This window comes from Streptococcus sp. SO4 (assembly GCF_030440055.1).
In the GTDB taxonomy this organism is placed as follows: domain Bacteria; phylum Bacillota; class Bacilli; order Lactobacillales; family Streptococcaceae; genus Streptococcus; species Streptococcus nidrosiense.
In genome coordinates this window covers 1-57,671 of sequence record NZ_JAQFJI010000012.1, presented here as the reverse complement: position 1 = coordinate 57,671, position 57,671 = coordinate 1, and the positions used below count along the sequence as shown (strand labels likewise).

The 57,671-nt window shown below is 38.7% G+C and carries 55 protein-coding genes and 1 other annotated feature (1 of these 56 running past the window's edge); of the genes, 41 read left to right on the top strand and 14 right to left on the bottom strand.

Annotated elements, in window-relative coordinates:
- Together phoU and PCY08_RS08125 are read left to right on the top strand one after the other, a co-directional pair.
- Window positions 1-242 carry the 3' end of a phosphate signaling complex protein PhoU gene (phoU, locus tag PCY08_RS08130; RefSeq protein WP_301560017.1) on the top strand. 412 nt of this gene lie to the left of the window's left edge, so only the last 242 of its 654 coding nucleotides appear in the window; the start codon falls outside the window, past its left edge; the stop codon is at window positions 240-242.
- A 157-nt stretch (window positions 243-399) separates the two neighbouring features.
- On the top strand, window positions 400-1,215 hold the full coding sequence (locus tag PCY08_RS08125) for an ABC transporter substrate-binding protein (RefSeq protein ID WP_045763358.1): 816 nt from the start codon (window positions 400-402) through the stop codon (window positions 1,213-1,215).
- A 19-nt stretch (window positions 1,216-1,234) separates the two neighbouring features.
- On the opposite strand, the gene PCY08_RS08120 is transcribed toward PCY08_RS08125, so the two are convergent.
- Complete coding sequence (locus tag PCY08_RS08120) at window positions 1,235-2,509, bottom strand: PLP-dependent aminotransferase family protein (protein ID WP_045763357.1); 1,275 nt, start codon at window positions 2,507-2,509, stop codon at window positions 1,235-1,237.
- A gap of 330 nt (window positions 2,510-2,839) precedes the next feature.
- Between PCY08_RS08120 and budA the strand changes: the two genes are divergently transcribed.
- The 4 genes from budA to PCY08_RS08100 all read left to right on the top strand — a co-directional run bounded on the left by budA (window position 2,840) and on the right by PCY08_RS08100 (window position 6,471).
- Window positions 2,840-3,568 (top strand): acetolactate decarboxylase, encoded by a 729-nt coding sequence (gene budA / locus PCY08_RS08115; RefSeq protein ID WP_045763355.1) that lies wholly within the window; start codon window positions 2,840-2,842, stop codon window positions 3,566-3,568.
- 12 nt (window positions 3,569-3,580) lie between these two features.
- Window positions 3,581-4,336 (top strand): YhfC family intramembrane metalloprotease, encoded by a 756-nt coding sequence (locus tag PCY08_RS08110; RefSeq protein WP_045763354.1) that lies wholly within the window; start codon window positions 3,581-3,583, stop codon window positions 4,334-4,336.
- Window positions 4,337-4,682: 346 nt separating this feature from the next.
- Window positions 4,683-5,495: a Cof-type HAD-IIB family hydrolase gene (locus PCY08_RS08105; RefSeq protein WP_045763353.1), complete on the top strand. Its 813-nt coding sequence runs from the start codon at window positions 4,683-4,685 to the stop codon at window positions 5,493-5,495.
- A 43-nt stretch (window positions 5,496-5,538) separates the two neighbouring features.
- The gene (locus PCY08_RS08100) at window positions 5,539-6,471 is read left to right on the top strand and encodes a LacI family DNA-binding transcriptional regulator (protein ID WP_045763352.1); all 933 of its coding nucleotides are present in this window, start codon (window positions 5,539-5,541) and stop codon (window positions 6,469-6,471) included.
- Window positions 6,472-6,495: 24 nt separating this feature from the next.
- Here the strand turns inward: PCY08_RS08100 and PCY08_RS08095 are convergent, their stop codons facing one another.
- Complete coding sequence (locus PCY08_RS08095) at window positions 6,496-7,704, bottom strand: hypothetical protein (RefSeq protein WP_045763351.1); 1,209 nt, start codon at window positions 7,702-7,704, stop codon at window positions 6,496-6,498.
- 99 nt (window positions 7,705-7,803) lie between these two features.
- Here PCY08_RS08095 and PCY08_RS08090 point away from each other — a divergent pair, with 99 nt between their 5' ends.
- The 9 genes from PCY08_RS08090 (at window position 7,804) to alaS (ending at window position 17,482) form a co-directional block, all read left to right on the top strand.
- Window positions 7,804-8,625: an AraC family transcriptional regulator gene (locus tag PCY08_RS08090; protein WP_045763350.1), complete on the top strand. Its 822-nt coding sequence runs from the start codon at window positions 7,804-7,806 to the stop codon at window positions 8,623-8,625.
- 219 nt (window positions 8,626-8,844) lie between these two features.
- Window positions 8,845-9,750: a UDP-N-acetylmuramate dehydrogenase gene (murB, locus tag PCY08_RS08085; protein WP_045763349.1), complete on the top strand. Its 906-nt coding sequence runs from the start codon at window positions 8,845-8,847 to the stop codon at window positions 9,748-9,750.
- 161 nt (window positions 9,751-9,911) lie between these two features.
- Window positions 9,912-11,069, top strand: a complete 1,158-nt coding sequence (locus PCY08_RS08080) for an ABC transporter ATP-binding protein (protein WP_045763348.1) — start codon at window positions 9,912-9,914, stop codon at window positions 11,067-11,069.
- Window positions 11,050-11,856, top strand: a complete 807-nt coding sequence (locus PCY08_RS08075; RefSeq protein WP_000754116.1) for an ABC transporter permease — start codon at window positions 11,050-11,052, stop codon at window positions 11,854-11,856. The genes PCY08_RS08080 and PCY08_RS08075 overlap by 20 nt, the downstream gene beginning before the upstream one ends.
- Window positions 11,853-12,626, top strand: a complete 774-nt coding sequence (locus tag PCY08_RS08070; RefSeq protein WP_045763347.1) for an ABC transporter permease — start codon at window positions 11,853-11,855, stop codon at window positions 12,624-12,626. Before PCY08_RS08075 ends, PCY08_RS08070 begins: the two co-directional genes overlap by 4 nt.
- On the top strand, window positions 12,623-13,693 hold the full coding sequence (locus PCY08_RS08065) for an ABC transporter substrate-binding protein (protein WP_049508863.1): 1,071 nt from the start codon (window positions 12,623-12,625) through the stop codon (window positions 13,691-13,693). Before PCY08_RS08070 ends, PCY08_RS08065 begins: the two co-directional genes overlap by 4 nt.
- Before the next feature lie 143 nt (window positions 13,694-13,836).
- Window positions 13,837-14,088 carry a hypothetical protein gene (locus PCY08_RS08060; RefSeq protein WP_301560016.1) on the top strand — a complete coding sequence of 84 codons (252 nt, stop codon included), beginning with the start codon at window positions 13,837-13,839 and terminating at the stop codon, window positions 14,086-14,088.
- A 273-nt stretch (window positions 14,089-14,361) separates the two neighbouring features.
- On the top strand, window positions 14,362-14,847 hold the full coding sequence (locus PCY08_RS08055) for an LURP-one-related family protein (protein WP_001258742.1): 486 nt from the start codon (window positions 14,362-14,364) through the stop codon (window positions 14,845-14,847).
- Between the two features lie 16 nt (window positions 14,848-14,863).
- Window positions 14,864-17,482 (top strand): alanine--tRNA ligase, encoded by a 2,619-nt coding sequence (gene alaS, locus PCY08_RS08050; protein WP_301560015.1) that lies wholly within the window; start codon window positions 14,864-14,866, stop codon window positions 17,480-17,482.
- A gap of 94 nt (window positions 17,483-17,576) precedes the next feature.
- Here alaS and gdhA read toward each other — a convergent pair whose 3' ends face one another.
- Window positions 17,577-18,923 carry an NADP-specific glutamate dehydrogenase gene (gene gdhA, locus PCY08_RS08045; protein ID WP_301560014.1) on the bottom strand — a complete coding sequence of 449 codons (1,347 nt, stop codon included), beginning with the start codon at window positions 18,921-18,923 and terminating at the stop codon, window positions 17,577-17,579.
- 229 nt (window positions 18,924-19,152) lie between these two features.
- Between gdhA and PCY08_RS08040 the strand changes: the two genes are divergently transcribed.
- The 6 genes from PCY08_RS08040 to PCY08_RS08015 all read left to right on the top strand — a co-directional run bounded on the left by PCY08_RS08040 (window position 19,153) and on the right by PCY08_RS08015 (window position 24,231).
- Window positions 19,153-20,088: a dihydroorotate oxidase gene (locus tag PCY08_RS08040; RefSeq protein ID WP_301560013.1), complete on the top strand. Its 936-nt coding sequence runs from the start codon at window positions 19,153-19,155 to the stop codon at window positions 20,086-20,088.
- Between the two features lie 32 nt (window positions 20,089-20,120).
- On the top strand, window positions 20,121-21,158 hold the full coding sequence (holA, locus tag PCY08_RS08035; RefSeq protein ID WP_301560012.1) for a DNA polymerase III subunit delta: 1,038 nt from the start codon (window positions 20,121-20,123) through the stop codon (window positions 21,156-21,158).
- 69 nt (window positions 21,159-21,227) lie between these two features.
- The gene (gene sodA, locus PCY08_RS08030; RefSeq protein WP_006150800.1) at window positions 21,228-21,833 is read left to right on the top strand and encodes a superoxide dismutase SodA; all 606 of its coding nucleotides are present in this window, start codon (window positions 21,228-21,230) and stop codon (window positions 21,831-21,833) included.
- A gap of 151 nt (window positions 21,834-21,984) precedes the next feature.
- On the top strand, window positions 21,985-22,893 hold the full coding sequence (locus PCY08_RS08025) for a LysR family transcriptional regulator (protein WP_049526940.1): 909 nt from the start codon (window positions 21,985-21,987) through the stop codon (window positions 22,891-22,893).
- Complete coding sequence (lspA, locus tag PCY08_RS08020; protein WP_301560011.1) at window positions 22,890-23,351, top strand: signal peptidase II; 462 nt, start codon at window positions 22,890-22,892, stop codon at window positions 23,349-23,351. The genes PCY08_RS08025 and lspA overlap by 4 nt, the downstream gene beginning before the upstream one ends.
- Window positions 23,341-24,231, top strand: coding sequence for an RluA family pseudouridine synthase (locus tag PCY08_RS08015; RefSeq protein WP_301560010.1), 891 nt, complete (start codon window positions 23,341-23,343; stop codon window positions 24,229-24,231). Before lspA ends, PCY08_RS08015 begins: the two co-directional genes overlap by 11 nt.
- 28 nt (window positions 24,232-24,259) lie before the next feature.
- Here PCY08_RS08015 and ffh read toward each other — a convergent pair whose 3' ends face one another.
- Genes ffh through PCY08_RS08000 form a run of 3 tightly spaced genes read right to left on the bottom strand, consistent with a single transcriptional unit; the run spans window position 24,260 to window position 26,393 of the window.
- Window positions 24,260-25,825, bottom strand: a complete 1,566-nt coding sequence (gene ffh, locus PCY08_RS08010; RefSeq protein ID WP_301560009.1) for a signal recognition particle protein — start codon at window positions 25,823-25,825, stop codon at window positions 24,260-24,262.
- 17 nt (window positions 25,826-25,842) lie between these two features.
- On the bottom strand, window positions 25,843-26,058 hold the full coding sequence (locus PCY08_RS08005) for a 2-oxoglutarate:acceptor oxidoreductase (protein ID WP_301560008.1): 216 nt from the start codon (window positions 26,056-26,058) through the stop codon (window positions 25,843-25,845).
- Window positions 26,059-26,060: 2 nt separating this feature from the next.
- Entirely contained in the window at window positions 26,061-26,393 is a 333-nt protein-coding gene (locus PCY08_RS08000; RefSeq protein WP_000402065.1) for a putative DNA-binding protein, read from the bottom strand.
- Between the two features lie 153 nt (window positions 26,394-26,546).
- Between PCY08_RS08000 and rnc the strand changes: the two genes are divergently transcribed.
- From rnc to PCY08_RS07980, 4 genes are all read left to right on the top strand, one after another.
- Window positions 26,547-27,245: a ribonuclease III gene (gene rnc, locus PCY08_RS07995; RefSeq protein ID WP_000661075.1), complete on the top strand. Its 699-nt coding sequence runs from the start codon at window positions 26,547-26,549 to the stop codon at window positions 27,243-27,245.
- A complete protein-coding gene (gene smc / locus PCY08_RS07990; RefSeq protein WP_301560007.1) occupies window positions 27,236-30,775 on the top strand; it encodes a chromosome segregation protein SMC in 3,540 nt (1,179 codons plus the stop codon). Before rnc ends, smc begins: the two co-directional genes overlap by 10 nt.
- Before the next feature lie 86 nt (window positions 30,776-30,861).
- Window positions 30,862-31,521, top strand: coding sequence for a trimeric intracellular cation channel family protein (locus tag PCY08_RS07985; protein ID WP_301560006.1), 660 nt, complete (start codon window positions 30,862-30,864; stop codon window positions 31,519-31,521).
- Window positions 31,522-31,659: 138 nt separating this feature from the next.
- Window positions 31,660-32,238, top strand: a complete 579-nt coding sequence (locus PCY08_RS07980; RefSeq protein ID WP_301560005.1) for an HD family hydrolase — start codon at window positions 31,660-31,662, stop codon at window positions 32,236-32,238.
- A 225-nt stretch (window positions 32,239-32,463) separates the two neighbouring features.
- Here PCY08_RS07980 and PCY08_RS07975 read toward each other — a convergent pair whose 3' ends face one another.
- Complete coding sequence (locus PCY08_RS07975) at window positions 32,464-32,931, bottom strand: 8-oxo-dGTP diphosphatase (RefSeq protein ID WP_301560004.1); 468 nt, start codon at window positions 32,929-32,931, stop codon at window positions 32,464-32,466.
- 331 nt (window positions 32,932-33,262) lie between these two features.
- Between PCY08_RS07975 and PCY08_RS07970 the strand changes: the two genes are divergently transcribed.
- Genes PCY08_RS07970 through ftsY form a run of 3 tightly spaced genes read left to right on the top strand, consistent with a single transcriptional unit; the run spans window position 33,263 to window position 36,324 of the window.
- The gene (locus PCY08_RS07970; RefSeq protein ID WP_301560003.1) at window positions 33,263-34,054 is read left to right on the top strand and encodes a Cof-type HAD-IIB family hydrolase; all 792 of its coding nucleotides are present in this window, start codon (window positions 33,263-33,265) and stop codon (window positions 34,052-34,054) included.
- Complete coding sequence (locus PCY08_RS07965; protein WP_301560002.1) at window positions 34,054-34,872, top strand: Cof-type HAD-IIB family hydrolase; 819 nt, start codon at window positions 34,054-34,056, stop codon at window positions 34,870-34,872. The genes PCY08_RS07970 and PCY08_RS07965 overlap by 1 nt, the downstream gene beginning before the upstream one ends.
- 3 nt (window positions 34,873-34,875) lie before the next feature.
- The gene (gene ftsY, locus PCY08_RS07960; protein ID WP_301560001.1) at window positions 34,876-36,324 is read left to right on the top strand and encodes a signal recognition particle-docking protein FtsY; all 1,449 of its coding nucleotides are present in this window, start codon (window positions 34,876-34,878) and stop codon (window positions 36,322-36,324) included.
- A gap of 39 nt (window positions 36,325-36,363) precedes the next feature.
- On the opposite strand, the gene zwf is transcribed toward ftsY, so the two are convergent.
- From zwf to PCY08_RS07935, 5 genes are all read right to left on the bottom strand, one after another.
- A complete protein-coding gene (gene zwf, locus PCY08_RS07955; RefSeq protein WP_301560000.1) occupies window positions 36,364-37,851 on the bottom strand; it encodes a glucose-6-phosphate dehydrogenase in 1,488 nt (495 codons plus the stop codon).
- Window positions 37,852-38,436: 585 nt separating this feature from the next.
- Complete coding sequence (locus PCY08_RS07950; protein WP_001096308.1) at window positions 38,437-39,177, bottom strand: amino acid ABC transporter ATP-binding protein; 741 nt, start codon at window positions 39,175-39,177, stop codon at window positions 38,437-38,439.
- Window positions 39,177-41,351: an ABC transporter substrate-binding protein/permease gene (locus PCY08_RS07945; RefSeq protein WP_301559999.1), complete on the bottom strand. Its 2,175-nt coding sequence runs from the start codon at window positions 41,349-41,351 to the stop codon at window positions 39,177-39,179. The genes PCY08_RS07950 and PCY08_RS07945 overlap by 1 nt, the downstream gene beginning before the upstream one ends.
- Window positions 41,352-41,518: 167 nt before the next feature.
- Window positions 41,519-42,592, bottom strand: coding sequence for a sensor histidine kinase KdpD (locus PCY08_RS07940; protein ID WP_301559998.1), 1,074 nt, complete (start codon window positions 42,590-42,592; stop codon window positions 41,519-41,521).
- Window positions 42,577-43,248, bottom strand: coding sequence for a response regulator transcription factor (locus PCY08_RS07935; RefSeq protein WP_301559997.1), 672 nt, complete (start codon window positions 43,246-43,248; stop codon window positions 42,577-42,579). The genes PCY08_RS07940 and PCY08_RS07935 overlap by 16 nt, the downstream gene beginning before the upstream one ends.
- A 169-nt stretch (window positions 43,249-43,417) precedes the next feature.
- Between PCY08_RS07935 and PCY08_RS07930 the strand changes: the two genes are divergently transcribed.
- The 8 genes from PCY08_RS07930 (at window position 43,418) to PCY08_RS07895 (ending at window position 51,197) form a co-directional block, all read left to right on the top strand.
- Window positions 43,418-44,128: an ABC transporter ATP-binding protein gene (locus tag PCY08_RS07930; RefSeq protein ID WP_301559996.1), complete on the top strand. Its 711-nt coding sequence runs from the start codon at window positions 43,418-43,420 to the stop codon at window positions 44,126-44,128.
- Between the two features lies 1 nt (window position 44,129).
- Window positions 44,130-44,963 carry a hypothetical protein gene (locus PCY08_RS07925; RefSeq protein ID WP_301559995.1) on the top strand — a complete coding sequence of 278 codons (834 nt, stop codon included), beginning with the start codon at window positions 44,130-44,132 and terminating at the stop codon, window positions 44,961-44,963.
- On the top strand, window positions 44,923-45,612 hold the full coding sequence (locus tag PCY08_RS07920) for a hypothetical protein (protein WP_301559994.1): 690 nt from the start codon (window positions 44,923-44,925) through the stop codon (window positions 45,610-45,612). The genes PCY08_RS07925 and PCY08_RS07920 overlap by 41 nt, the downstream gene beginning before the upstream one ends.
- A 291-nt stretch (window positions 45,613-45,903) precedes the next feature.
- The gene (uvrB, locus tag PCY08_RS07915; RefSeq protein WP_301559993.1) at window positions 45,904-47,892 is read left to right on the top strand and encodes an excinuclease ABC subunit UvrB; all 1,989 of its coding nucleotides are present in this window, start codon (window positions 45,904-45,906) and stop codon (window positions 47,890-47,892) included.
- 18 nt (window positions 47,893-47,910) lie between these two features.
- Window positions 47,911-49,725 carry a DUF2971 domain-containing protein gene (locus tag PCY08_RS07910; protein WP_301559992.1) on the top strand — a complete coding sequence of 605 codons (1,815 nt, stop codon included), beginning with the start codon at window positions 47,911-47,913 and terminating at the stop codon, window positions 49,723-49,725.
- Between the two features lie 47 nt (window positions 49,726-49,772).
- Window positions 49,773-50,273, top strand: coding sequence for a hypothetical protein (locus tag PCY08_RS07905; RefSeq protein ID WP_301559991.1), 501 nt, complete (start codon window positions 49,773-49,775; stop codon window positions 50,271-50,273).
- A 2-nt stretch (window positions 50,274-50,275) separates the two neighbouring features.
- The gene (locus tag PCY08_RS07900; protein ID WP_301559990.1) at window positions 50,276-50,707 is read left to right on the top strand and encodes a hypothetical protein; all 432 of its coding nucleotides are present in this window, start codon (window positions 50,276-50,278) and stop codon (window positions 50,705-50,707) included.
- Between the two features lie 22 nt (window positions 50,708-50,729).
- Window positions 50,730-51,197: an 8-oxo-dGTP diphosphatase gene (locus PCY08_RS07895; protein ID WP_301559989.1), complete on the top strand. Its 468-nt coding sequence runs from the start codon at window positions 50,730-50,732 to the stop codon at window positions 51,195-51,197.
- On the opposite strand, the gene PCY08_RS07890 is transcribed toward PCY08_RS07895, so the two are convergent.
- Entirely contained in the window at window positions 51,194-51,709 is a 516-nt protein-coding gene (locus PCY08_RS07890) for a transcription repressor NadR (protein WP_075228334.1), read from the bottom strand. The two genes, PCY08_RS07895 and PCY08_RS07890, sit on opposite strands and share 4 nt — an antisense overlap.
- A gap of 18 nt (window positions 51,710-51,727) precedes the next feature.
- Window positions 51,728-52,255 (bottom strand): ECF transporter S component, encoded by a 528-nt coding sequence (locus PCY08_RS07885; protein ID WP_001095969.1) that lies wholly within the window; start codon window positions 52,253-52,255, stop codon window positions 51,728-51,730.
- A gap of 176 nt (window positions 52,256-52,431) precedes the next feature.
- Window positions 52,432-52,567, top strand: a sequence feature (ribosomal protein L10 leader region).
- A 38-nt stretch (window positions 52,568-52,605) separates the two neighbouring features.
- On the opposite strand from PCY08_RS07885, the gene rplJ reads away from it, so the two are divergent.
- The 5 genes from rplJ to PCY08_RS07860 all read left to right on the top strand — a co-directional run bounded on the left by rplJ (window position 52,606) and on the right by PCY08_RS07860 (window position 57,473).
- Window positions 52,606-53,106 (top strand): 50S ribosomal protein L10, encoded by a 501-nt coding sequence (gene rplJ / locus PCY08_RS07880; RefSeq protein WP_001287269.1) that lies wholly within the window; start codon window positions 52,606-52,608, stop codon window positions 53,104-53,106.
- A gap of 73 nt (window positions 53,107-53,179) precedes the next feature.
- Window positions 53,180-53,545, top strand: coding sequence for a 50S ribosomal protein L7/L12 (gene rplL / locus PCY08_RS07875; RefSeq protein ID WP_001196968.1), 366 nt, complete (start codon window positions 53,180-53,182; stop codon window positions 53,543-53,545).
- A 404-nt stretch (window positions 53,546-53,949) separates the two neighbouring features.
- Window positions 53,950-54,864 (top strand): glycine--tRNA ligase subunit alpha, encoded by a 915-nt coding sequence (gene glyQ / locus PCY08_RS07870; RefSeq protein WP_000038761.1) that lies wholly within the window; start codon window positions 53,950-53,952, stop codon window positions 54,862-54,864.
- Between the two features lie 285 nt (window positions 54,865-55,149).
- The gene (glyS, locus tag PCY08_RS07865) at window positions 55,150-57,186 is read left to right on the top strand and encodes a glycine--tRNA ligase subunit beta (protein ID WP_301559988.1); all 2,037 of its coding nucleotides are present in this window, start codon (window positions 55,150-55,152) and stop codon (window positions 57,184-57,186) included.
- A gap of 29 nt (window positions 57,187-57,215) precedes the next feature.
- A complete protein-coding gene (locus tag PCY08_RS07860; protein WP_000187071.1) occupies window positions 57,216-57,473 on the top strand; it encodes a DUF896 family protein in 258 nt (85 codons plus the stop codon).
- Window positions 57,474-57,671: the final 198 nt, after the last annotated feature.

Genomic DNA, 57,671 nt, shown 5'->3' with positions numbered 1-57,671 from the left:
TTTATTTGAATGGTTCTGTGGATCAAGCCTATGAAGTTGCAACCATGGATGAAAATATCAACCATTACTTTGATAATATTCGAGACCTTGCTACAGAGGAAATCAAGAAGCATCCTGAAGCCATCATCACGGGTCGTGATTATTTCCAAGTTATCTCTTACTTGGAGCGCATTGGTGACTATGCCAAAAATATCTGTGAATGGGTTGTTTACTTTGAAACAGGTAAGATTGTTGAATTGTAAGATTGATTAATTATGCAAAAAAAGGAGCTTGTTAGTAAGTAAAAGCTCCTTTTTTGAAACAAAAATTGAAAATATTTCATAAAAATTTAGAATATGCTTGACAAACAAAGTTTATAGAGTTATAATTATACAAAATTAACAGAGAGGTTGTTTATTTATGAATTTTAAAAAATGGATATTTGTCTTATGTAGTTTTCTTGCAAGCTTCTTTTTAGTAGCTTGCCAATCGTCTAGCTCAAGCTCACAGTCTGCAGTGGAGGCCATCAAGCAAAAAGGGAAATTAGTGGTCGCAACTAGTCCAGACTATGCTCCCTTTGAGTTTCAATCCCTTGTAGATGGTAAGAACCAAGTCGTAGGTGCTGATATTGACATGGCGCAAGCAATCGCTGATGAACTTGGAGTGAAATTGGAAATTTCAAGCATGAGCTTTGATAATGTCTTGACTAGTCTTCAGACAGGTAAGGCTGATTTGGCCATTGCGGGAATCAGTGCAACTGAAGAAAGACAAGAAGTCTTTGATTTCTCAATTCCTTACTATGAAAATAAAATTAGCTTCCTTATCAGAAAGTCAGATCTTGAAAAATACAAGGATTTGGACTCTCTAGCAAGTGCTAATATTGCAGCTCAGAAAGGGACTGTTCCTGAATCTATGGTTAAAGAGCAACTTCCAAAGGCACAGTTGACTTCTTTGACAAACATGGGCGAAGCAGTCAACGAGCTTCAATCTAGTAAAGTAGATGCCGTTCATATGGATGAGCCAGTAGCACTAAGCTATGCTGCTAAGAACTCAGATTTGGCTGTAGCTACAGTAAGCTTGACTATGAAAGAAGGCGAAGCAAATGCCGTAGCTATCAAAAAAGGTAACTCAGATTTGAAAGAAGTAGTTGATAAGGTCATCCAAAAACTGAAAGATGACGGAACTTACCAAACTTATCTTGAAAAAGCTGCTAAGCTAACAGAAGTAGAACAATAAAAAATAACAGAGTTGGATTTCAGTCCAGCTCTGTTTTTAAATAGCTTAATGTTTCTTCAATATTTTCTAGGGGGACTTTTGCAAAGTGATAAGGGCAGTTCGCTAGATAGGAAGATTCAAAGAAGTCGAGTTCTAGAGGACTATGTTTAAGACTAGCGATGCTAGGATAGTTCCTGAGATCAAGCAAAAGCCCATCATGAAGTGGATAGCTTGGTAGGGAAATAGGATAGCTTTGTAAGAGTTGTTGGATGTGCTCCTGACTTTTTTCTTGCAGTGCCAATCGTGCTAGTCTGTTTTTTTCAAAGAGTTGACTATCAATATAGAGTGATAGAGCCTTTTGCATGATAAGGTTGTTGTCATAGTCGAGAATGTTTTTATAGGTTACAAAAGCTTCCTTGATAGTGTTTGGAAGAAGAAGGGCGGTAATCCGAAGGGCAGGAAATAGACTCGTAGAAAAGGACTTGATATAGATGACCAAATCATGCTGGTCCAAATAATGAAAGGTTTGACCCATTTTAGGATCCAAGTCACCCAGGTAGTCATCCTCAACGATATAAATCTGATATTTTGCAGCTAAGTCAAGGATAGCAAGTTTTTCCTCTTCAGAATAAGAATGCCCCAGAGGATAGTGGAAACGGGGAATGGTATAGAAAAACTTAATCTTTCCACTTTTAAAATGCTCCTCAAGTTCTTTCAGGTCGATGCCATCCACCCGACGTTCAATGGTTTGAAAGGGAAGATTTTGAGCTAGTAGCAGCTGGTTCATTCGATGATAGGTCGGTTGTTCGACCAGTATTTCCTGAGCTTGACCTGGAAAATCAATCTGAGAAAGAATAAACAGTGCTTGTTGGGTTCCAGACGTCATGACCAACTGGTCTGCCTTACTATAAATGGCTTGATCAAAGAGCAAAGTCTGAACGGACTGGCGTAATTCTTCTAAGCCTTCTTGGTGTTCATAGTAGTTGTAGAGATAATTTTCTCGTCCAATCAAGCTTTCGTTGACACAAAGACGAAAATCATCATAGGCAGCTGCGTGTTCATCATTGACTGAGATAATTAGATCTTCATGACTGGTTTGTTGCTCCAATACATAATAACCACTTTGAGGTTTGGAGTAGATATATTTCTGGTATCGGAGTTCTAAGAGTGCGCGCTGTATGGTGTCTTTGCTACAGTGAAAATCTTGACTGAGTCTTCGGATAGATGGTAGGCGATTTCCAGTTGGAAATCTACCTGATTCTATCTCATTTTTTAGATAGTGAACGACTTGTTCATACTTGCTTTCTTGCTTCATCCCAGACCTCTCATGATTTTGTTACATTGTACCTTTTTTTTAGAAGTTTGGCAATGTTATACTCTTCGAAAATCTCTTCAAACCGCGTCAACGTCGCCGTGCCGTAGGTATGGTTACTGACTTCGTCAGTTCTATCCACAACCTCAAAACAGTGTTTTGAGCTGACTTCGTCAGTTCTATCCACAATCTCAAAGCAGTGTTTTGAGTAACCTGCGGCTAGTTTCCTAGTTTGCTCTTTGATTTTCATTGAGTATTAAAAGGCAGTCTAGCATTCAATTCTAATCAGAAATGTGATATACTTAGTAAGTAAAATTTTCAAAGAAGAGTGAGATGATAAAGGTGCAAGAACCAGTTAAATTATTCCAATACAATACTTTGGGAGCCTTGATGGCTGGACTTTACGGTGGAACCATGACCGTGGGTGAATTGCTTGAACATGGAAATTTAGGACTAGGAACCCTGGATTCTATCGATGGAGAATTGATTGTCTTAGATGGGAAAGCTTATCAGGCTAAGGGATCAGGTGAGAAACCTGAAATTGTGGAAGTTTCACCAGAAGCTTTGATCCCCTATGCAGCAGTTGTACCCCACCAGGCAGAAGTTATTTTCCGCCAGCGTTTTGAAATGACTGATCAGGAACTTGAAAAACGTATTGAGTCCTATTATGATGGAGAAAATCTATTTCGTTCGATTAAGATTCATGGTGATTTTAAGCATATGCATGTTCGTATGATTCCAAAATCAACAACTGAAACGAAGTTTGCTGAGGTTGCGACGCATCAGCCTGAATATAGCTGTGACAATGTCTCAGGAACTATCGTTGGTTTTTGGACACCTGAAATTTTCCATGGAGTTAGCGTTGCTGGTTATCATTTGCACTTTATCTCAGATGATCTAACCTTTGGTGGCCACGTGATGGACTTTGTCATCAAGGAAGGGATTGTAGAGGTGGGAGCTGTTGACCAGTTGGATCAACGTTTTCCTGTTCAAGACCGTCAGTATCTATTTGCTAAGTTTAATGTTGACGAGATGAAAAAAGATATCGAACAGGCAGAATAAAAGGAGTCAAATATGAAAATTCATGTAATAATAACGATGCTGGCTTTATTTGCCATCCTCATTGCAGCAGTTTGGTATGCAAGAAAGCAATATAAGATTAATTTTGCAGTTTTGGGACTTGGGGCAGTTGCATTTTTTGCTTCTTCTCAAGTCTTGGAAAAAATCGTTCATCTCTTGGTTCTCCACCCACAAAAGGATGGGACAGTTCCACTCATGACGGGAAATCCTCTTCTCTATGTGATTTACGGGATTTGTATGGCTGCTTTGTTTGAAGAAACAGCTCGACTTATTTTCTTTAAATGGTTGGAGAAGAAAAGAACTTTGGAAGATTCAGATGCTCTTGCTTATGGATTGGGGCATGGTGGTTTAGAGTTGATCTATATCGGGATTGCAAGTTTACTCAATCTCTTCATCCTCTTTTCAGCCGTAGAATCTCAAAATCCAAACATCATGCAACTCTTGCCTGAAAGCACGCTTGCTACGATTAACAATCTAGCAGCATGGCAGATTTACCTTTTGGGACTAGAGAGAATCCTAGCCTTGCTTCTTCAAGTCGGCTTGACCTTCTGGGTTTATCAAGCAGTTCGCCAAAAGAAATGGATTTACCTAGTAGCTGCTTATGGTTTACACGCCCTATTTGATTTGGCTCCGAGCCTATCTCAAGTTGGTTGGTTGTCAAATCCACTTCTAGTGGAGGTTATTCTTCTTGTAGAACTTCTGGCTTTTGTCTGGCTGACAAAATCTACATTTTGGAAAAAATCATCATAAAAAGAGGGAAACCTCTTTTTATTGTTCTCTGTTATCTCTGTTATTTGTCTGTTTATTAGCTCTTTGTAATTTTTTTCGCTTACCTAAAATTTAAAGTAGTGACTACTGCAAGCAGATAGGAATTAGTTTTTACAAACTGTGCTTGGACAAGCTGCTTAATGGAAGATATACTATTTACCACCTCAACATCAACTCTGTCAAAGACTACAAAAAAAATAAAATTTATTTCATTTTCCTCTTGACATGGAACGCGTTCCAGAATGTAAAATGGTATCAAAGGTTGGGAATGCGCATTTAAACCGACCTATCACACGCTAGCGGATAAAGAAGAAAAGAGGACAAAATTATGACCATCAAACGTATTTTTTCAGATATGGACGGCACCCTTCTAAATTCTGAGGGCCGCGTTTCTAGCGAGAATAGCAAGGCTATCCGTGATGCCCAAATTCCTTTAACTCTAGTTTCTGCTCGAGCTCCCATGGAAATGCGAGAGGCTATAGAGGAACTCCAGTTGACTGGACCTCAAGTTGCCTTTAACGGCGGTTTGATTTATCAACTTGTGGAGGGGAAAGTCAAACCCCTTCATACAGATATCCTTCCTAGAAAGACAGCACAGACTATTTTACAGGCAGTGCGCAAGCATTTTCCACACATTAGTATCAGCTATTATGATATGACGCACTGGTATTGTGATACAATAGATGAAGGAATTCGTCTAGAACACAGAATCACGCGCCAAAAACCAACACTACAAATCGAGGCTGAGTTTCTTACTGCCAAGGATAATACTTTCAAGATTATGATGATTGCCCTAGAGAATGACAAACTATTAGCTTTGGAGAAATATTTACAATCTTTAGATTTAGGTGAGGTCAGCATTCTTCGATCTGGTCAGTATCATCTGGAAATTACTAGCAAAACTGCTAAAAAATCAAAAGGGATTGCCTATATTCTCAAAAAAGAGGGGCTTGACAAGAGCCAGACTGCTGCCTTTGGTGATGGGCATAATGACATCCCAATGTTCGAAATGGTGGGATTTCCTATCGTCATGGACAATGCATTTCCTGACATCAAAGAGCTAGCTTATAAGGTTACGCGTAGCAATGATGATCACGGTGTCGGCTATGGTATACGTAAGTATCTTAAAAAATTGAACTAATCACGTGTTTGGAGGGCTTCAATCCTCCCATAGAAAGAAAACAATGACAAATATTCGAAAAATTGCCAAACTGAGTGGCTATTCTGTTTCTAGCGTATCACGGGTTATTAATAACCATCCTCATGTTTCAGAGGAAGCTCGCCAGAAAATTTTGCAAATTATGGAGGAATTGGACTATCGTCCCAACATCCTAGCTCAGGAATTAAGTTCGGGTTCGACTCGTAGGGTTGGTGTGGTTATTCCCTACACGACACTCCATCCATATTTCAGTCAGTTACTGAATGGGCTTTTGGATGCAGCCTTGGCTCATAACCACACCCTGCTCATCCTACCTTCGCGATATGATATAGATTTGGAAAAAAATTACCTGGAGCAACTTCGAGGACGGGCCTTCGACAGTCTGATTTTCACCTCTCGCAGTGTTGACATAGAAACCATTGCTTCTTACGCTAAGTATGGCAACATTGTCTGCTGTGAAGAAGTGCAGGAACCCAATCTGAGCAGCGTCTATGTGAACAGGACCCATGCCTGCAAGACAGCCTTCAACTGGATTAAAGACCAGGGGAAAAGCAAGATTGCTTTGCTATTTACCCGAAAAGACTTAAAAAGTTCTACTTATCGTCTAACCATGGAAGCTTATAAGGAAGTCTTTGGTGAGAAAGAGGAACCTCTGATTTTGGACGGAATTTCCACAGGAGAGGATGCTTATGAACAAGGAGACAGCTTGATTAAGCATGATTTAGACTGTATTTTTAGCAATGGAGATGATGTAGCAACTGGTGTAGTTCGTTACTATCAGGAGAAAAATCTTGAATTACCCTTGTTGATTGGCCAAGAGAAGCAATTAACAGGAGAAGTGCTTGGCATTCCTACCATTGATAACAAATCCTACCAACTCGGTCAGGAAAGTTTCAAACAAGCACTCTCGGACGAAAAACGGACCATTATCCTACAATCGGAGTTTATCATACGATGATAAAATAGGCTAAAGCGACAACCGTCACTTGAGACCTATTTTTCTTTTATACAGCATCCGTAAACAAACTAGGATGCAGATGCTTAGGCAGGCAATTAAAACCAGACGATAAGGATCAAACTCTGAGCTAGAACTAGATAGGTGTACCAAGTTGCCAGAGAGATAAAAGACTAGTACACTAACAAGATAGGCAATTCCCTGATAAATATTCCAAATAGTAAAGGGACTGGGGCTAGCTGCCTGGTGTTTGACTAGGGAAATGTAGAGTCCCCATAGAGCTCCGACAGCTCCATTTAACACGCCCCAACCGATGCTCCAAAAAACTGTATAGGATGCAGCATCATGGGGAAGAAAGAATATCAAAAGAATCTCGCATCCCGTCATCACTAACAAGATTGTGAAAAACAAAGAACGTCTTTTCTCAAAACAAGGACCTGCAAGAGCAAGGGCCAGTACATTTCCCAACAGGCTCATACTTGAATACAAAGATACAAGGTTTGCGGATAGGTGCAATACTTGTACCATATAGAGGACATTCATGGTTAAGGTTATATATAAAATCAAGCTATCCAAAAGTAGGATACGTAGATGGTACCAGATTTGTTTTTTCAAAACTTGCCAATCCATCCGCCCTGTTTCTTGGTGATTTTGAAACAAATGATAGTCAGTCTGTAACTGTTTCAAAAGGATAAACTGCAAGATTAGACTAACAAGTGCAATTCCCAGTAGGCAACGATAATGGAATGAAGTCAGCTCCTTTCCGATACAAAAGGAAATAAGGAGAGTATAAAAGCTAGTTACCAGCTGAAATAAACCTAAGTGACTGAGAAATTTTGCACGGGATTTTTCTTCTGTTACCAATAGTATCAAAGGATTCCAAGCCAGTCCAAAGCCTAGCTCCACGGTTATCTGATACAGAACTAGAAAAACAGTGTAGATAGAAAAAGTCACTCTTTCATAGGGAATTACCACTAATATTGCTATCAAACACAGCTTAGACAGTACACTCCACCGCATTAAGTCAAGGAGATTTTTCCTTCGCATCAGATAAGACAAGGGAATGCGGACAAGGGCAATAATGGGCAGCATGGTAATCAGCCAGCTATTTTGCAAATCACTAAACCCTAAAATCTGACTCATAAAAAGAATCATGAAGTCACCTGTGATGGTGATAGAGATAATTTGATTACTGAGGCTGAGCCCTACTATACTAGATTTATACGATTTTTTCATACGTTCTCCTTTCTTGGCCCATTATAAACCAACGTTTATCGCTTTTCTAGAAGTTCATGATGAAGAAATATGCACTTATGTTGCAAGGAGAAAGTATTTATGAAACTTTGGAACTATTTTAAAGAATCATCCAAGGAATTTTATTTAGAAGAATGTGGAATTGATGATTATTCTAACTTTCCGTTTTACGATTATACTGTTTTTCAGGATTTTGTCATTCACTGGATTTGCGAAGGGAAAGGTTACTTGGAAGTTGATGGTCAAACCTATTCTTTGGAGAAAAATGATGGTTTTATCCTAAAAAAAGGACAAAAAGTGCGCTATTGGGCTAATCAAGAAGATCCTTGGACAACCTATTGGTTGGGATTTTCTGGTGAAAAACTGACCGAATACCTCCACAACACACGAGTCTTTTCTGAGCCTGTTTGTCATTTTTGTAGTCATTTTCAAAGTAGGAGAATCATTGAAGACATTTGTCACAAAACGGCAGAAAATAAGCAAAAGGAAAGCTGGTACCGGATGCAAGTTTTTACCTTCCTCTACTATCTGCAGGAAGAATTTCCAGCTGAAATGCCACTGAGCATTATTCAACTCCCTGTCGAGAAAGCTGCACAAATTTTGTTACAGCAGTATGCACAAGATATCTCTATTCAGGACTTGGCATCCCAAGTCGGACTCAGTCGTAGCACCTTGTTTCGTCAATTTAAGAAACATTACCATAAATCTCCTCAGCAATTTCTCCTTGAAACCCGTCTGCTAAAGGCAAGAACTCTCCTAACTGATACAGATTTGTCTATAAAAGAAATTACCATGGAAGTTGGATATCAGGATCAGCTAGTCTTTTCAAAGGCTTTTAAGAATTTTTTCTCTATAAGTCCTAAATTTTATCGTCAAGGCTGGGAAAATCATCCAACTGATTAGAATACATTCTATTTAGGATAGTCTTATTGATTTCTTCAAATTCAGATAGATTCAATATAAAAAATCTTTTTTTAAACTGCATCCCAAAAGTTAGACAGTATACATCTAATTCTTGGGGTGTTTTTATTCACATCAATCATTTGAAAAAGCTAACCAAATCATCGAAAAATAGAGCTAAAAATGGTATAATGGAATGAATTTTATAAAAGGATTAGAAAAATGACCGTATTAGATAAACTAAAAGAAACCTTAGAAGGAATCGATATTCGATTCGATGAACCGCTAAAAACTTATACCTATACTAAAGTTGGAGGGAAGGCAGATTATTTAGTATTTCCTCGTAATCGCTACGAGATGGCTCGTGTGGTAAAATTTGCCAATCAGGAAAACATTCCTTGGATGGTTCTTGGAAATGCAAGTAACATTATCGTCCGTGAAGGTGGAGTACGTGGTTTTGTAATCATGTGTGACAAGCTTAATAACGTTTCTGTTGATGGCTATACCATCGAGGCAGAAGCTGGAGCTAACTTGATTGAAACCACTCGTATTGCACTCCGTCATAGCTTGACTGGTTTTGAGTTTGCTTGTGGAATTCCAGGAAGCGTCGGTGGTGCAGTCTTTATGAATGCTGGCGCCTATGGTGGTGAGATTGCTCATGTTCTCCAGTCTTGTCAAATCTTGACTAAGGAAGGTGAAATCGAAACCTTGTCTGCTAAAGACTTGGCCTTTGGTTATCGTCATTCAGCCATTCAAGCATCAGGAGCAGTTGTCCTATCTGCTAAGTTTGCCTTAGCTCCAGGTAATCACCAAGTTATCAAACAAGAAATGGATCGATTGACCCACCTTCGTGAACTCAAGCAACCTTTAGAGTATCCTTCTTGTGGTTCAGTCTTTAAACGTCCAGTGGGTCATTTTGCTGGACAATTGATTGCAGAAGCTGGTTTGAAGGGTTATCGTATCGGTGGCGTCGAAGTTTCAGAAAAGCATGCAGGCTTTATGGTCAACATAGCTGATGGAACTGCCAGAGATTATGAAGACTTGATTGAGTCTGTCATTGAAAAGGTTAAAGAACACTCAGGTGTTACTCTCGAGCGAGAAGTTCGTATCTTGGGTGAACATGAGTAAATACTATAAATAGCTTTGCTGCTACTAACAAGAATGTAGAGGGGGTAAAAGCCTATCGGTAGCGAAGATGCATGCAGGAGGCCTAACTCCCTGCAAGAGGTAGTGGTGGCCTGACAGAGCCCTGATCTGTTAATCTATGAAAAAGAAGGAATTTATGCCAATTGAAAAAACCAATTATCGAATTCAAAAACGTTTCTAAAGTTTTTGAAGATAGCAACACAAAGGTTCTCAAAGATATTAATTTTGAGTTGGAAGAAGGGAAGTTCTACACACTATTAGGAGCATCTGGTTCAGGTAAATCAACCATTCTCAATATCATCGCTGGTTTGTTAGACGCAACGACTGGAGATATTTTACTGGATGGCGTGCGAATCAATGATATCCCGACCAATAAGCGCGATGTTCATACAGTCTTCCAATCTTACGCCTTGTTTCCGCATATGAATGTCTTCGAAAATGTTGCCTTTCCATTGCGTTTGCGTAAGGTCGATAAAAAAGAAATCGAACAACGTGTATTAGAAGTTCTCAAGATGGTACAGTTGGAAGGTTTCGAAAAACGTTCCATCCGTAAACTTTCTGGAGGACAACGCCAGCGTGTAGCAATTGCGCGTGCGATTATCAACCAACCACGAGTGGTCCTCTTGGATGAACCTTTGTCAGCCTTGGACTTGAAATTGCGAACAGATATGCAGTACGAACTGCGTGAATTGCAACAGCGATTGGGCATTACCTTTGTTTTTGTTACCCATGATCAAGAAGAAGCCTTAGCTATGAGTGACTGGATTTTCGTTATGAATGACGGTGAAATTGTTCAGTCAGGAACACCAGTTGACATCTACGATGAGCCAATCAACCACTTTGTTGCAACCTTTATCGGTGAATCAAACATCTTGCCAGGAACCATGATTGAGGATTACTTGGTCGAATTTAACGGCAAACGCTTTGAAGCGGTCGATGGTGGGATGAAGCCAAATGAACCGGTTGAAGTCGTGATTCGTCCAGAAGACTTGCGCATTACCCTTCCAGAAGAAGGAAAACTTCAAGTGAAGGTCGATACTCAGCTCTTTCGTGGGGTTCACTATGAGATTATCGCCTATGATGAACTCGGCAATGAATGGATGATTCACTCAACTCGTAAGGCCATTGTTGGTGAAGAAATCGGTCTGGACTTTGAACCAGAAGACATCCACATCATGCGTCTCAATGAAACAGAAGAAGAGTTCGATGCTCGTATCGAAGAGTACGTAGAAATCGAAGAGCAAGAAGCAGGTTTGATCAACGCTATCGAGGAGGAAAGAGATGAAGAAAACAACCTCTAAACTCTTTGTAGTGCCCTACATGCTTTGGATTGCACTCTTTGTATTGGCACCCTTGGTCTTGATTTTTGGACAATCCTTTTTCAACATCGAAGGCCAGTTCAGTTTAGAAAACTATAAATCCTATTTTGCGTCACAAAACTTGACCTATCTCAAAATGAGCTTTAACTCAGTTCTCTATGCTGGGATTGTAACTCTAGTGACGCTACTTATCAGCTATCCAACAGCTCTCTTCTTGACTCGTCTCAAGCACCGTCAACTATGGCTTATGCTGATCATTTTGCCAACTTGGATCAACCTATTGCTTAAGGCCTATGCCTTTATCGGGATTTTTGGGCAAAATGGCTCTATCAACCAATTCTTAGAATTTATCGGAATCGGTTCTCAGCAGTTGCTCTTTACGGATTTCTCATTTATTTTTGTCGCAAGCTATATCGAGCTTCCATTTATGATTTTGCCTATCTTCAATGTTTTAGATGATATGGATAATAATCTCATTAATGCCAGCTATGACCTCGGTGCGACCAAATGGGAGACTTTCCGCCATGTCATCTTCCCTCTTTCTATGAATGGAGTACGAAGTGGTGTCCAATCTGTCTTTATCCCGAGTTTAAGTCTCTTTATGTTGACCCGTTTGATTGGAGGGAACCGAGTGATCACCTTGGGGACTGCCATCGAGCAGAACTTCCTGACAAACGATAATTACGGTATGGGTTCAACTATTGGTGTTGTTCTTATCCTGACCATGTTTATCACCATGTGGGTGACTAAGGAAAGGAGAGAACGATGAAAAAATTATCAAATCTTTACCTAGCCTTTGTCTTTATCGTCCTCTATCTGCCAATCTTTTACTTGATTGGTTATGCCTTCAATGCTGGGGATGATATGAATAGCTTTACAGGCTTTAGTTTGTCTCACTTTGAAACCATGTTTGGCGATGGGAGACTCATGCTAATCTTGGTTCAGACCTTTTTACTAGCCTTCCTATCAGCCCTGATTGCGACTGTTATTGGGACTTTCGGTGCTATCTACATCTACCAATCACGTAAAAAATATCAAGAAGCCTTCCTATCACTCAATAACATTTTGATGGTTGCACCAGACGTTATGATTGGTGCTAGTTTCTTGATTCTCTTTACACAACTCAAGTTTTCACTTGGATTTTTGACAGTTCTGTCTAGTCATGTGGCCTTCTCCATTCCAATCGTAGTGCTTATGGTCTTGCCTCGATTGAAAGAGATGAATGGGGATATGATCCATGCGGCCTATGACCTTGGAGCTAGCCAGTTCCAGATGTTTAAGGAAATTATGCTTCCTTACCTAACACCGTCTATCATTGCAGGTTACTTCATGGCTTTCACCTATTCCCTAGATGACTTTGCCGTGACCTTCTTTGTAACGGGGAATGGCTTTTCAACCCTCTCAGTCGAGATCTACTCTCGGGCTCGTAAGGGAATTTCGCTGGAAATCAATGCTCTTTCAGCCTTGGTCTTTCTCTTTAGTATTATCCTAGTTGTCGGATATTACTTTATTTCACGTGAGAAGGAGGAGCAAGCATGAAACGACTCTATTCATTTTTAGCAGGAATTTTAGCGATTATCCTTGTCTTATGGGGAATTTCTTATCATCTTGACAGTAAAATCAATAGCCGTGATAGTCAAAAATTGGTTATCTACAACTGGGGAGACTATATCGCCCCTGAACTTCTGGAAAAATTTACAGAAGAAACAGGAATCCAAGTCCAGTATGAGACCTTTGACTCCAACGAAGCCATGTACACGAAAATCAAGCAGGGTGGAACGACTTATGATATTGCCATCCCAAGTGAGTACATGATTAACAAAATGAAGGACGAAGACCTTCTAGTTCCACTGGATTATAGTAAGATTGAGGGCATTGAGAATATCGGTCCAGAGTTTCTCAATCAGTCCTTTGATCCCAACAACCAGTACTCTATCCCATACTTCTGGGGGACCTTGGGAATTGTCTACAATGAAACTATGGTGGAAGAAGCGCCTGAACATTGGGACGACCTTTGGAAGCCAGAGTATAAGAACTCCATTATGCTTTTTGATGGGGCGCGTGAAGTACTTGGTTTAGGTCTTAACTCACTAGGCTATAGCCTCAACTCTAAAGATCCACAGCAGTTGGAAGAAACGGTAGATAAGCTCTATAAGCTAACACCGAATATCAAGGCTATTGTTGCCGATGAGATGAAGGGTTACATGATTCAGAATAATGCTGCCATCGGTGTGACCTTCTCTGGTGAAGCTAGTCAGATGCTAGAGAAAAATGAAAATCTTCGCTATGTCGTTCCGACAGAGGCCAGCAACCTTTGGTTTGACAATATGGTTATTCCCAAAACAGTCAAGAACCAGGATGCAGCCTATGCCTTCATCAACTTCATGTTGAAACCCGAAAATGCTCTCAAAAATGCAGAGTATGTCGGCTATTCAACACCAAACAATGCTGCTAAGGAAATGCTCCCTGAGGAGACCAAAGAGGACAAGTCTTTCTATCCAGACGCAGACACTATGAAACACCTAGAAGTTTATGAGAAATTTGACCATAAATGGACAGGAATCTATAGCGACCTCTTCCTACAATTTAAAATGTATCGGAAGTAGGAGTTAGCAGTCACGAAACGAATCAGTAACAGCTGGTTCGTTTTTTGAATAGTTGTATAGCTTTATATTTTTACTATCCTATTTGCTTATTTTATAGCCTAGTAGTATACTAAGTTTATAATAATAGAAAGCGGTAACAAATCATGAAAATGTCTACTTTTTTCAAAAAAAGTTATTGGCCAACCTTTTTGATTGTTAACGAAACAATTATACTATTCCATTTAAAGGATGGCTTGGATCGACAATACCTAACAACTGATTCCATACATTTGGTGATAGGGTTCTTTATATTTGCAAATATTTTCGTATTTATGTATAGCAATTCGAAAGCTTGGAATAAAAGTTGGGATAAAAAGAAAAATGGTAGTAAGAAAAAATATATCCTGAAAAAGTAACCAGAGATTTAGGGAGTTGGTTATTTAAATGAGGATTATTTCCAGTTGACGCAGGCTTAAAAAAACGATATAATAAGAAAGTTGAGAATTGATTTTCTCCCCATCTTAGTTCAGAGAATTGGCGGTGCTGCGAGCCATCTAAGATAGAAAATCATGCTACTCAATCTAACAATTGCATAAGAATCAAAGAATGACAAGTTCATTGAATGAAGGTGGTACCGCGGTTTTTCGCCCTTCGTGATATGGATTTGTCTTTTATTTTTGGAGGTGTTTATGAGAACATTTCTTGTCAAACAAAAATTTCGCCTAGGTGGTGAACGCTTTGATATCAAGGATGAAATGGGCAATGTCGCCTATCAGGTTGAAGGTTCATTTTTTAAGATTCCTAAAACCTTTACCATCTATGATGTTGCTGGTGAACAGGTCAGTGAGATTAGTAAGGAAGTCTTAACTTTCCTACCTCGTTTTGAGATTCAACTCAGTAATGGAGATCATTTTTATATCCGAAAGAAGTTGACTTTCTTCAGAGATAAGTATGAGTTTGACAATCTCGGCCTTCGCATCGAAGGAAATGTCTGGGATTTAAATTTTAAATTGCTGGACGACCGTGACCAAGTGATTGCTGAGATTACCAAGGAACTCTTCCATTTAACCTCTACCTATACCGTAACCGTCTATGACGAATCTTATGCAGACCTAGTCATTTCCCTCTGTGTCGCTATCGACTATGTGGAAATGCTAGAAAGCCAATCAAATTAGTAAAAAGGAGATACATATGAAACAATTATCTAGTGCACAAGTCCGCCAAATGTGGCTTGATTTCTGGGCTACAAAAGGCCACTCAGTAGAACCATCCGTTAGCTTGGTTCCAGTAAACGACCCAACACTTTTGTGGATCAACTCAGGGGTTGCTACTCTTAAAAAATACTTTGATGGAACTATCATTCCTGAAAATCCACGTATTACCAATGCTCAAAAGGCTATCCGTACCAACGATATCGAAAACGTAGGTAAGACTGCCCGTCACCATACTATGTTTGAAATGTTGGGGAACTTCTCAATCGGGGATTACTTCCGTGACGAAGCAATTACATGGGCTTATGAGCTTTTGACAAGTCCTGAGTGGTTTGACTTCCCTAAAGACAAACTTTACATGACTTATTATCCAGATGATAAGGATTCATACAACCGCTGGATTGAAGTGGGAGTAGATCCAAGTCATTTGATCCCAATCGAAGACAACTTCTGGGAAATCGGTGCGGGACCTTCTGGACCTGATACAGAAATCTTCTTCGACCGTGGAGAAGCTTTTGACCCAGAAAATATCGGTCTTCGTCTTCTTGCAGAAGATATCGAAAACGACCGTTATATCGAAATCTGGAACATTGTATTGTCACAATTTAACGCTGACCCTGCTGTTCCTCGTAGCGAGTACAAAGAATTGCCACACAAAAACATTGATACGGGCGCTGGTTTGGAGCGTTTGGTGGCGGTTATCCAAGGGGCTAAGACAAACTTTGAAACAGACCTCTTCATGCCAATCATTCGTGAAGTTGAGAAATTATCTGGTAAGGTTTACGACCAAGATGGCGACAACATGAGCTTCAAGGTTATTGCAGACCATATCCGTTCTCTTTCATTTGCGATTGGTGATGGTGCCCTTCCTGGAAATGAAGGTCGTGGTTATGTCCTCCGTCGTCTTCTTCGTCGTGCCTCTATGCATGGTCAAAAATTGGGTATCAATGAGCCTTTCCTTTACAAACTCGTTCCAACTGTTGGAAAAATCATGGAAAGCTACTACCCAGAAGTGCTTGAAAAACGTGACTTTATTGAGAAAATCGTTAAGAGCGAAGAAGAGTCATTTGCTCGTACTCTTCACTCAGGTCAACACTTTGCCCAAGGTATCGTAGCAGACTTGAAAGAAAAAGGTCAATCTGTCATCGCCGGTCAAGATGTCTTTAAACTCTATGATACATACGGATTCCCAGTGGAATTGACAGAAGAAATCGCTGAAGAAGCTGGTATGACTGTAGACCGTGAAGGCTTCGAAGCAGCCATGAAGGAACAACAAGAACGTGCGCGTGCCTCTGCAGTCAAAGGTGGATCTATGGGTATGCAAAACGAAACCCTTCAAAACATCACTGTAGAAAGTGTCTTCAACTACAATGCTAGTCAATTGTCTTCTAAGTTGGTTGCTATCGTAGCTGATAATGCTGAAGTAGAAGCTGTATCAGAAGGAACTGCGTCACTTATCTTTGCAGAAACTCCATTCTACGCTGAAATGGGTGGACAAGTTGCGGACCATGGTCAAATCTTGGATGCTGCAGGAAATGTCGTAGCGATTGTAACAGACGTTCAAAAAGCACCAAACGGACAAGCATTGCACACCGTTGAAGTTCTTGCTCCTCTTGCTTTGAACCAAGAATACACTTTGGCTATCGATAGCAATCGTCGTCATCGTGTCATGAAGAACCACACAGCCACTCACTTGCTCCATGCAGCTCTTCATAATATCCTTGGCCACCATGCTACTCAAGCAGGTTCACTTAATGAAGTAGAATTCCTTCGCTTTGACTTCACTCACTTCCAAGCCGTGACTCTTGAAGAATTGCGTGCTATTGAGCAACAAGTCAATGAGAAGATTTGGGAAGCCATCGCAGTGGAAACAGTTGAGACTGATATTGACACAGCTAAAGAAATGGGAGCTATGGCCCTCTTTGGTGAGAAATATGGTAAGGAAGTTCGCGTAGTCACTATCGGGGACTATTCAGTAGAGCTTTGTGGTGGTACTCACGTTGGCAATACTTCTGAAATCGGTCTCTTCAAGATTGTCAAAGAAGAAGGGATCGGATCAGGAACTCGTCGTATCTTGGCAGTGACTGGTAAAGAGGCCTTTGAAGCTTATCGTGACCAAGAAGATGCACTGAAAGCAGTCGCAGCAACCTTGAAAGCTCCTCAACTCAAAGAAGTACCTCACAAGGTGGAAGGACTTCAAGAGCAACTCCGTCAATTGCAAAAAGAAAATGCAGAATTGAAGGAAAAAGCAGCAGCAGCGGCGGCAGGTGATGTCTTCAAGAATGTTCAAGAAGCAAACGGCCACCGTTACATTGCCAGCCAAGTATCTGTATCAGATGCAGGTGCCCTTCGTACCTTTGCGGATAACTGGAAACAAAAAGATTACTCTGATGTTCTTGTTCTTGTCGCAGCTATCGGTGATAAGGTCAATGTCCTTGTAGCCAGCAAGACAAAAGAGGTGCATGCAGGTAATGTGATTAAAGAATTAGCTCCAATCGTTGATGGACGTGGTGGTGGTAAACCAGACATGGCCATGGCAGGAGGAAGCAACCAAGCGAGAATCCAAGAATTGTTGGATGCAGTAGCAGGTAAATTGTAAGAAAGTAAAGATCTATCCAGTAGGGTAGGTCTTTTTTTATGTATAAGAAAAAACTCCTCACAGGAGATGTGAGGAGTTATGTAGTTACTAGGAATTACACAATCCCTTGTGCAATCATAGCGTTTGCTACGTTTTCAAAGGCTGCAATGTTAGCACCTGCAAGGTAGTCAGTTCCAAGACCGTAAGTTTCTGCAGTTGTTTTAGCTGTGTTGAAGATGTTAGTCATGATATCTTTCAAACGACCGTCAACTTCTTCACGTGTCCATGAAAGGCGAAGGCTGTTTTGGCTCATTTCAAGAGCAGATACAGCTACACCACCAGCATTAGCAGCTTTGGCAGGTCCGTAAAGGATTCCATTTTCCTTGTAGACTTTGATAGCTTCAAGGTCGCTAGGCATGTTAGCTCCTTCAGATACACAGATAACTCCTTGAGCAACCAAGCGTTTAGCAGCTTCACCATTGATCTCATTTTGAGTCGCACATGGAAGAGCGATATCGTAGTTTCCAGTGTAAGTCCATACAGAACCTTCATAGTAAGTAGCAGTTGGTTTTTCTGCAGCGTACTCAGTCAAACGAGCACGGCGTTTTTCTTTAACGTCTGTAAGAAGGTCAAAGTCGATACCATTTTCATCGATGACATAACCATTTGAGTCAGATACAGAGATAACAGTTGCACCAAGTTCAGTTGCTTTTTGAAGAGCGTATTGAGCTACGTTACCAGAACCTGAAATCACAACTTTCTTACCAGCAAAGCTGTTGCCGTTAGCTTTAAGCATTTCTTCAGTGTAGTAAATCAAACCGTAACCAGTTGCTTCTGGACGAATCAAGCTACCACCAAATCCAAGAGGTTTACCAGTCAAGACACCAGCATCAAATTGGTTGAGGCGTTTGTATTGACCGTAAAGGTAACCAATCTCACGTCCACCAACACCGATATCACCAGCAGGTACGTCAAGAGATGGTCCGATGTATTTTTGCAATTCGGTCATGAAGCTTTGGCAGAAGCGCATCACTTCAGCATCAGTTTTGCCTTTAGGGTCAAAGTCTGATCCACCTTTACCTCCACCGATTGGAAGTCCAGTCAAAACGTTTTTAAAGATTTGTTCGAAACCGAGGAATTTCAAGATCCCTTGGTTTACAGTTGGGTGGAAACGAAGTCCGCCTTTATATGGTCCAACAGCTGAGTTGAATTGAACACGGTAACCACGGTTAACTTGAACTTTTCCATCACGGTCAACCCAAGGAACACGGAAAGAAATTACGCGCTCAGGTTCAGTGATACGTGCCAAGATATTTTCTTCAATATACTCAGGGTGTTTTTCAAAGACAGGCTCCAAAGTGCTGAAGAATTCTTCAACTGCCTGGAGAAATTCAGCCTCATGCCCGTTACGAGCTTTTACAGTTTCAAACACGCTTTGGATATATTCTTTAGCAGATGTCATATCGTTCTCCTTTTTGTTGTCATATTTTATTACATGAGTCATTATAGCAGAAAATTTTTTCAGTGTAAAGAAAAAAACACAAATTTTCTAAAAATTCTTTCAATTTGACACAACTGATTCAGAACTTGCTAAAAAACGAACCTTTTCTATGGAAATGGTTTTATTGAAAAGCAAAAGTCAAAGTATGGTATAATAGTAGAGATATAAAGGAATCTGGAGGAATAGAATCATGGTATCAACTAAAACACAGATTGCTGGTTTTGAGTTTGACAATTGCTTGATGAATGCGGCAGGAGTTGCTTGTATGACGGTTGAGGAGTTGGAAGGTGTCAAAAACTCGGCAGCAGGAACCTTTGTCACTAAGACAGCAACCTTGGAATTTCGTCAGGGGAATCCTGAACCACGTTATCAAGATGTTCCACTCGGTTCAATCAACTCTATGGGTCTACCAAATAATGGTTTAGATTATTACTTAAACTATCTATTGGAATTGCAAAACAAGGAACCAAACCGTACCTTCTTTTTATCATTAGTTGGAATGTCTCCAGAGGAAACTCATACCATCTTGAAAAAAGTTCAAGAGAGTGATTTTCGTGGTCTAACTGAACTCAATCTCTCATGTCCAAATGTACCTGGTAAACCTCAGATTGCCTATGACTTTGAAACTACAGATCGTATCTTATCAGAAGTCTTTGAGTATTTTACAAAACCTTTAGGAATTAAGCTTCCACCTTATTTTGATATTGTTCATTTTGATCAAGCTGCAGCGATTTTCAACAAATACCCACTTAAGTTTGTCAACTGTGTTAACTCTATCGGAAATGGTCTTTATATTGAAGATGAGTCAGTCGTGATTCGTCCTAAGAATGGCTTTGGTGGGATTGGTGGAGAATACATCAAACCAACAGCCCTTGCAAATGTCCATGCTTTCTATCAACGCTTGAATCCAGAAATTCAAATCATCGGAACTGGTGGAGTATTAACAGGACGTGATGCTTTTGAACATATCCTATGTGGTGCCAGCATGGTGCAGGTAGGAACTACCCTACATAAAGAAGGAGTAGGTGCTTTTGAACGTATTACTAAGGAACTCAAAGAAATTATGGCGGAAAAAGGTTATGAAAACCTTGAAGATTTCCGTGGTAAATTGAATTATATTGATTAAATAAAAGAGAAACTAAAAAGAAAGGAGAAATGATGCTAGCAATAGAAGAAAGCCAAAAGCTATCTTTATCAAATTTACCTAGTTTGACCTTGTTTACAGGCCCTGATCAAGGACAGTATGAAGTCATGAAAACTCAGGTACTAAAGCAAATTGGCTACGATTCTGCTGATTTGAACTTTGCTTATTTTGATATGAAAGAAGTAGACTACAAAAACTTGGAACTAGAGCTGGTCAGTCTTCCTTTCTTTGCGGATGAAAAAATTGTTATTTTAGATCATTTTCTCGATATAACAACAGCTAAAAAACGCTATCTATCTGATGACGAGCTTAAGGCTTTTGAAGAATATTTGGAAAATCCATCTCCGACGAGTAAATTAGTTATTTTTGCTGAAGGTAAACTAGACAGCAAGCGCCGTCTAGTTAAAATTCTAAAGAGGGATGCCAAGATTTTTGAAGCCATCGAGCCAAAAGAACAAGAGATGCGTGCTTATTTTCAAAAGTGGGCTCAGGAACAAGGACTTTCCTTTGATGGAAAATCCTTCGAACAGTTACTTATCAAATCAGGTTTTCAATTCAGTGAAATTCAGAAAAACCTACTCTTCTTACAGTCTTATAAGGATGATGACCGGATTACCGAAGAAGACATTGTTGAGGCCATACCAAAGACTTTGCAGGATAATATCTTTGATTTAACTCAGTTAATATTGACTAAGAAGATTGATCAGGCACGTGATTTAGTCAAAGATTTGACTTTGCAGGGAGAAGATGAGATTAAACTGATTGCCATTATGTTGGGGCAGTTCAGACTCTATACACAAGTGAAAATTTTGCAAGAGTCAGGTCAGACAGAGTCCCAGATGGTCAGCAGTTTAGGTCACTATCTTGGTCGCAATCCGAATCCCTACCAAATCAAATTTGCCCTTCGTGATTCTCGAAGACTATCCCTTGATTTTCTCCAGAATTCTATTCGTCATCTCATCCAAGCTGATTACCAAATTAAGACAGGAGTTTATGAGAAAGGCTACTTGTTTGAGAAGGCTTTGTTGCAGATTGCTAGCCAGTCAAATTGAGCAAATAACTTGAAAAAATAGGATGATTGCGTTATCATCTTTATATAGAAAGAAAAAGAGGTATTACAGATGGCTATTATCTTACCAGATCTTCCATACGCTTACGACGCATTGGAACCATACATCGATGCTGAAACAATGCACTTGCACCATGACAAACATCACCAAACTTACGTTAATAATGCAAATGCAGCTCTTGAAAAACACCCTGAAATTGGTGAAGACCTCGAAGCTTTGCTTGCTGATGTAGAATCTATCCCAGCTGATATCCGTCAAGCGCTTATCAACAACGGTGGTGGACATTTGAACCACGCTCTTTTCTGGGAATTGATGACTCCTGAGAAAACAGCTCCATCAGCAGAACTTGCAGCAGCAATCGATGAAACTTTCGGTTCATTCGAAGAATTCCAAGCAGCCTTCACTGCAGCAGCAACAACTCGTTTCGGTTCTGGATGGGCATGGTTGGTTGTGAACAAAGAAGGTAAGCTTGAAGTGACTTCAACTGCAAACCAAGACACACCAATCTCAGAAGGTAAAAAACCAATCTTGGGCTTGGACGTTTGGGAACATGCTTACTACGTGAAATACCGTAACGTTCGTCCTGACTACATCAAAGCTTTCTTCTCAGTTATCAACTGGAATAAAGTAGACGAGCTTTACGCAGCAGCTAAATAATCTTAATAATGACACCTTGGGGTTAGAATTTTATCTAACTTGAAAGGTGTTTTTTGTTTGCTTTTCTTAGTAGTAACTGTCTTATGATTTTCCTTTGTTGGATAGGCTTGATTTATGGTATAATGATAAGATAGAAATCAAAGGAGAAATCATGAATATTCAACAATTACGCTACGTCGTAGCTATTGCTAATAGTGGTACTTTTCGTGAAGCGGCTGAGAAAATGTACGTTAGCCAGCCGAGTCTATCTATTTCTGTAAGAGACTTGGAAAAAGAGCTTGGCTTCAAGATTTTCCGCAGAACCAGTTCAGGAACTTTTCTTACACGTCGTGGGATGGAATTTTATGAAAAGGCACAAGAGTTGGTTAAAGGATTTGATGTTTTCCAAAATCAGTATGCCAATCCTGAAGAGGAGAAAGATGAGTTTTCAATAGCCAGTCAGCACTATGATTTCTTGCCACCAACCATTACAGCTTTTTCGCAACAATATCCTGACTATAAGAATTTCCGTATTTTTGAATCAACAACTGTTCAGATTTTGGATGAAGTAGCTCAAGGACATAGTGAGATTGGAATTATCTACCTCAACAATCAAAACCAAAAGGGAATTATGCAACGGGTTGAAAAGTTAGGACTTGAAGTGATTGAGTTGATTCCTTTCCAAACCCATATCTATCTGCGTGAAGGGCATCCTTTAGCCAAGAAAAAAGAGTTGGTCATGGAAGATTTAGCTGATTTACCAACAGTGCGATTCACACAGGAAAAGGATGAGTATCTTTATTACTCAGAGAACTTTGTGGATACCAGTGCTAGCTCTCAAATGTTTAATGTAACTGACCGTGCTACCTTAAATGGGATTCTTGAAAGAACAAATGCTTATGCGACTGGTTCTGGATTCTTAGATAGCGACAGTGTGAACGGGATCACCGTTATTCCATTAAATGATAATCTCAATAATCGCATGGTTTATGTAAAACGTGAGGAAGTAGACTTGAGCCAAGCAGGGACTTTATTTGTAGAGGTTATGCAAGAGTATTTTGATCAGAAGAGGAAAGCATGAAAAAAAGAGGAATAATTGCAGGGATTATAGCAGCCTTGATTATCTTAGATCAATTTGTAAAGGCGTACGTCGTTCAAAATATTGCTCTTGGTGAAATCAAGTCATGGATCCCAAATCTAGTTAGTTTAACCTATCTGCAAAATAGGGGGGCAGCCTTTTCTATGCTTCAAGATCAACAGTGGTTTTTTGCAGTGATTACCTTAGTGGTCATGGTAGGAGCTATCTGGTATTTGCATAAGCATATAGAGGATTCTTTCTGGACTGTCTTTGGATTGGTTTTGATTATTGCAGGTGGCCTTGGGAACTTTATCGATCGTATCAGTCAAGGATTTGTCGTGGATATGTTTCACTTAGACTTTGTTAATTTTGCCATATTCAATGTGGCTGATAGCTATCTGACGGTCGGAGTGATTGTATTATTGCTTGCAATGCTAAAAGAGGAAATGAATGGAAATTAAAATTGAAACAGGTGGACTACGCTTAGATAAGGCTTTGTCAGATTTAACAGAACTGTCGCGAAGTCTCGCCAATGAACAAATCAAATCAGGTCAAGTCTTGGTCAATGGTCAGGTCAAAAAAGCCAAGTATACGGTCCAAGAGGGCGATGTCGTTACTTATCAGGTGCCAGAACCAGAGGTTTTGGAGTATGTAGCTGAAGATATTCCTCTAGAAATCATTTATCAAGATGAGGATGTAGCAGTAGTCAATAAACCTCAAGGGATGGTTGTTCATCCAAGTGCTGGACATACGAGTGGTACCTTGGTTAACGCCCTTATGTACCACATCAAGGACCTATCGGGCATCAATGGTGTCTTGCGTCCAGGGATTGTCCATCGTATTGATAAGGATACTTCAGGTCTCTTGATGATTGCTAAAAACGATGATGCCCATTTAGCACTAGCTCAAGAATTGAAGGACAAGAAATCTCTTCGTAAGTATTGGGCCATTGTTCACGGTAATCTTCCAAATGACCGCGGTGTCATTGAAGCACCAATCGGACGTAGCGAAAAAGATCGTAAGAAACAAGCTGTGACTGCAAAAGGGAAACCAGCAGTGACACGTTTCCAAGTCTTGGAACGCTTTGGTGATTATACTTTGCTGGAATTGCAATTGGAAACAGGACGAACTCACCAAATCCGTGTACATATGGCTTATATCGGTCATCCAGTCGCTGGGGATGAGGTTTACGGGCCTCGTAAAACCTTGAAAGGTCATGGGCAATTTCTCCATGCTAAGACACTTGGTTTTACCCATCCAAGAACTGGTGAAAATATGGAATTTACTTCCGATATCCCAGCTATCTTTAAAGAGACTTTGGAAAAACTTCGAAATAACTAGACAGAAAAAGGACTCAAGCGAGTCCCTTTTATTTGCGTTTTTTCTTAGCTTTTTTCATTTTATTAGCCATGCGTTTCATGGATTGCTTCATAGCAAATTCACCGATTTTGCCCTTGAGACCTCCACCGAACATCTGGCTCATATCAGGCATTCCTGCTCCTCCAAGAGCTGACAAGTCAGGCATACCACCTTGTCCCATCATACCTTCAAGGGCTGACATATCCATACCTCCAGGCATATTTTTAGGAAGGTTGTTAGGGTTGATGCCCATCTGTTTCATCATCTTGTTCATGTCACCCGACATGACACCTTGCATGAGTTGTTTAGCTTGGTTGAAGTCCTTGATGAACTTGTTGACTTCGATAAAGGTATTACCAGAACCGGCAGCGATACGACGACGGCGACTTGGAGTAAGTAAGTCTGGGTTTTCACGTTCTTCAGGAGTCATAGAAGAGACGATGGCACGTTTGCGAGCAATTTGTTTTTCATCCACCTTCATATTTTGAAGGGCAGGATTGTTGGCCATACCTGGAATCATCTTGAGCAAATCTTCCATTGGTCCCATATTTTGCACCTGATCCAACTGATCGATGAAATCGTTGAAATCAAAGGTGTTTTCTCGCATCTTTTCAGCCATTTCAATGGCTTTTTGCTCATCGTATTCTTGGGAAGCTTTCTCAATCAGAGTCAGCATATCCCCCATACCGAGAATACGGCTAGCCATACGATCAGGGTGGAAGGTTTCAATGTCGGTAATCTTTTCACCAGTACCAGTGAACTTGATTGGTTTTCCAGTGATGTGACGAACAGAAAGGGCAGCACCACCACGAGTATCACCATCAATCTTTGTAAGGATGACACCAGTAACTTCTAACTGAGCGTTGAATTCACGCGCAACGTTTGCAGCTTCCTGACCAATCATGGCATCGATGACCAAGAGAATCTCATTTGGTTGAGCAAGTGCTTTAACATCACGGAGCTCATTCATGAGAAGTTCATCAATTTGCAAACGACCGGCCGTATCAATCAAGACATAGTCGTTATGGTTAGCTTTCGCTTGCTCCAAACCTTGGCGAACAATCTCAACTGCAGGAACTTCAGTACCAAGAGCAAATACGGGAACATCAATCTGTTGTCCAAGTGTTTTCAACTGGTCAATAGCAGCAGGACGATAGATATCGGCTGCAATCATCAAAGGACGAGCATCCTCTTCCTTTTTAAGTTTGTTAGCAAGTTTACCTGCAAAAGTTGTTTTACCAGCCCCCTGCAAACCGACCATCATGATAATGGTTGGAATTTTTGGTGACTTGATAATCTCAGCTGTGTCTGAACCAAGGACTTCCGTCAATTCTTCATTGACAATCTTGATGATTTGTTGAGCTGGATTAAGGGTATCAATGACTTCATGCCCAATCGCACGTTCGCGAACCTTTTTGATAAAGTCCTTGACTACAGGAAGAGCAACGTCGGCTTCTAAAAGAGCTAGACGAATTTCCTTGGTTGCTTCTTGGATATCACTCTCGGTAATTTTTCCTTTTTTACGTAGGTTTTTAAAAACGTTCTGCAAACGTTCTGTTAAATTTTCAAATGCCATATTTTTCTCCTATTTTTTCAATTCAGTGGAAATCGTCCGAAATGTTGCAAACACTCTAGTTCTTCGGGTGTGACTTCTTTCATGATTTCATTTGGATATTCCCAACAGCTAAAACCTATTTGCATAGCTTTGGAGATATCATTGGGCGAGATAATCTGTAGTCGACTAGGAAATGGCTCCTCTGCAGCTAATAATTTACAGGGGATTCCTTTATAAACGACAAGATTTTCCATGATTACTCCCTATTATCAATACTGGTCAAAATCTCAATTTGCTCTTGCAGAAAAGTATCCTCTGGATAACGCTCCAAAATCTGATCAAAAATCTGACTGCGAACAATGTAGTCAGAGTACATATGGAGCTTCATCTCATAGTCTTCCAGAATCTTTTCGGTTCGTTTGATATTATCATAAACAGCCTGACGACTGACACCGAATTCTTCAGCGATTTCAGCTAAACTATAGTCATCAGCATAGTAGAGTTCGATATAGTTCATTTGTTTATCAGTCAAAAGAGCTGCATAAAATTCAAACAGAGCATTCATTCGATTGGTTTTTTCAATTTCCATAAGATTTATTATACCAAAAAAAAGCCCAATCCGCTAGCTAGGGACTGATTTTAGCTAGAAGTTAGAAAATAAGCTTTTCACTGTTCTTTTCTGACTATGAAGCCTTTTTTTGATATAATGGATAGGATTATAATGATTTAGAAAGAGGTAGTCATGAAAGAATTAGAATCAGTGTTACAAGACCGTTTTGAGCTTGTTTTTACAGATAAAAGCTTACTTGAAACAGCTTTTACCCATACCAGTTATGCCAATGAGCACCGCCTCTTAAAAATTTCACACAACGAACGCTTGGAATTTTTAGGAGACGCTGTTCTGCAATTATTGATTTCAGAATATCTGTTTAAAAAATACCCTAAAAAACCAGAAGGGGACTTGTCTAAACTCCGTGCTATGATTGTACGAGAAGAAAGTTTGGCTGGTTTTGCCCGTGATTGTCAGTTTGACCAGTTTATCAAGCTTGGTAAGGGTGAGGAAAAGTCTGGTGGCCGTAACCGAGATACGATCTTGGGGGATGCCTTCGAAGCCTTTTTGGGTGCTCTGCTTTTAGACAAGGATATAAAGACTGTAAAAACCTTTATCTACCAAGTCATGATTCCTAAGGTTGAAGCTGGTGATTTTGAGATGATCAAGGATTATAAGACTCACCTGCAAGAATTGCTCCAAGTTAATGGAGATGTTGATATTCGTTATCAGGTGATTTCAGAGATTGGGCCAGCCCATGATAAGATGTTTGAGGTTGAAGTCCTTGTTGAGGGGCAAAGTCTAGGTTCAGGTAAAGGACGCTCTAAAAAATTGGCCGAGCAGGAAGCCGCTAAAAATGCAGTTGAGAAAGGGCTGGATTCATGTATTTAAAGGAAATTGAGATCCAAGGGTTTAAGTCCTTTGCTGACAAGACCAAGGTTGTTTTTGACCAAGGGGTGACGGCGGTTGTAGGACCAAATGGCTCTGGGAAATCAAATATCACTGAAAGCCTCCGTTGGGCACTTGGTGAATCTAGTGTCAAGAGTCTGCGTGGTGGGAAGATGCCTGATGTCATCTTTGCAGGAACAGAAAGTCGGAAACCTCTAAACTACGCTTCTGTTATTGTTACTTTGGATAACCAAGATGGCTTTATCAAGGATGCAGGCCAGGAAATCAAAGTTGAACGTCATATCTATCGGAGTGGAGATAGTGAGTACAAGATTGACGGCAAAAAAGTTCGTCTCCGTGATATCCATGACCTTTTCCTAGATACTGGTCTCGGACGTGATTCTTTCTCCATCATTTCACAAGGGAAGGTCGAAGAAATCTTTAACTCCAAACCTGAGGAACGCCGCGCTATCTTTGAAGAAGCGGCGGGAGTTTTGAAGTATAAAACCCGTCGAAAAGAAACTGAAAGCAAACTTCAACAAACCCAGGATAATTTAGACCGCTTGGAAGATATCATCTATGAGCTGGACAATCAAATTAAGCCCTTAGAAAAACAAGCAGCTACAGCTCGTAAATTTATGGAGTTAGACGGTCAACGTAAAGCGATCTACTTGGATGTTTTGGTTGCACAAATTCAAGCCAATAAGGCTGAATTGGATGTGACAGAAGAAGAATTAAACCAAGTTCAAGAACTTTTGACGAGCTACTATCAAAAGCGTGAAGAGTTAGAGGAAGAAAACCAAACTCTTAAAAAGAAACGTCATGATTTGCAAGCTGAAATGTCAAAAGACCAGTCCACACTGATGGATTTGACTGGTCTAATCAGTGAGTTAGAGCGTAAGTTAGCCTTGTCAAAACTGGAAACAGAACAAGTCGCTCTCAATCAACAAGAAGCTCAAGCACGATTAGCTAGTTTGGACGAAAAGAGAAATACTCTCATTCAGGAGAAGGAAGAAAAAGAAGCAAATCTCAGTCAGTTAGAAGAAAATTTAGCTGTCAATACTAAGGCACTCAATCAGCTAGAAGCAGAATTATTAGCTTTTTCTGATGATCCAGACCAAATGATTGAGCAACTGCGTGAACGCTTCGTTGCTTTCTTGCAGGAAGAAGCTGATGTGTCTAACAAATTAACACGGATTGAGAATGACCTTGAAAATAGTCGCCAACAAACTCAAAAGCAAGAAGAACAATTAGAATCCTTGAAGGAACAATTGGCTTCTGCCAAGTCCAAGGCTAGTGAGCAAGAAGTTGCCCTTAAATCAGCTAAAGAAGAAGTACAGAACTTACTCGCTGACTATCAAACCAGTGCCAAAGAAGAAGAAGCACAAAAGCAGGCTTATCAAAGTCAGCAAAATCAACTCTTCGACCGTTTAGATAGTTTGAAAAACAAGCAGGCCAAGGCACAAAGTTTGGAAAACATTCTTAAAAACCATAGTAATTTCTATGCTGGTGTTAAGAGTGTCTTACAAGAGAAAAACCGCCTAGGTGGTATTGTTGGAGCTGTTAGTGAACATTTAACCTTTGATGTTCGTTATCAGACAGCACTTGAAATTGCCCTTGGTGCAAGTAGCCAACACATTATCGTTGAAGATGAACAGGCAGCAACAAAGGCCATCGATTTTCTTAAGAGAAATCGAGCGGGTCGCGCTACCTTCCTACCCTTGACAACTATCAAAGCTCGTAGCATTTCAGGTCAAAACCAAGATGTGATTGCCTCAAGTCCTGGTTTTCTTGGCATGGCAGATGAATTGGTTACTTTTGATGCCAAGCTTGAAGCTATCTTTAAAAATCTGCTAGCTACGACAGCTATCTTTGATACAGTGGAACATGCGCGTGATGCAGCTCGTAAGGTACGTTATCAGGTTCGTATGGTAACCTTAGATGGTACAGAATTGCGAACAGGTGGTTCTTATGCTGGTGGGGCCAATCGTCAAAATAACAGCATTTTCATCAAGCCTGAATTGGAGCAGTTGCAAAAAGAGATTGCTCAAGAAGAAAATCTTCTGCGTCAAGAGGAAGATAATCTGAAGTCAGTTCAGGAAAACTTGACTGCTCTCGCTCAAACTTTGGAAATCATTAAGTCCCAAGGAGAGCAAGCTCGAATAGAGGAGCAAGGCTTATATCTGGCTTATCAACAAACTTGCCAACAAGTCGAAGAACTCGAAACACTTTTAGAACTTCAGGAAAAAGAATTAAACAATCTCAGAGGTGGAGATTGGCAAACTGAAAAAGAAAAATGCCAAGAACGTCTCTCAATCATATCAACTGAAAAGCAAAAGCTAGAATCAGAAATTGAAGAAATCAAGTCCAATAAAAATGCTATTCAGGAACGTTACCAAAACTTGCAGGATAAACTTTCCCAAGAACGTCTGCTCAAAACAGAAATGCTTGGACGGAAACGTTATGAGGTTTCTGATATTGAACGGATTAACAAAGAACTTGAGAACCTCAATATCGAACAAGAAGAGATTGAACGTCTTTTGCAAGAAAAGGTAGACAATCTTGAAAAAGTTGATACAGAACTTTTGGCCAAGCAGGAAGCAGAAGCCAAGAGTCAGAAGGAAGAAATTCAACAAGGGCTCATTCGTAAACAGTTTGAACTAGATGATATCGAAGGTCAGTTGGATGATATTGCTAGTCATTTAGATCATGCGCGTCAGCAAAATGAAGAATGGATTCGTAAACAAACTCGAGCGGAAGCAATCAAAGAGAAAATTACAGACCGCCTTCGCTATCTTCAAGGTCAACTGACTGAAGAATACCAGATTAGCTATACAGAAGCTTTGGAGCAAGCTAATCAGTTGGAAGATTTAGCAATCGCTGAACAAAAGGTTAAGGATTTGGAAAAATCCATTCGTTCACTTGGTCCAGTCAATTTGGATGCTATTGAACAGTTTGACGAAGTACATGAACGTTTGGAGTTCTTAAATACTCAACGAGATGATATTCTTTCTGCTAAAAATCTTCTTCTTGAGACCATTACAGAGATGAACGATGAAGTGAAAGAACGCTTTAAGTCAACATTCGAAGCCATTCGTGAGTCCTTTAAAGTGACCTTCAAGCAGATGTTTGGTGGTGGTCAAGCAGACCTAATCTTGACCGAAGGAGATTTATTGACTGCAGGTGTCGAAATCTCTGTTCAACCTCCAGGTAAGAAAATTCAGTCTCTCAATCTCATGAGTGGTGGAGAGAAGGCTTTGTCAGCTCTGGCTTTGCTCTTCTCAATCATTCGTGTCAAGACCATTCCATTTGTTATCTTGGATGAAGTAGAAGCTGCACTCGATGAAGCAAACGTTAAACGCTTTGGGGATTATCTCAATCGATTTGATAAGGATAGCCAGTTTATCGTTGTTACCCACCGTAAGGGGACCATGGCAGCAGCAGACTCTATCTATGGGGTGACCATGCAGGAATCTGGTGTATCTAAGATTGTCTCTGTAAAACTAAAAGATTTAGAGAATATGGATGCTTAGTTAGTGCTCGTTACAAATTTTTAAGCTAAGCATTTAAATAACCTTCAAGAAGTCGGAAGGGTTACAAAATAATTTGAGGAGCTTATATGGATTTTGATCTATTCCTAATGATCTGTAATTATATTGGAACTATAGCCTTTGCTGCTTCAGGAGCCATCAAAGGATTTGGTAAACGTTTAGATATTTTTGGAATCAGTTTATTGGCAATTGTAACCGCAGTAGGCGGAGGAATCCTAAGAGATTCCATTATCAGTCGCTTTCCTGCTTCTCTAGCAGATCCTAGCCCCATTTATGTCTCTATCCTGGTAGCGGTTATCATGTATGTCTTTGTGACTTCAAAACAGGCCAATGCTAGTCATGAAAAAAAGTTCTATAAGTGGTTGAGAGAAGCCTATCTTATTTTTGATTCGATTGGCTTAATCATCTTTTCCTTGATTGGAGCCACAGCCTTAGCTGATAGTAAATTGAATTTAATGTCTGCAGGGATTTTGGCTTGTCTAACAGGTGCTGGAGGAGGTATTATCCGAGACCTCTTAATCAATGAAGTTCCAAGTGTTCTAAAAGAAGATATTTATGCCCTTCTATCTTTCGTAATTGGAGTTATTTATTACTGGCTAGCATTTGTTCTTCATTTTCCTAGAATTACTGCCTTTATCATTCTCTCGATAGTTGGCTTTGTGATTCGACTTTGTATTATTAAGTTCAAGCTCTCTTTACCAAATATGGACAAGAGAACCTTGAATTGATGAATAAGCGAGAGTTATTTTATCAGCGTCTAATCTCATGTGGATTAGGCGTTGTTTTTTTGCAAATACGGGAAATTAATGATGTAAAGATTAATTTTTGCTATTATATTTGTAATTTCGAATAAGGCAGGAATAGCAATGAGTAATTTGAAACATTCAGTTGATTTTATTAAAGAAATAGAGAAATTAAAGGCAGTAAGAAGATTTAATAGAACTCTTGATGGCAGATTTGAAAATAGTGCCGAACATTCCTGGCAGGGTGCCATAGCTGCAATGATTCTTCAAGATTATTATCCTGAAAAATTGGATATGGAAAAAGTCACTTCTATGCTATTGATTCATGATTTAGGTGAGATTTATGCCGGAGATACTTGGGTGTTTGATGATGAAAAAAAGCTCCATTCTCATGACAGAGAACTAGCATCTATAGAAAAAACAATGAGTATCCTTCCAGAAGAAAAATATTTACAAATGAAAAATTCGTGGTTGGAATTTGAAAAAGGGCAGAGTTCTGAAGCAAGATATGCAAGAGTTATCGATGCCTTGGTACCGCTGATAAATCACTTGGAAGTGTCAGAAATCAATTATAACCCTGATAATATCAGTGCAGACATGGTATTAGAAAAGAAAAAGTTCATAAAAAGTGAATCAGAAGAATTATGGAAACTGATAGAAGACTTGATTCAGGAAAGTGTGGAAAAGGGCTTATATTTTTAATAACAATTAGCCCAATAGAAGATAGATTTTTAATTGGAAAATGGAAAAATATATGATTAAACTTGTCACAACTGAAATCGGAATATGGAAATTGATACAATAGAATGTAGAGAAAGCCTTGGAATAAGCTGTTTCCAAGGCTTTTTAGCTATCTATAGGTACAAGGGGAGAATTGCTAGAGTAGATGATTTTTATTAGATAGCCTTGATTATACCGTAGAGAATATTAGTCAAATAAAATTGTTTTGTTTTCACTAATGCATTTCTTATTATCATCCCAATAGTTAATACTTTCAAAGCTTCCTTTTCTTAAATAAAGTGGTATCCTTTTTCTTATTTCATCTTGCATTGGTATTTTAGCAATATCTTTTAGATTCCACCATTTTGGCTCACCTTCAGCAGATGTACTTAGTTCACCAGTAAACTGAGTACATAAAAAGTCATAGAAGACAAATCTCTCATTACCAATTGAATTAGTAAAGCCTGAAATTCCTTTTAATTCAAGATTTAATGCAGTGAGTCCAGTCTCTTCCTTAAGTTCCCGTAATGCAGCTTTAAAAAAACTTTCAGGGAATTCAACTTTTCCCCCCGGTGGAATCCAGCCAGGAAAATTATCGTGCTGTCTATTAAGTAATAAAATTTCTTGATTTTTCAAAACGCAAATATTAACCCAGTTTTTGATTTTTTCAGTCATATGATCAACCTCCAACAAGTATTTTTTCATATGCAAGATTATATGTCAAGAACTATATGCTATTTATGATTGTGACAAATGTATCTCAGCCAAAGATTGACAATTTTTACGCAATAGCTGATTAACTCTCAGAATAGACTTCAGTAAAGAGATTTGGAAGAAAAGTGTTGAGAGGTTGGATATAAAAGAAAGTAAGCAAATCAGTCTGGCCTTCAAAATGGCATATGGATTGATTTATAGAAGACAATGACGTGTCAATTCAGCACGTCTTTTTTTACTTTTTCTATGGTATAATAGAAGGTAGATTTATTAATTGGAGTATGAAGAATTTATGATTAAATTAATAGCAACGGATATGGACGGTACTTTTTTGGATGGTGCCGGTCAATTTGAGATGGAGCGTCTGAAAAAGTTGCTCCATTCTTATCAAGAAAAAGGAATCTACTTTGCAGTAGCTTCTGGCCGTGGCCTTTTGTCACTTGAAAAGCATTTTGCGGATGTTAAAGATGAGATTATTTTCATTGCTGAAAATGGGAGTCTCGTTCGTTTCCATGGAGAGGACCTCTATGAAGCAACCATGCCTCGAGATTTTTACCTATCAACATTTGAAAAGCTAAAGACTTCACCATATTTTGATGAGAAGAAGATGCTCTTGACTGGTAAAGAGGCTTGCTATGTATTAGACACAGTAGATGAAACCTATCTTATGTTTAGTCATCATTACAATGAAAATATCAAAAAAGTAGCCAGTCTTGAAGAGATTACCGATGAGATTTTCAAATTCACAACTAACTTCACTGAAGAAACGGTTGACGCTGGAGAATCTTGGGTCAATGAACATGTTCCTGGGGTCAAGGCTATGACGACAGGCTTTGAATCCATTGATATCGTTTTAGACCATGTTGATAAGGGAGTCGCTATTGTCGAATTGGCTAAGAAATTAAATCTGGATATGGATCAAGTAATGGCCTTTGGTGATAACCTCAACGACTTGCACATGATGCAAGTCGTTGGGCATCCAGTAGCACCTGAAAATGCTCGTCCAGAGATTTTAGAACTTGCTGAAACAGTTATTGGACACCACAAAGACCAATCAGTTATTGCTTATATGGAGGAATTGTAATGGCGGATATTAAATTAATTGCTTTGGACTTAGATGGAACCTTGTTGACGACAGACAAGAAATTGACGGATCGTACCAAGGCAACTTTGAAGGCTGCGCGTGATCAGGGAGTCAAAGTGGTATTGACAACTGGACGTCCCCTCAAGGCCATGGATTTCTTCCTCAAAGAGCTAGGGACAGACGGCCATGATGATGAGTATACTATCACCTTTAATGGAGGCTTGGTTCAGAAAAATACGGGTGAAATCCTTGATAAGACAGTCTTTTCGATTGATGATGTGACACGCATTTATGAAGAAACTGAAAAACTAGGCATTCCTTTAGATGCTATTTCAGAAGGCACCGTTTATCAAATCCAATCAGATCAAGAGAGTCTGTATGCTAAATTTAATCCTGCTCTGACTTTCGTTCCAATTGACTTTGAAGATTTGTCTAGTCAAATGACTTATAATAAATGTGTGACAGCCTTTGCCCAAGAACCACTGGATGCAGCAATTGCTAACATTTCATCAGACTTGTTTAACAATTATGAAATTTTTAAATCTCGTGACATGCTTTTGGAATGGTCACCAAAGAACGTTCATAAGGCTACTGGATTAGCTAAATTGATTGACCACCTAGGAATTGACCAAAGTCAGGTGATGGCTTGTGGAGATGAGGCCAATGACCTTTCCATGATAGAATGGGCAGGACTCGGTGTTGCTATGCAAAATGCAGTGCCTGAGGTCAAGGAAGTTGCAAATGTAGTCACCCCTATGACCAATGACGAGGAAGCTGTTGCCTGGGCCATTGAAAAATATGTACTGAAGGAGAACTAAAGCATGGGATTATTTGACCGTTTATTTGGTAGAAAAGAAGAACCAAAAATAGAAGAAGTTGTTAAAGAAGCTTTGGAAAACTTGGATCTGACAGAACCTGGCGACGAAGTTGAAGCACTTGGAACTGAAGAAGTTGAAGTGAAAAATACTGAAGAAATCGACCAAAGTTCAGAATTTGAGGAAACTTATTCTAAAGAAGCTAGTGAGTCGGAAGAACCAGTAGCAGAAACTACTACAGAAACAGTTGAACCAAAAGCGACTCCTCAGGAAGAAGAGACTCAGTTTGAAGAGGAAACTGAATGCCATTGTTGTCAGGAAGAGTCAACAAAAGTTGAAGAAACTGAAGAAAGAGTTCAAGATGTAGCAGAGTTTGTTGCAGAAAAATCTGAGTCACCAGTCGAAGAAGTACCTTCAAGTGATAGTGGCGAGGAAGAATCTGATCAAGTTCAACCAGACGAAACGGAAGCAGACACTTCTGAAGAAGTGGAAGAAGATCTAGTAAGCGAAGAAATTCCTCAAGTCCAAGAGACTGTACAGGAAAAATATGACCGTAGTCTCAAGAAAACTCGTACGGGATTTGGTGCTCGTTTGAATGCCTTCTTTGCTAACTTCCGTTCTGTTGATGAAGAATTCTTTGAAGAACTAGAAGAACTCTTAATCATGAGTGACGTTGGTGTACAGGTAGCTTCAAACTTAACAGAAGAGCTACGTTACGAAGCTAAACTTGAAAATGCCAAGAAACCAGATGCCCTTCGTCGTGTTATTATCGAAAAATTGGTGGAGTTGTATGAGAAGGATGGCAACTACAACGAAAGTATTAATTTCCAAGATGGTTTGACAGTTATGCTTTTTGTAGGTGTTAATGGTGTAGGGAAAACAACTTCAATCGGTAAATTAGCACATCGCTACAAGCAAGCAGGCAAGAAGGTCATGCTGGTTGCTGCGGATACCTTCCGTGCTGGTGCGGTTGCCCAGCTAGCTGAATGGGGTCGTCGTGTAGATGTTCCTGTAGTTACTGGACCTGAAAAAGCAGATCCTGCCAGTGTGGTCTTTGATGGAATGGAACGCGCAGTAGCAGAAGATGTTGATATTCTCATGATTGATACAGCTGGCCGTTTACAAAACAAGGAAAACTTGATGGCAGAGTTGGAAAAAATTGGTCGTATCATTAAACGTGTCGTGCCAGAAGCTCCGCATGAAACCTTCCTAGCTCTGGATGCCTCAACAGGTCAAAATGCTCTTGTACAAGCCAAAGAGTTTTCAAAAATTACGCCTGTTACAGGAATTGTCTTAACCAAAATTGATGGAACTGCCCGAGGTGGTGTCGTTCTGGCTATCCGTGAAGAACTCAATATTCCTGTTAAGTTGATTGGTTTTGGTGAAAAGATTGATGATATCGGTGAGTTTAACTCTGAAAACTTTATGAAGGGCCTTCTAGAAGGTTTGATATAAAAGAAAATCCTGCAAGAATTCTTGCAGGATTGTTTTTGATTATTCTAAACGACCATCTTTACGATAGGCGATATCTGGTTGCCAGGTCCACTCAGCTCCGTATTTTTCAAGTAAATCAAAGCTAGCTTGAGGTCCCATGCTACCAGCCTTATAGTCATGGAGTTGAGCACCGTTTTCAGCCCAAAGCTTTTCAATACGGTCAATTAATTTCCATGAGGCACTCACTTCATCCCAGTGGCTAAAGTTAGTTGAATTATTGTTCAAAACATCATAGATGAGTTTTTCATATGGATCTGGCGAAGCACCTGTTGCAGTTGCATCTGTTCGATAGTCAAGAGAATTTGGCGCAAGGCTAAACTCTTCACCGACCTTTTTACCGTTAAGACTGAGAGAGAATCCTTCAGTTGGTTGGATATAGATGGTAAGCACGTTTGGTGCTAGAGGCTCTCCGAAAATGGAATCCATTTGCTTGAAGACAATGTTCACGTGTGTTCCTTTTTCAGTGAGGCGTTTCCCTGTACGGAAGAAGAAAGGTACATCACGGAAGCGATCAGTATTTACAAAGAAGGCACCTGAAGCAAAGGTTTCTGTCATAGATTCAGGGTTGACATTTGGTTCGCTACGGTAAGAGATGTATTTCATGCCATCGACTTTACCAGAACGATATTGACCACGGATGAATTGTTCTTTGAGTTCCTCATCTGTAGGGTGGTAAAGATTTTTAAAGACTTTGATTTTCTCTGCACGAATGTCATCCTTTGTAAAGCTTGCTGGCTTGTCCATGGCGAGGAGTGACAGAAGCTGAAGTGTGTGGTTTTGAACCATGTCTCGAAGGGCACCAGATTCATCATAGTAGCCACCACGTTCTTCAACACCTAGACGCTCTGCAAAGGTAATCTGTACGTTATCGATGTGCTCACGATTCCAAACATTTTCAAAAATCATATTGGCAAAGCGAATAGCAAAAATACTTTGAATCATTTCTTTACCGAGATAGTGGTCGATACGATAGATTTGCTCTTCGTTAAAAGTAGCTAGGAGTTCTTCGTTTAGTTTGCTTGCAGTCTCATAGTCTGTTCCAAAAGGTTTCTCAACAATCAAACGTTCAAAGCCTTTACCGTCAACAATCTGCTCTGATTTGAGGTGTTTAGCAATGGTACCAAAGAACTGAGGTGCCATTGAGAGGAAGAAGAGTTTGTTGTGCTCAGTCTGATATTTTTCGTTTAATTCAGCTTGAAGCTTGCGTAATTCGATGTAGTGCTCAGTATCATTAACATCGTGACTTTGATAGTAAAAATGACTCGCAAATGCTTGAGCTTCTTCCACACTATCTGCCAAGTCTAAAATAGATTCGACAACGACAGATTCGAAATACTCCTTACTCCAAGGTCTGCGAGCAGTTCCAATAACAGCAAAATGATCAGAAAGATTACCTGATTTATAAAGTCTAAAAAGTGAAGGGTAGAGCTTACGTTTGGCCAAATCCCCACTTGCACCGAAAATTGTAACAATAACTTTTGATGACATCTAGCTACCTAATTTCTATTTTGTTTCCTAGTTAAACTAGGCATGAGGAGTCCCCATTTTTCATATCCTTTATTTTATCATAATTTTCTAAAAAATCCAAAAATCCAATACGTCTATATTAAGAGTCTGGGCATAAACTTAATTTCATACTCTTCGAAAATCTCTTCAAACCACGTCAGCGTCGCCTTACCGTATATATGTTACTGACTTCGTCAGTTCTATTTACAACCTCAAAACAGTGTTTTGAGCTGACTTCATCAGTTCCATCTACAACCTTAAAACAGTGTTTTGAGCTGACTTCATCAGTTCTATCTACAACCTCAAAGCAGTGCTTTGAGCTGACTTCATCAATTCTATCTACAACCTCAAAGCAGTGCTTTGAGCTGACTTCATCAATTCTATCTACAACCTCAAAGCAGTGCTTTGAGCAACCTGCGGTAGCTTCCTAGTTTGCTCTTTGATTTTCATTGAGTATTAGGAGAAACCGAAGTAAATCTTTCCACAATAAAACGCATAATATCAAGTTTTTATACCTGATACAATGCGTTTTTTTGATTATAAAGACTTTTAGCCCTGCCTCTTCTTCTAGGCGTTTAGAACCTTGTCTAAAAATTCTTTAAGACGAGGATGTTGTGGGTTATCAAAGATTTGGTCAGGTGTACCGTCCTCAAGGAATTCACCGTCTGCGGTAAAAATCACACGATTGGCAACCTTGCGGGCGAATCCCATTTCGTGGGTTACGATGATCATAGTCATACCTTGTTCAGCCAATTCCTTCATAACGTTAAGAACGTCACCGACCATCTCAGGGTCAAGGGCAGAAGTTGGTTCGTCAAAGAGCATGATATCAGGGTTCATGGCTAGACCACGAGCGATAGCCACACGCTGTTTTTGACCACCTGATAGGCTTTCAGGATTTGCATTAGCCTTATCAGCGAGTCCAACTTTTTCAAGAAGTTCCATTCCCAATTTTTCAGCTTCGGCCTTAGTCATCAACTTATGCTCTACTGGAGCGAAAGTGATATTTTCCAATACCGTCATGTGTGGGAAAAGATTGAAGTGCTGGAACACCATTCCGATATTTTCACGAACGTGGTCCACGTTGGTTGCTTTATCCGTCAAATCATAGCCATTAACTGTGATATGACCTTTTGTACCTTCCTCAAGGAGATTCAAGCTACGCAAGAAAGTTGATTTACCTGAACCAGAAGGTCCAATGATACAAACAACATCTCCTTCATAGAATTTTGCTGAGATTCCTTTAAGGACTTTGTTTTTACCATATTGTTTATGTAAATTATCGACATCGATTTTTAATTTAGCCATTATTGAATCCTCTTTTCTAAGCGTTTTGCAAGTCTAGTAAGAAGAGTGATAATCACAAGATAGAAGACTGCGAGAATTGCATACATTTTGAAACTTTGGTAGTTACGAGCAATGATAATCTTACCAGTCTGGAAGAGCTCAACCAAACCGATTGCAGATACAATAGTTGTATCTTTCAAAGCGATGACAAATTGGTTGACGAAGTTTGGAAGCATAAGTTTTGTTGCTTGTGGCAAGACAATTTTACGCATGGTTTTACTGTAAGAGATACCAAGGCTTCGACTAGCTTCCATTTGTCCGATAGGAACAGCCTTAATACCACCACGAACAATTTCAGCGATATAAGCGGCTGAGTTTAGGGAGAGGGCGATTGTACCAGCGACAAAGTCATTGATTGGACTCTGTTGGCCTGTAAGAGATTCAATAAAGTTAGGAACTCCCCAGAAGATAAAGGCAGCAAGAATCATCAATGGAATACCACGAATCACATCGACAAAGATTTCTGAAATAAGACGAAGTGATTTATAAGGACTAACGCTAAACATACCAAAGATAATCCCGATAACAATCGCAATTGCAAAGGAAATCAAAGCTAGAGAAAGGGTAATTCCAAGTCCACTTAGGAGTTGTTTGTAGTTGTTTTTCAACAAGCCCAAGATAGTAGTTTCGTCAACAGTTGATGATTCACTTGTTGAATCAGTTGCAAGGTATTTATCAAGAATCTTTTGGAACTCACCGCTTGCTTTAAGATTTGCAAGACCGTTGTTGAACATTTCAATCAATTCAGGATTGCTTCCCTTTTTAACTGCAAAAGCAGTTTCACCGATTGGAGTACCTTCGATTGGTGTTTTTAATTTTTGCCCTTGGCTAATAGAGTATTTAAGAACTGGTTCGTCATCCATCACAGCGTCAATTGAACCAGTGTTCAAGCTGTCATACATAGATGAACCGTCTGCAAAGGTTTTAATTTTATAACCATATTTGCTTTGATTTTCAGTTAGGAAGGTTTGAGAAGCAGTACCGTTTTTAACACCAACGGTTTTACCCTTCAAATCTTCATAAGAAGAAATGGTACTTGATTCCTTAACTCCAAGAATAGTATTAGCTGTATAGTAAGAATCAGAGAAATCAAAGGTTTCTTTACGAGCGTCTGTAACAGACATACCAGCAATCATACCATCAGCTTGACCAGATTGAACCGCGTTAATAGCAGCGTCAAAACCTGGGTTGGTGATTTCAATTTCAAAACCTTGGTCTTCGGCAATAGCCTTGATCAAGTCCATATCAATACCAGTGTACTGGTTGCTTGAGTTTTGGAAAACGAATGGTGCAAATGAAGAATCACTTGCGATAACGTATTTTGATTTGACTGGAGTAGCTTTTTGACCTGCACTTGTAGTTGAAGTGAGAGAAGTCACTTGTGAACTAGTTTTAGAGGAACTTGTCCATTTCTTGATAATTTTGTCCAAGCTACCATCTTTTTTCATCTGAGCTAAAGCTTCGTTAAATTCTGTAACTAGGTATTCGTATTTGCTACCTTTTTTAACTCCAAAAGCAAAGCTTCCAACGGCTTCTCCGTCCATGTTGATACTGAGATCTTGCCCTTGGTTAATAGCGTACTCGATGACTGGTTTGTCATCCATGATGGCATTTACAGCACCAGTACTTAAACTATTATTCATCAAATCACCAGTATCAAAGGTTTTGATAGTGAATCCATATTTATCTTTGATGCTTTCTAGGAAACGTTGTGCGGCAGTACCGTTTTTAACACCTACAGTTTTACCACTGAGTTCTTCATACTTAGTGATTTTGTTAGACTTAGTCGTTGCGATGACAACTTTTGTATCATAGTATGTATCAGACATGGTAAAGACGTTTTCACGTTCTTTGGTTTTTGTCATACCAGCCATGATCGCATCTGCTTGCCCTGCTTGGACCGCATTGACAGCAGCATCAAAGCCTGGATAAGACATTTGGATATTCCATCCTTTTATCTCAGCGACTTTATTGATGATGTCGACATCAATTCCTTTATAAGTCTGGTCTGTATCTTTAAACTCAAAGGGTGCATAAGCGGTATCACTAACAATCTTGATAGTGTCCGCATTAACATAGCCTAAAGAGAATAAGGGAAATAAAAATAATAAAAATGCAAGGATTTTTTTCTTCATGTTTAGTCTCCTTTTTAGAATATTTACCCATTATAGCAGAAAATAAAAAAGTTGGCAAATATTTAGTGTTTTTATGTAAGAAGATATGACATAAGGTTCTTATGATACTGATTTTTTGATCTAAAAAGGAAGAAAAGCCGAACACATGTTGATGAGTTCGGCTTGTTCTATATAATGGGAATGATTAGATTGACTTGTGCACCATGATTACTATTTTCTAAGTGCATAGTTCCATTATGAAGTTTCATGACGCGCTTGACGAAAGATAAACCAAGTCCATAGTGACTTTCTTGAGAGGGGGTTCTTGCTTGGTCATCTTTATAGAAAAGATTTCCAGCATTTTGTAATATGTTTTTTGAAAAACTAGATTGGTTATTCCATATAGTTAGAACTAATTGACTATTTTCTTGTGAAATTGTTAGGTGGATTTGTGCATCATTCTCTTTTTGATGTTGTATGGCATTATTAATAATATTTGTGATTGCTCGGAAAAATAGATTGGAATGAATTGCAATTTGTGTTGATGGATTTACTGTGTTTGTAAAAACAAAGTGTGTATTTCTAGGAAGTAAAGGTGTGATATGTTCCTTTAACTGATGAGTTACTTGTTTAATTGATATGTTTTCAAGTTGAATATCATGGTCATAAAAAGTTTTGGAGTATTGGATGAAGTGGTCGAAATACTCATTTAACTGAATACTTGCTTGCTCCAGATCTTTTAGACATTCCATTACTTGGGGTGTTTGTTTGGTAGATTGTAGGAATTCAGCATTTCCTCTGATGACAGTTAGAGGAGTTCGAAGATCATGTGCAGCGCTAGATACTTGAAACATGAGTTCTTTTTTTTGTTCTTTTTCATTTTCAATCCTATTTTTTATATCAGATTGCATTTTTTCGATCAAATCATTTGTTTCAATAAATTCTTTAATCTGAAAATGCTGATGATCATTTTTGTTGAAATATAGACCACTATGATAAACCATGTTCATTTCTTTTTGAATCTTGGTTAATAATTGTCGAATATTTGTTACAATGATAAGAATTAAAATGATGCAAAGATAAATCCAAGAACTGACGCTAAAAAATAAAGCAAAGAGATTGGCATTTTTCTCATTGATTCCAGATACAGAAGATAGAAGAGCAGGAACTATGTAAAAAAGTAAAAGACATAAAAGAAATTGCCGAATGATTTTAAGGTAGGTATGCTGAATGAGTTGTTTGATTGTCATTTCTTTTGCCATTTGTATCCTCCTCCCCAAACCGTTTTGATAGGATCAATTTGATGAACCTTAAATTTTTGTCTGATTTGATAGATGTATTCGGTAATTGAACGTAGCTGTACATCAGAGCTTACAGGATAGAGGTAATCGTAAAGTTCCTCTGCGCTAAATATTCGGTTCTCATTTTGAGCTAAAAGATAAAGTAAATCAAATTCTCGCTTAGTTAGAGAAATGCTTTTTGATTGATAATAAACTTCTTGACTATCTCGATAAAAAGTTATATTTGAAATCAATTCTTCTTTAGAGGTTTGGCACAATCTTTCCTCTCTCCGAAGATGCATTTGAATTCTTGCAATCAATTCCTTAATGCTAAATGGTTTTGTGATGTAGTCATCTGCTCCAGCTTGTATCCCCTTTAGTAAATCTTCTTCAAAATCTTTAGCGGTTAGAAACAGGATTGGAGTCGTAATTTGTGAACGAATGGAGCGACAAATCTCTAAACCAGAAATAGGCATCATGACGTCAAGTAAAATCAGATCGAACCCAGTAAAGTCACAAATATCGATCTCTTCTATATTTGACCGAGTTTCTACGTTAAAGTTGTTTGCTTCTAATGCATTTCCAATTAATCGTAAGATTTTTTCATCATCGTCAATTGCTAAAATTTTATACTTCATAATCCCTCCAATTACTTGTGTATATTATAGCAAACATAGAAAGTAATTTGTTAGAAATGAAAAAATAATTATAAAAATGTTTATTCTGATTTTTTCCTGATATTCTCCTGATATACTTGCTCCAAGTGAAGGTGAAATTTCACAAAAAGTCAGAAGGGAAAAAGAATGAATGATAACAATTCAAAATCTACATAAGGAATATAATAATAAAATTGTCTTGCAAAATGTAACTTTCAAAGCTAAGAAAGGTGAGGTAACTGGATTGATTGGACCAAATGGTTCTGGGAAATCGACTTTAATCAGAATTTTACTTGGTTTAGAAAATAGTCAGACGGGAATGGCATTGATCAATGGAAAAAAATACTCTCAATTGGGAGATAATCCTTTTTGTGTTGTTGGATCATTCCTCGATAGTTGCCAACCTTACCCAACAAGAACAGGATTCCAGCATCTTAGGTGGATTGGCTTGGCTTGTGGTGTTGACAGAAATAGGTGCAACGAATGTTTAGACTTGGTGGGGTTAAGTGAAGCTAAAAATAAAAAAGTAAAAGACTATTCATTAGGAATGAAGCAACGTCTTGGTTTAGCAACAGCCTTATTAGCAAATCCTGACATTTTAATTTTAGATGAGCCAATCAATGGACTAGATCCTGAAGGAATACGCTGGGTACGTAATTTTTTACAATCTTTTGTCAGTGAAGGTAAAACTGTCTTAATGACAAGTCATTATATGAGTGAGTTAGAATTAACTGTAGATCATTTGGTCGGTATTTCTAATGGGAAGATTGTTATTGATGGTCCTACCAAAGACATTTTGAAACAGTTTGGATCTTTTGAGGAAGCATATTTTAAGGCGCTCGAAGGGAAAGAAGGTGAATAATATGTTGAAGCGTTCCTATTTTAGTGACCTTTATAAATATAGTAGTTTACCTACTTTTAAATTTACTTTTTTTCTTATTTTGGGAGTCAGCATATTTTTTACAATTCAAAATATCCAGGTGATAAATGCCTTAGTAGAAGGAAATGGCCAAGCAGTTAACCTTGATCCGTCTATGTTATCATCGAATCCAGTCTATACAGTCAGGGATGCTCTCTTATCTTCACCCTACCAAGCAAGTGTTATTTTCTTGCCAATCTTGGTTTCACTTGTTTATTCAACCCATTACCAATTTGGAGATGATTATTTTAGCCAATTATTGATTCCTAGCTGGAAAGTTCGTCTTACTGGTTTTATTGCTAGTTCGATAGTCTTATCACTACTTTCTACTGTAATATTTTCGATAGTAAATGCTGTTGTTTTACTCACTTTTCTAGATTCAACTTTAAAAAACTATTTAGAATTCACATTGTTTGTAGATGTTACGGCAAGAGTTGTGATATTTGCAATCGTCCTCACTTTATTAGCTATATTTTTAGTAAGAGTCACAAAAAAATCAATTTCTTCATTAATTGCAATCGTTTTATTATTAGTAATCACTTTATCAGGTGTTCTAAGAGGCCTTTCTTCTAACATAGAGAATCTATTACCTTTGATTGGAGCAAAGGCCTTTGCTTTTGGCCGAGTTGAAGGAACTCAAACGAGTCAATTGTATGGATTTGCTCTTTTAGTAGTGGAAGGAGTCGTATTCTTAGCATTGATAATTGTTGTAGAAAAAATTCGAATGAGGAGGAAGAATGGCAAGAATATTTATCAGTCTTATCGTCAAAAAATATAGCTTAAAACCCGTAAAGTACCAGATAGCTATACAGTTGCTTCTGATAGGTTTTGTGTGCCTACTAAGTGTGTTACCAGTTGCAATCAATGGTAGAATTGTAGAATTATCTTTAAAGCAAGCTCTTGTTTTTGCATCAATGCTCTCTGTTGCTATAGGGTGTGTTAATGCATTTGTAGACTTACAATCACACGAAACAAAACTAGTTTATTTGGTTAGTGGAAAAAGGACCTTAAGTTCAATGAGTATCCTGTTCGTAGAGTTATGTGATGTAGTACTACAATCAACTTTATATTTCATTGTACTGCATATATGGTTCCATTTTTTAAGTAGCGAAAATGGTGTCGGTTTAGAAATTTTCAGTTTCTATTTGATTGGCTCCATCCAATACTTTTTAGTTTCTTATTTTTTAAGTTATTTTTTTAAAAGTCCAATGAGTAGTTTAGCAATTTTGCTGCTATTTCCTATTTTGTTACAACCTTTCATAGAAAGAGTAGCGGAACCATTGACTAGTTATCTATTTTATAATATTATTACGGATACAATACTAGGGAGAACATCCTACTTGCAACTATGTGTTTATGCTATGGAATTGGTGTTTTCACTTGGAGCAACTCTTTGCCTTTTGATAAGGAATCAAGAAGTTAAGTAGTCTCATAAAAATGATGCTGATGAACAAGCTTTGTTACTTCTGTAAGTCATTGACGTTGATGTTTATTACGTATTGCATTGTTTCAAATAAAAGACAAGACTTTCGAAGTAATATCGAGAGTCTTGTTTAGTCTTCACTTCTAATATGAGTCTATTTAATTATATTGTCATTTAAACATGTACTGATTTACGGGATTATTTTGTTACATCTTGTATTTCCCTTTTATTCCCCAACTCAGAGAATTCTGGTGATTTATGGTAAAATAAGGTCTATATATGTGAGGACCAAGAGATGATAAATAGAATTACAGACAACAAATTTAAACTTGTATCCAAATACCAACCATCTGGGGATCAACCGCAGGCTATTGAGCAGTTGGTAGATAACATCGAGGGTGGTGAAAAAGCTCAAATCTTGATGGGGGCGACTGGTACAGGGAAAACCTATACCATGAGCCAGGTTATTGCCCAGGTCAATAAACCGACCCTGGTCATCGCCCACAATAAAACCCTAGCAGGTCAGCTCTATGGGGAGTTCAAGGAATTTTTCCCAGAGAATGCTGTTGAGTATTTCGTTTCTTACTATGATTACTACCAGCCAGAAGCTTATGTGCCCTCTAGCGATACCTATATCGAAAAAGATAGTTCGGTCAATGACGAGATTGATAAACTACGTCACTCCGCTACATCAGCTCTCTTGGAGCGTAATGATGTCATCGTTGTCGCATCTGTTTCTTGTATCTATGGGTTGGGTTCTCCTAAGGAATATGCTGATAGCGTAGTGAGTCTGCGCCCAGGTCTTGAAATTTCTCGTGACAAACTTTTGAATGACTTAGTTGACATTCAGTTTGAACGCAACGACATCGATTTCCAGCGGGGAAGATTCCGTGTACGTGGCGATGTGGTGGAGATTTTTCCAGCTTCACGTGATGAGCATGCCTTTCGTGTTGAGTTCTTCGGAGATGAGATTGATCGCATCCGGGAGGTTGAAGCTTTAACTGGTCAAGTCCTCGGTGAAGTGGACCATTTGGCGATTTTCCCAGCCACTCACTTTGTGACCAATGACGACCATATGGAAGTAGCCATTGCTAAGATTCAGGCTGAGTTGGAGGAGCAGTTAGCTATCTTTGAAAAAGAAGGCAAACTCCTCGAAGCGCAACGCTTGAAACAACGGACAGAGTACGATATCGAGATGCTACGTGAGATGGGTTATACCAATGGTGTCGAAAACTACTCACGTCACATGGATGGACGAAGCGAAGGAGAGCCTCCTTATACACTTCTTGATTTCTTCCCAGATGATTTCCTGATTATGATTGACGAGAGTCATATGACTATGGGACAAATCAAAGGAATGTATAATGGTGACCGTTCACGTAAGGAAATGTTGGTTAACTATGGGTTCCGTTTGCCGTCTGCTTTGGACAACCGTCCCCTTCGTCGTGAAGAGTTTGAAAGTCATGTCCACCAGATTGTCTACGTTTCAGCGACACCTGGTGATTACGAGATGGAACAAACTGACACCGTGATTGAACAAATCATCCGTCCAACAGGTCTTTTGGATCCTGAGGTAGAAGTGCGTCCAACCATGGGACAGATTGATGACCTCTTGGGGGAAATCAATGCTCGTGTTGAAAAGAACGAGCGTACCTTTATTACAACCTTGACCAAGAAAATGGCAGAAGACTTGACAGACTACTTCAAGGAAATGGGGATCAAGGTCAAGTACATGCACTCGGATATCAAGACTTTAGAGCGGACAGAGATTATCCGAGATTTACGATTAGGAGTTTTTGATGTCTTAGTCGGGATTAACCTCCTTCGTGAAGGGATTGACGTACCTGAAGTAAGTTTGGTTGCCATTCTTGATGCTGATAAGGAAGGCTTTCTCCGTAACGAACGTGGTCTTATCCAAACCATCGGTCGTGCAGCCCGTAATAGTGAAGGGCATGTCATCATGTATGCTGATACTATGACTCAGTCTATGCAAAAAGCCATCGATGAAACAGCTCGTCGTCGTAAGATTCAGATGGCCTATAATGAAGAACACGGCATCGTCCCACAAACTATTAAGAAGGAAATCCGTGACCTTATCTCTGTCACAAAAACTGTGGCTAAAGAAGAGGACAAGGAAGTTGATATCAATAGCCTCAATAAACAAGAACGCAAAGAACTAGTCAAGAAACTGGAAAAACAAATGCAAGAAGCCGTCGAAGTGCTTGATTTCGAGTTAGCTGCTCAAATCCGTGACATGATGTTGGAAGTCAAGGCTTTGGAGTAATGAAAGGATAAAAAAGAAATGGATATATTAGATGATTATAAAAATGGTGCTTACTATTTGGAATTAGAAACTGCAATACGGTCTTTAGATAATTTAGATAGTAAAGTAGAAAATATTAAGAATATAACTGAAGCTTTTTTACGATTTTCTCCAAAAGAAAAATGGGTAAAATTAGAAACAACTTTATATATACTATTAGAATTTAGTAACCTTGTCGATAAAACAATTTTTAAGAATATTTTATTGGATGCAGAATCATTAATTAAAGAAAATGATGAAGCGTTTATTTCTGATGATATTCTATATAATTACTTTCGGTCTTTGAACAACTATTTGGAAAAGAATTTAGGAGTGGAAGATTGCCAAGATTTTTTCAGTGAGAATGGTATATTTTTTACAGTTATTAATCGTATTAAAAATCAAGACTTAAATGGCATCGATGAATTTGTTTGTTATAGCATTCTTAATATAATGCTGACAATTTTTGTAAGAGGTGAAGATTTTGAAAGACTAAAAGAAAAAATAAAACAAGATTTAGTATCTGTTTGTGATATAATTCTTTTAAATTTTCCATTCGGTACCATCGCTTTTCAATATTTTCATCTTGATAATATCGTAAAGTTTTTTAAATCGGAACATTTAGATATAATTAATCAGTTTTATAAAAATAATCCTGATCATTATACTGTAAGATTCTATTTGATGTGGTTAGAGATTAAACATACAGATATTATTAAAGAATCTATAGAAACACTTAAAACTATTTTGAGGTATGAAGACTCAGATATTAGGAAGAGTACAATTTATAATTTATTGGAGAAAGCAGATGAAATAAATGATGAAGATGTAGTAACTTTACAAGATGTTCATGAAGATGTTTTGGAAGAATTTGCAAATACTCTTATTGATAAAATTCGCTCTCGCTTAAGAATCAAAGCTCGAGATCTTGAGAATAGTGAAGAATATGGTCATTATACTAAAATTGAAACTTTAACGAACCACTTAATTAAAACGATAAAATCTGGTGATTCAAGTGAACCTGCGTATTTGAGATTAACAAATTCCAAACAATTAAATGATCCTATGGAAGGAAGAGCCCTCTATGACTATTTGGAAATAGAAAATTCCTCGGACTGCTATCAGAGTTCCAATGTCTTCCTATCTTCGATGACAACTATATCAGATAGTCTTCCCATGTGGAAAGAATATGCAGAAGAATCTAAAGGAGCATTTCTACAGTACGATAAAAAGTATTTACAACAGATTATTGAGCATGACTCCTTAGAGTTTGTGAGAATATTCTATTTAAACAGTACAAGGGAAGATGATTCTGATATTTTACATAAACTTAATGACTTAAAAGAGCTCATTCAAGAATTAAAGGCTAGAAATACTGAAGAAAGTATGAAGGTACAGTCAAATATCTTTAAAAATTTAGCGAAAATATCCTATCTTTTTAAGGTATCTGATTATGAATACGAGAGTGAGTATCGTATTCTAATCAACTTTGATGATTCAGAAATTGAAGAACGACTAAATCCAAAACTCAAAACTGAAGATAAAATCGAACTTGAAGAACTCAAAGTTTTATCGGGTGGTATTGGACTTAGTGAAAATGAGGAATCTGGTTATGATGATTTTAGGAAATATATTCACCTAGAATCCAAAGAGGAAGGAAGATATGCTTTATTTGTATACATCAATCTGGCTCCTTTAAAATATTCGAAGGTTATCCTAGGTCCAAAGGTTACGGATGCAGACTATATTGCTCCTTATCTCAAACTTGCAAATCCTGATATAGAGATAGAAAGTTCGAAAATCCCTTATCGTTAATTAAAATTTTTTATGAAAGACGAGTGATTCTACTCTTTGGTATGACAATGAAAGAGAGTAAAATAAAAACATGTAGAAAAAAAGATTTATCCAGTTTAGAAAAGCTTAATTCTTGGCTAGATTCTCATAAATTTTTAGGATTCTTCTTGATCCTCGGTCTTATCCTAGCAATAGGACTAAGTTTGAATCTAATTTTTGAAAGTCTTCCTATTCCGTCGCCATACAGAGATATCAACTATAGTTTTCCAATATATATAAATCTTTTTTGTCTAGTGTATCGATTATTTGACTATTGGTTCCTAGACTTGACTAGAACAAGAATGACGATAAAAAGATATGCAGATTTATTTATCTATCTCAATAGTATCGGTTTGATAGTTCATTTCTTTATTGGGATTGGCGGGAAAAATAGTAAAGGAATTTTGCCTTCTCTCTTATCCCTAGATCATCGCTACATCTGGTTTCCTATTGCAACTTATCTGATCTTTTTCAGTTTGGCATCTATTATAACTCTAGCGATGAAATATATTGAAAAGAAAAGGAGTTAATTATGAGAAAACATCTAACTGTATTTAGGTTTATTTATCTTTTGTGCCTGGTATTTGTACTGATTCATTTTATCTTAGGGCTTTTTGGTTTAGCCTTTACACCAATCTTGTGGAATCTCTGGTTCTTTGGTCTTTGCTTGACCTTATTTATCCATCCGTGGACTATCTTTTATAAATCTAGAATCTTTCAATGGCATCATCTGATTTTTCAGACTCTCAGCGGTTTCATTGCTCTCTTGATCTGGTTCATGACATTTTTCTTCTTTTCCATGGTTCCAGATTCATCTATGCCTATCAATATAGACTATCAGGTTAATAGTAAAGATAAGGAAATTAGAATTATTAGAGGATCCTTGCTCCATGAAATTCATGAATATCATGACTTGATTAATCCTTTGATTATGAAGTCTAAAGTTAAGTATGTGGAAAATTAAACATTAGAAAGTGAGTCTATGTATGTCTCGAGCACAATTAACCATTCTAACTAATATTTGCCTGATTGAAGACCTCGAAAATCAGCGCGTGGTTATGCAGTATCGATCGCCTGAAACCAATCGCTGGTCTGGCTATGCCTTTCCAGGAGGTCATGTTGAAAATGGAGAAGCATTCGCTGAATCTGTTATTCGTGAGATATACGAGGAAACAGGTCTGACTATTCGAAATCCTCAACTGGTCGGTATAAAAAATTGGCCTTTAGATTCGGGTGAACGCTATATTGTCTTTTGTTATAAAGCGACTGAGTTCACCGGTACTCTCCAATCATCTGAAGAAGGAGAAGTGTCCTGGGTGCAAAAAGACCAGATTCCCAACTTGGATCTGGCCTATGATATGTTACCCTTGATGGAGATGATGGAAGCTCCTGATAAATCAGAATTTTTTTACCGTCACCGTACAGAAGATGGATGGGAAAAGAAAACCTTCTAATCCTTTACTAAATAACCTAACTTATCCAAGGCCTTCTCGATATAGAGGAGGTCTTGTTCATTTTCAGCTTCGACTAGGTGATAATGGACGCCATCTGTTAATTCAGAAAGTGGTCTAAAGTCAGACCTTTCGACTTGCTCTAAAAAATGCTGAACGTCCCGGCGACAAGAGAGTTTGAGCAAGGTTTCAATTTCTCCGTAGACAGGATGATCAATCAAGGTATTCTGAACACGTCCCCCATTATCGACGATAGCTAGAAGTTCTTGACCTATTTCTTCCATTTCGTGCTTGACTTTAAATAGTTTGTGAACATAAGGATTGGTTTTATTTTCTTTATAAATATAGCCACGATTGGTTGATAAGATCGGAGCACCATCAGCACGTAAAACAGCAATGTCCTGAACGATAATCTGACGGGTTACATGAAAACGATCTGCTAAAGTTTGACCATTTAGAGGTTTTTGGGACTCCTTTAACAGTTGTAAAAGTGCTTCTTTTCGATTTTTTGTCATGTTCTTCTCTTTTAACGCTTAACGGCGTTTTCTCAATGCTTTATAAACAGCCAAGGCTAAGTAATAGTCTACCATACTATGGATAATAGTACCAAATCCAACTAATACAAACAAGACATAGAACATATTTTTTAAGTCAGTTCCAGTACTAGCATAAAAGATCATACAAGCCAAAACTTCAGCAATAGCATGAACCAAACCAAGTACAAAGTTAAAAATCAATGAAGATTTCTTATTGTCCAAGGTTTGAGGATGTTTTTGAAGATAGAAAGCACCTAGACTTCCAAAGAATATGTGGGAAAAGGCGCGAAGTACAATGACAATCGGATACCCAGCCATGAGAAATCCTAAACTAGAAGCTATAATAACAAAGATAGCCATCCATGGCGAGAGAAACATAGCAATAAAAATAGCAACGTGACTTCCTAGAGTGTAGGAAGCGGGAGGAATGACAATTTTAAAGGGCATCACCAAAGGAATCAAAATAGCGATAGCTGTTAGCAATGCGGTCAAGGTCATGAATTGTGTTTTCTTTTGTGTATTCATAATAACTCCTTTTTATGTATATACAGTTGTATAGTACAATAAAAAATCAAACAAGTCAAGAAGCAAAATTGATTTTTGATGAGATTATCTTGAAATAAGGTTAAAAAATAAATAAAAATTTAAAAAAAAATAAGCAAAAACTCTTGCACTAATCAAAATAGTATGTTATACTTAATAACGGTTTGAAAAAACTGCCTAAGACAGTAGGGGAGCTCGACTCATAAATATCCTACCGAGGACAAAACGTATCATGTAAAAAGAAGCGTATTGTACTTTCGTGTCTAGGTTTGGGCGCGTTTTTCTTTTGGAAAAATTCCCCAAGCAAAATAATTACGGAGGTGAACACACTAATGAGTGAAGCAATTATTGCTAAAAAAGCGGAACTAGTTGACGTAGTAGCTGAAAAAATGAAAGCTGCTGCATCAATCGTCGTTGTAGACGCTCGTGGTTTGACAGTTGAACAAGATACAGTTCTTCGTCGTGAGCTTCGTGGAAGCGAAGTTGAGTATAAAGTTATTAAAAACTCAATCTTACGTCGTGCAGCTGAAAAAGCTGGCCTTGCAGAACTTGCATCTGTATTTGTTGGACCATCTGCTGTAGCATTTTCTAACGAAGATGTTATCGCTCCAGCGAAAATCTTGAACGACTTTGCTAAAAACGCTGACGCACTTGAAATCAAAGGTGGTGCAATCGAAGGCGCTGTCGCATCAAAAGAAGAAATCGTTGCTCTTGCAACTCTTCCAAACCGCGAAGGACTTCTTTCTATGCTCCTTTCTGTACTTCAAGCGCCAGTGCGCAACGTTGCTCTTGCAGTCAAAGCGGTTGCAGACAACAAAGAAGACGCAGCTTAATCTTAAGCTACGCAGCGTAGCCTAGCTACAAAAATATAAACATAAAATATAAACTTATTTGGAGGAAATAACAATGGCATTGAACATTGAAAACATTATTGCTGAAATTAAAGAAGCTTCAATCCTTGAATTGAACGACCTTGTAAAAGCTATCGAAGAAGAATTTGGTGTAACTGCAGCTGCTCCTGTAGCTGTAGCTGCTGCTGGTGGTGCTGAAGAAGCTGCTAAAGATTCATTTGACGTTGAATTGACAGCTGCAGGCGACAAGAAAGTCGGCGTTATCAAAGTTGTACGTGAAATCACAGGTCTTGGTCTTAAAGAAGCTAAAGAACTTGTTGATGGTGCACCAGGTGTCATCAAAGAAGGCGTTGCAGCTGCAGAAGCTGAAGAAATCAAAGCTAAATTGGAAGAAGCTGGAGCTTCAGTTACTCTTAAATAATAGAGCAACTACATTCGTAGCTTAAAAATATGATTAAACCGCTATTCTTAGGAGTAGCGGTTTTTCTTTTTGTTCTAAAAGGGGCATAAATGGGGCAGTTAAATTAATTTGGCTGAGAAATATATAGGATTAGTGATAAAATAATTTTACTTTTTCATTCCTTTTTGTTATAATAGACGACAAGAAAGAATATCTTATCAGTAAATCCCAAGCGAGCCTGTGGTAGTGAGAGTCAGGTGATTGAGAGATGAGTGTGGCGCTTTTGGTAAATTTTAAAAAATAATGAAGTAATAAATTAGGGTGGAACCGCGTTTCTGACGCCCCTAGGTCACTTGACTTAGGAGCAAAGACACGGTTCTTTTTGTATTCTAGGTCGCAAGAAATTATAGAAAAAGGAGTAAAACATGTCTAAAAAATTGACATTCCAAGAAATTATTTTGACTTTGCAACAATACTGGAATGACCAGGGTTGTATGCTCATGCAGGCTTATGATAATGAAAAAGGTGCGGGAACCATGAGCCCATACACTTTCCTTCGTGCTATTGGTCCTGAGCCATGGAATGCAGCTTATGTAGAGCCATCACGTCGTCCAGCAGACGGTCGTTACGGGGAAAATCCAAACCGTCTTTACCAACACCATCAATTCCAAGTGGTCATGAAACCATCACCTTCAAACATCCAAGAGCTCTACCTTGAGTCATTGGAAAAATTGGGTATCAATCCTTTGGAACACGATATTCGTTTCGTTGAAGATAACTGGGAAAACCCATCAACTGGTTCAGCTGGTCTTGGATGGGAAGTGTGGCTTGATGGTATGGAAATCACTCAGTTCACTTACTTCCAACAAGTCGGTGGTTTGGCAACTGGACCTGTTACCGCTGAAGTTACTTATGGTTTAGAGCGTTTAGCTTCTTACATCCAAGAAGTAGATTCTGTTTACGATATTGAGTGGGCTCCAGGCGTTAAATATGGAGAAATCTTCCTTCAACCAGAATACGAGCATTCAAAATACAGCTTTGAAGTTTCTGACCAAGATATGCTTCTTGAAAACTTTGAAAAGTTTGAAAAAGAAGCAGGACGTGCTTTGGAATTGGGCCTAGTTCACCCTGCCTATGACTACGTTTTGAAATGTTCACACACTTTCAACTTGCTTGATGCTCGTGGAGCAGTATCCGTAACAGAACGTGCTGGTTATATCGCTCGTATTCGTAACTTAGCCCGTGTAGTAGCTAAAACATTCGTAGCTGAACGCAAGAAACTTGGTTACCCACTTCTTGACGAAGCTACACGCGCTCAACTCCTAGCAGAAGAGGAATAATAAAAAGAGTTACAAGAATAGAAAAAGGGCGAACAAAGTGAGCCCGTATGGCACTCAGAGGCAAGTCGAAGACTTGCTAAAGGGGTAGGCACCGCCGTACTGCTATCTGGGGATTTTTGAAACTTTGGGTTCAAAAATCAGTTGCCTAAATCCACTTTGATGAGACTGTTGGAAATCTTTGTCAAGAAGACAGAAGATTTCCCCACAGACTCACAAAGTTAGTTAGCAACGTTCCCAGTACCTAAGGTGCCTATCAAAAAGAAGAAATTTTGTAAAGGAAAAAACATGGCAAAAAATTTATTAGTAGAACTAGGACTCGAAGAGTTACCAGCCTACGTTGTCACACCAAGTGAAAAACAACTAGGTGAAAAAATGGCAGCCTTTTTGGATAATAACCGCCTTTCATACGAAGGAATTCAAACTTTTTCAACTCCACGTCGTTTGGCTGTTCGCGTACTTGGCTTGGCAGACCAACAAACGGATTTGACTGAAGATTTTAAAGGACCTTCTAAAAAAATTGCTTTGGATGCAGAAGGAAATTTCTCTAAAGCAGCGCAAGGGTTTGTCCGTGGTAAAGGCTTGACTGTAGATGATATCGAATTCCGTGAAATTAAGGGTGAAGAATATGTCTACGTAACTAAGCATGAGGCTGGAAAACCAGCTGAGGAAGTTTTGACTGGAATTCCAGAAGTATTGGCTAGCTTAAGCTTCCCAGTAAGTATGCACTGGGCAAACAATACCTTTGAATATATCCGTCCAGTCCATACGTTGACAGTTCTTTTGGATGATGTGGCACTCGATATGGATTTCTTAGATATTCATTCAGGAAGAGTTAGCCGTGGACATCGTTTCCTTGGTCACGAAGTAGAAATTCAGCATGCTGACAGCTATGAAGAAGACCTGCGCAAAGTTTATGTTATTGCAGATAGCATTGAACGCGAAAATATGATTCGTGAGCAAATTAAGGCTATCGAAGCTGCAGAAGGTGTTCAGGTACAAATTGATGAAGGACTCTTGAATGAAGTTCTGAATTTGGTTGAATACCCAACTGCCTTTATGGGGAATTTTGATCCTAAATACCTAGAGGTTCCAGAAGAAGTCTTGGTCACTTCAATGGAAACTCACCAACGCTACTTTGTAGTACGTGACCTTGACGGAAATCTAAAACCAAACTTTATTTCTGTTCGTAACGGAAATGCAGAGTATTTGGATAATGTCATCCGAGGAAATGAGAAAGTCTTAGTTGCGCGCCTTGAAGATGGTGAATTTTTCTGGCGTGAAGACCAAAAACTCAAGATTGAAGATCTTGTAGCTAAATTATCACACGTAACTTTCCACGAAAAGATTGGTTCACTTCGTGAGCACATGATTCGTACTGGGCAAATTGCTATTCTTTTGGCTGAAAAAGCAGGTTTATCAGTTGATGAAACTGTTGACCTTGCTCGTGCTGCAGCTATTTATAAGTTTGACCTCTTGACTGGTATGGTTGGTGAATTTGATGAGCTTCAAGGGATCATGGGTGAGAAATATGCTCTTCTCGCTGGTGAGAATGCAGCAGTAGCACAAGCTATTCGTGAACACTACCTTCCAGATTCTGCAGATGGTGCTCTTCCTGAGTCTAAAGTCGGAGCTATCCTTGCACTAGCTGATAAATTGGATACTCTCTTATCTTTCTTCTCTGTTGGCTTGATTCCATCTGGTTCAAATGACCCTTATGCTCTTCGTCGTGCAACACAAGGGATTGTCCGTATCTTGGAAGACTTCGGCTGGAATATTCCAATGGACGAATTGATTGCTAGCCTTTATGCTTTATCATTTGATAGCCTAACTTACGATAATCAAGAAGAAGTGCTTAACTTCATCAAAGCTCGTGTTGATAAGATGATGGGTTCTACTGCAAAAGATATTAAAGAGGCTGTTCTTGCAAGTTCAAACTTTGTTGTTTCTGATATGATTGAAGCAGCAGAAGCACTGAAAGAAGCATCTCTAAATAGTGACTACAAACCAGCTGTTGAATCCTTATCTCGTGCCTTTAACCTAGCGGAAAAAGCAGAAGGTTCAGTCAAAGTTGATACTAGTCTCTTTGAAAATGAACAGGAAAAAGAACTAGCTCAAGCAGTAGAAAATCTAGAATTGAAAGGTTCAGCTAGTGATAAATTAACGCAGTTATTTGCTCTTAGTCCTGTTATTGATGCATTCTTTGACAATACAATGGTTATGGCAGAGGATGTTGATGTTAAGAATAATCGCCTAGCTATTCTAACTGAACTTGTGAATAAAGCAAAAACTGTCGCTGCTTTTAATCTTCTTAATACAAAATAAAAATTTAAAAGTAGATTGGAGGTCCAAATATGACACCCGAAAAAATTGCTCGTATTAATGAGCTTGCGAAAAAGAAAAAAACTGAAGGCTTGACTGCAGAAGAAAAAGTAGAACAAGCTAAACTTCGTGAGGAATATATCGAAGGATATCGTCGTTCAGTTCGTCATCACATTGAAGGGATCAAAATCGTAGATGAAGATGGAAATGATGTGACTCCTGAAAAACTTCGTCAGGTACAACGTGAAAAAGGCTTGCATGGTCGTAGTCTTGACGATCCAAATTCATAATTTTGAGATATAGAAAACTCGGTTAGGGAAATCTAACCGAGTTTTTGTTTTAAAAAAAAAGGAACCTAGAGCAATGTCATTAAGTTAAGAAATTCAAATACAATTCTGTATTTGGGTTTCTTTTTTTATGTGCTAAACTGATAGTTAAGGAGGTACTTCCTATGATAAAACAGATAAAAGCCCACTTGAATAAGAGTA

Bases quoted from the DNA above. Each gene is read 5' to 3' on its own strand.
- PCY08_RS07920 (WP_301559994.1), top strand. From the start codon at position 44,923: ATGGCAAGAATATTTATCAGTCTTATCGTCAAAAAATATAGCTTAAAA.
- PCY08_RS07945 (WP_301559999.1), bottom strand. From the start codon at position 41,351: ATGAAGAAAAAAATCCTTGCATTTTTATTATTTTTATTTCCCTTATTC.
- PCY08_RS08055 (WP_001258742.1), top strand. From the start codon at position 14,362: ATGAGAACATTTCTTGTCAAACAAAAATTTCGCCTAGGTGGTGAACGC.
- holA (WP_301560012.1), top strand. From the start codon at position 20,121: ATGCTAGCAATAGAAGAAAGCCAAAAGCTATCTTTATCAAATTTACCT.
- PCY08_RS08005 (WP_301560008.1), bottom strand. From the start codon at position 26,058: ATGGAAAATCTTGTCGTTTATAAAGGAATCCCCTGTAAATTATTAGCT.
- PCY08_RS08025 (WP_049526940.1), top strand. From the start codon at position 21,985: ATGAATATTCAACAATTACGCTACGTCGTAGCTATTGCTAATAGTGGT.
- PCY08_RS07860 (WP_000187071.1), top strand. From the start codon at position 57,216: ATGACACCCGAAAAAATTGCTCGTATTAATGAGCTTGCGAAAAAGAAA.
- PCY08_RS07900 (WP_301559990.1), top strand. From the start codon at position 50,276: ATGAGAAAACATCTAACTGTATTTAGGTTTATTTATCTTTTGTGCCTG.
- zwf (WP_301560000.1), bottom strand. From the start codon at position 37,851: ATGTCATCAAAAGTTATTGTTACAATTTTCGGTGCAAGTGGGGATTTG.
- PCY08_RS07910 (WP_301559992.1), top strand. From the start codon at position 47,911: ATGGATATATTAGATGATTATAAAAATGGTGCTTACTATTTGGAATTA.
- PCY08_RS07975 (WP_301560004.1), bottom strand. From the start codon at position 32,931: ATGACTGAAAAAATCAAAAACTGGGTTAATATTTGCGTTTTGAAAAAT.
- alaS (WP_301560015.1), top strand. From the start codon at position 14,864: ATGAAACAATTATCTAGTGCACAAGTCCGCCAAATGTGGCTTGATTTC.
- smc (WP_301560007.1), top strand. From the start codon at position 27,236: ATGTATTTAAAGGAAATTGAGATCCAAGGGTTTAAGTCCTTTGCTGAC.
- glyS (WP_301559988.1), top strand. From the start codon at position 55,150: ATGGCAAAAAATTTATTAGTAGAACTAGGACTCGAAGAGTTACCAGCC.
- PCY08_RS07940 (WP_301559998.1), bottom strand. From the start codon at position 42,592: ATGGCAAAAGAAATGACAATCAAACAACTCATTCAGCATACCTACCTT.
- PCY08_RS08090 (WP_045763350.1), top strand. From the start codon at position 7,804: ATGAAACTTTGGAACTATTTTAAAGAATCATCCAAGGAATTTTATTTA.
- murB (WP_045763349.1), top strand. From the start codon at position 8,845: ATGACCGTATTAGATAAACTAAAAGAAACCTTAGAAGGAATCGATATT.
- PCY08_RS07935 (WP_301559997.1), bottom strand. From the start codon at position 43,248: ATGAAGTATAAAATTTTAGCAATTGACGATGATGAAAAAATCTTACGA.
- PCY08_RS08105 (WP_045763353.1), top strand. From the start codon at position 4,683: ATGACCATCAAACGTATTTTTTCAGATATGGACGGCACCCTTCTAAAT.
- gdhA (WP_301560014.1), bottom strand. From the start codon at position 18,923: ATGACATCTGCTAAAGAATATATCCAAAGCGTGTTTGAAACTGTAAAA.
- PCY08_RS08125 (WP_045763358.1), top strand. From the start codon at position 400: ATGAATTTTAAAAAATGGATATTTGTCTTATGTAGTTTTCTTGCAAGC.
- PCY08_RS08095 (WP_045763351.1), bottom strand. From the start codon at position 7,704: ATGAAAAAATCGTATAAATCTAGTATAGTAGGGCTCAGCCTCAGTAAT.
- sodA (WP_006150800.1), top strand. From the start codon at position 21,228: ATGGCTATTATCTTACCAGATCTTCCATACGCTTACGACGCATTGGAA.
- lspA (WP_301560011.1), top strand. From the start codon at position 22,890: ATGAAAAAAAGAGGAATAATTGCAGGGATTATAGCAGCCTTGATTATC.
- rnc (WP_000661075.1), top strand. From the start codon at position 26,547: ATGAAAGAATTAGAATCAGTGTTACAAGACCGTTTTGAGCTTGTTTTT.
- PCY08_RS08070 (WP_045763347.1), top strand. From the start codon at position 11,853: ATGAAAAAATTATCAAATCTTTACCTAGCCTTTGTCTTTATCGTCCTC.
- PCY08_RS07965 (WP_301560002.1), top strand. From the start codon at position 34,054: ATGGCGGATATTAAATTAATTGCTTTGGACTTAGATGGAACCTTGTTG.
- PCY08_RS07930 (WP_301559996.1), top strand. From the start codon at position 43,418: ATGATAACAATTCAAAATCTACATAAGGAATATAATAATAAAATTGTC.
- PCY08_RS08000 (WP_000402065.1), bottom strand. From the start codon at position 26,393: ATGGAAATTGAAAAAACCAATCGAATGAATGCTCTGTTTGAATTTTAT.
- rplL (WP_001196968.1), top strand. From the start codon at position 53,180: ATGGCATTGAACATTGAAAACATTATTGCTGAAATTAAAGAAGCTTCA.
- PCY08_RS08040 (WP_301560013.1), top strand. From the start codon at position 19,153: ATGGTATCAACTAAAACACAGATTGCTGGTTTTGAGTTTGACAATTGC.
- PCY08_RS08100 (WP_045763352.1), top strand. From the start codon at position 5,539: ATGACAAATATTCGAAAAATTGCCAAACTGAGTGGCTATTCTGTTTCT.
- PCY08_RS07905 (WP_301559991.1), top strand. From the start codon at position 49,773: ATGAAAGAGAGTAAAATAAAAACATGTAGAAAAAAAGATTTATCCAGT.
- PCY08_RS07985 (WP_301560006.1), top strand. From the start codon at position 30,862: ATGGATTTTGATCTATTCCTAATGATCTGTAATTATATTGGAACTATA.
- PCY08_RS07895 (WP_301559989.1), top strand. From the start codon at position 50,730: ATGTCTCGAGCACAATTAACCATTCTAACTAATATTTGCCTGATTGAA.
- PCY08_RS07980 (WP_301560005.1), top strand. From the start codon at position 31,660: ATGAGTAATTTGAAACATTCAGTTGATTTTATTAAAGAAATAGAGAAA.
- PCY08_RS08120 (WP_045763357.1), bottom strand. From the start codon at position 2,509: ATGAAGCAAGAAAGCAAGTATGAACAAGTCGTTCACTATCTAAAAAAT.
- ffh (WP_301560009.1), bottom strand. From the start codon at position 25,825: ATGGCATTTGAAAATTTAACAGAACGTTTGCAGAACGTTTTTAAAAAC.
- glyQ (WP_000038761.1), top strand. From the start codon at position 53,950: ATGTCTAAAAAATTGACATTCCAAGAAATTATTTTGACTTTGCAACAA.
- PCY08_RS07950 (WP_001096308.1), bottom strand. From the start codon at position 39,177: ATGGCTAAATTAAAAATCGATGTCGATAATTTACATAAACAATATGGT.
- PCY08_RS07885 (WP_001095969.1), bottom strand. From the start codon at position 52,255: ATGAATACACAAAAGAAAACACAATTCATGACCTTGACCGCATTGCTA.
- PCY08_RS08075 (WP_000754116.1), top strand. From the start codon at position 11,050: ATGAAGAAAACAACCTCTAAACTCTTTGTAGTGCCCTACATGCTTTGG.
- ftsY (WP_301560001.1), top strand. From the start codon at position 34,876: ATGGGATTATTTGACCGTTTATTTGGTAGAAAAGAAGAACCAAAAATA.
- PCY08_RS08110 (WP_045763354.1), top strand. From the start codon at position 3,581: ATGAAAATTCATGTAATAATAACGATGCTGGCTTTATTTGCCATCCTC.
- PCY08_RS07925 (WP_301559995.1), top strand. From the start codon at position 44,130: ATGTTGAAGCGTTCCTATTTTAGTGACCTTTATAAATATAGTAGTTTA.
- PCY08_RS07890 (WP_075228334.1), bottom strand. From the start codon at position 51,709: ATGACAAAAAATCGAAAAGAAGCACTTTTACAACTGTTAAAGGAGTCC.
- uvrB (WP_301559993.1), top strand. From the start codon at position 45,904: ATGATAAATAGAATTACAGACAACAAATTTAAACTTGTATCCAAATAC.
- PCY08_RS07970 (WP_301560003.1), top strand. From the start codon at position 33,263: ATGATTAAATTAATAGCAACGGATATGGACGGTACTTTTTTGGATGGT.
- rplJ (WP_001287269.1), top strand. From the start codon at position 52,606: ATGAGTGAAGCAATTATTGCTAAAAAAGCGGAACTAGTTGACGTAGTA.
- PCY08_RS08065 (WP_049508863.1), top strand. From the start codon at position 12,623: ATGAAACGACTCTATTCATTTTTAGCAGGAATTTTAGCGATTATCCTT.
- PCY08_RS08015 (WP_301560010.1), top strand. From the start codon at position 23,341: ATGGAAATTAAAATTGAAACAGGTGGACTACGCTTAGATAAGGCTTTG.
- PCY08_RS08060 (WP_301560016.1), top strand. From the start codon at position 13,837: ATGAAAATGTCTACTTTTTTCAAAAAAAGTTATTGGCCAACCTTTTTG.
- budA (WP_045763355.1), top strand. From the start codon at position 2,840: ATGATAAAGGTGCAAGAACCAGTTAAATTATTCCAATACAATACTTTG.